Annotated in this window: 40 protein-coding genes and 3 rRNA genes (2 of these 43 cut by a window edge); 20 read left to right on the top strand and 23 right to left on the bottom strand. The window is 48.3% G+C overall.

Annotation, left to right across the window (positions count from 1 at the left end; genetic code table 11):
* The 3 genes from EZMO1_RS05550 to rrf (EZMO1_RS05560) form a co-directional block, all read left to right on the top strand.
* Positions 1-509: ribosomal RNA gene (locus EZMO1_RS05550) — 23S ribosomal RNA — on the top strand (it extends 2,448 nt beyond the left edge of the window).
* Between the two features lie 142 nt (positions 510-651).
* Positions 652-767 (top strand): 5S ribosomal RNA (gene rrf, locus EZMO1_RS05555).
* A gap of 82 nt (positions 768-849) precedes the next feature.
* Positions 850-965, top strand: a 5S ribosomal RNA gene (gene rrf / locus EZMO1_RS05560).
* 724 nt (positions 966-1,689) lie between these two features.
* Here rrf (EZMO1_RS05560) and trhA read toward each other — a convergent pair.
* Positions 1,690-2,364: a PAQR family membrane homeostasis protein TrhA gene (gene trhA, locus EZMO1_RS05565; protein WP_201772169.1), complete on the bottom strand. Its 675-nt coding sequence runs from the start codon at positions 2,362-2,364 to the stop codon at positions 1,690-1,692.
* Between the two features lie 161 nt (positions 2,365-2,525).
* Between trhA and EZMO1_RS05570 the strand changes: the two genes are divergently transcribed.
* A complete protein-coding gene (locus EZMO1_RS05570) occupies positions 2,526-3,365 on the top strand; it encodes an META domain-containing protein (RefSeq protein WP_034874880.1) in 840 nt (279 codons plus the stop codon).
* A gap of 51 nt (positions 3,366-3,416) precedes the next feature.
* On the opposite strand, the gene EZMO1_RS05575 is transcribed toward EZMO1_RS05570, so the two are convergent.
* Entirely contained in the window at positions 3,417-3,863 is a 447-nt protein-coding gene (locus EZMO1_RS05575; protein ID WP_034874878.1) for a YaiI/YqxD family protein, read from the bottom strand.
* Between the two features lie 268 nt (positions 3,864-4,131).
* Between EZMO1_RS05575 and EZMO1_RS05580 the strand changes: the two genes are divergently transcribed.
* From EZMO1_RS05580 to EZMO1_RS05595, 4 genes are all read left to right on the top strand, one after another.
* Positions 4,132-4,974: a tyrosine-protein phosphatase gene (locus EZMO1_RS05580; protein WP_034874876.1), complete on the top strand. Its 843-nt coding sequence runs from the start codon at positions 4,132-4,134 to the stop codon at positions 4,972-4,974.
* Positions 4,975-5,057: 83 nt separating this feature from the next.
* Entirely contained in the window at positions 5,058-5,813 is a 756-nt protein-coding gene (hisA, locus tag EZMO1_RS05585) for a phosphoribosylformimino-5-aminoimidazole carboxamide ribotide isomerase (protein WP_034874873.1), read from the top strand.
* Between the two features lie 815 nt (positions 5,814-6,628).
* Positions 6,629-7,699 carry a PLP-dependent cysteine synthase family protein gene (locus EZMO1_RS05590; protein ID WP_034874871.1) on the top strand — a complete coding sequence of 357 codons (1,071 nt, stop codon included), beginning with the start codon at positions 6,629-6,631 and terminating at the stop codon, positions 7,697-7,699.
* A 253-nt stretch (positions 7,700-7,952) separates the two neighbouring features.
* A complete protein-coding gene (locus tag EZMO1_RS05595) occupies positions 7,953-10,889 on the top strand; it encodes a hypothetical protein (RefSeq protein WP_145912484.1) in 2,937 nt (978 codons plus the stop codon).
* On the opposite strand, the gene EZMO1_RS05600 is transcribed toward EZMO1_RS05595, so the two are convergent.
* Complete coding sequence (locus tag EZMO1_RS05600) at positions 10,874-11,884, bottom strand: LacI family DNA-binding transcriptional regulator (RefSeq protein WP_034874868.1); 1,011 nt, start codon at positions 11,882-11,884, stop codon at positions 10,874-10,876. The two genes, EZMO1_RS05595 and EZMO1_RS05600, sit on opposite strands and share 16 nt — an antisense overlap.
* Positions 11,885-12,208: 324 nt before the next feature.
* Here EZMO1_RS05600 and EZMO1_RS05605 point away from each other — a divergent pair, with 324 nt between their 5' ends.
* Both EZMO1_RS05605 and EZMO1_RS05610 read left to right on the top strand, forming a co-directional pair.
* Positions 12,209-12,640, top strand: a complete 432-nt coding sequence (locus EZMO1_RS05605; RefSeq protein ID WP_051789798.1) for a PTS mannitol transporter subunit IIA — start codon at positions 12,209-12,211, stop codon at positions 12,638-12,640.
* Positions 12,641-12,876: 236 nt separating this feature from the next.
* Positions 12,877-13,836, top strand: coding sequence for a 1-phosphofructokinase family hexose kinase (locus tag EZMO1_RS05610; RefSeq protein WP_034874867.1), 960 nt, complete (start codon positions 12,877-12,879; stop codon positions 13,834-13,836).
* Between the two features lie 27 nt (positions 13,837-13,863).
* Here the strand turns inward: EZMO1_RS05610 and EZMO1_RS05615 are convergent, their stop codons facing one another.
* Complete coding sequence (locus EZMO1_RS05615) at positions 13,864-14,325, bottom strand: hypothetical protein (protein WP_034874864.1); 462 nt, start codon at positions 14,323-14,325, stop codon at positions 13,864-13,866.
* A 336-nt stretch (positions 14,326-14,661) separates the two neighbouring features.
* On the opposite strand from EZMO1_RS05615, the gene EZMO1_RS05620 reads away from it, so the two are divergent.
* The gene (locus tag EZMO1_RS05620; RefSeq protein ID WP_145912485.1) at positions 14,662-15,588 is read left to right on the top strand and encodes a LysR family transcriptional regulator; all 927 of its coding nucleotides are present in this window, start codon (positions 14,662-14,664) and stop codon (positions 15,586-15,588) included.
* Here EZMO1_RS05620 and ilvM read toward each other — a convergent pair.
* The 3 genes from ilvM to EZMO1_RS05635 all read right to left on the bottom strand — a co-directional run bounded on the left by ilvM (position 15,583) and on the right by EZMO1_RS05635 (position 19,212).
* Positions 15,583-15,888, bottom strand: coding sequence for an acetolactate synthase 2 small subunit (gene ilvM, locus EZMO1_RS05625; RefSeq protein ID WP_034874859.1), 306 nt, complete (start codon positions 15,886-15,888; stop codon positions 15,583-15,585). The two genes, EZMO1_RS05620 and ilvM, sit on opposite strands and share 6 nt — an antisense overlap.
* Complete coding sequence (gene ilvG / locus EZMO1_RS05630; protein ID WP_034874857.1) at positions 15,885-17,558, bottom strand: acetolactate synthase 2 catalytic subunit; 1,674 nt, start codon at positions 17,556-17,558, stop codon at positions 15,885-15,887. The genes ilvM and ilvG overlap by 4 nt, the downstream gene beginning before the upstream one ends.
* Positions 17,559-18,033: 475 nt before the next feature.
* Positions 18,034-19,212 carry a BamA/TamA family outer membrane protein gene (locus EZMO1_RS05635; RefSeq protein WP_145912486.1) on the bottom strand — a complete coding sequence of 393 codons (1,179 nt, stop codon included), beginning with the start codon at positions 19,210-19,212 and terminating at the stop codon, positions 18,034-18,036.
* Between the two features lie 384 nt (positions 19,213-19,596).
* Between EZMO1_RS05635 and EZMO1_RS05640 the strand changes: the two genes are divergently transcribed.
* Positions 19,597-21,339, top strand: coding sequence for a SufS family cysteine desulfurase (locus EZMO1_RS05640; protein ID WP_051789795.1), 1,743 nt, complete (start codon positions 19,597-19,599; stop codon positions 21,337-21,339).
* 40 nt (positions 21,340-21,379) lie between these two features.
* Here the strand turns inward: EZMO1_RS05640 and tcdA are convergent, their stop codons facing one another.
* Together tcdA and lamB are read right to left on the bottom strand one after the other, a co-directional pair.
* The gene (tcdA, locus tag EZMO1_RS05645; RefSeq protein ID WP_034874855.1) at positions 21,380-22,162 is read right to left on the bottom strand and encodes a tRNA cyclic N6-threonylcarbamoyladenosine(37) synthase TcdA; all 783 of its coding nucleotides are present in this window, start codon (positions 22,160-22,162) and stop codon (positions 21,380-21,382) included.
* Positions 22,163-22,412: 250 nt separating this feature from the next.
* On the bottom strand, positions 22,413-23,894 hold the full coding sequence (gene lamB / locus EZMO1_RS05650) for a maltoporin (protein WP_051789793.1): 1,482 nt from the start codon (positions 23,892-23,894) through the stop codon (positions 22,413-22,415).
* Between the two features lie 543 nt (positions 23,895-24,437).
* On the opposite strand from lamB, the gene EZMO1_RS05655 reads away from it, so the two are divergent.
* Positions 24,438-25,625: a MalM family protein gene (locus tag EZMO1_RS05655; protein ID WP_034874853.1), complete on the top strand. Its 1,188-nt coding sequence runs from the start codon at positions 24,438-24,440 to the stop codon at positions 25,623-25,625.
* A gap of 41 nt (positions 25,626-25,666) precedes the next feature.
* On the opposite strand, the gene malQ (EZMO1_RS05660) is transcribed toward EZMO1_RS05655, so the two are convergent.
* The 7 genes from malQ (EZMO1_RS05660) to EZMO1_RS05690 form a co-directional block, all read right to left on the bottom strand.
* Positions 25,667-27,868 carry a 4-alpha-glucanotransferase gene (malQ, locus tag EZMO1_RS05660; RefSeq protein WP_034874851.1) on the bottom strand — a complete coding sequence of 734 codons (2,202 nt, stop codon included), beginning with the start codon at positions 27,866-27,868 and terminating at the stop codon, positions 25,667-25,669.
* Positions 27,869-27,880: 12 nt separating this feature from the next.
* Entirely contained in the window at positions 27,881-29,014 is a 1,134-nt protein-coding gene (locus tag EZMO1_RS05665; RefSeq protein ID WP_034874849.1) for an ABC transporter ATP-binding protein, read from the bottom strand.
* A gap of 38 nt (positions 29,015-29,052) precedes the next feature.
* A complete protein-coding gene (malG, locus tag EZMO1_RS05670) occupies positions 29,053-29,940 on the bottom strand; it encodes a maltose ABC transporter permease MalG (protein ID WP_034874847.1) in 888 nt (295 codons plus the stop codon).
* A gap of 48 nt (positions 29,941-29,988) precedes the next feature.
* Positions 29,989-31,530, bottom strand: coding sequence for a maltose ABC transporter permease MalF (malF, locus tag EZMO1_RS05675; protein WP_034874845.1), 1,542 nt, complete (start codon positions 31,528-31,530; stop codon positions 29,989-29,991).
* A gap of 163 nt (positions 31,531-31,693) precedes the next feature.
* On the bottom strand, positions 31,694-32,929 hold the full coding sequence (gene malE, locus EZMO1_RS05680; RefSeq protein WP_236631997.1) for a maltose/maltodextrin ABC transporter substrate-binding protein MalE: 1,236 nt from the start codon (positions 32,927-32,929) through the stop codon (positions 31,694-31,696).
* 687 nt (positions 32,930-33,616) lie between these two features.
* Positions 33,617-34,678: a MalM family protein gene (locus tag EZMO1_RS05685; protein ID WP_082211919.1), complete on the bottom strand. Its 1,062-nt coding sequence runs from the start codon at positions 34,676-34,678 to the stop codon at positions 33,617-33,619.
* Positions 34,679-34,755: 77 nt separating this feature from the next.
* Complete coding sequence (locus EZMO1_RS05690; protein WP_051789792.1) at positions 34,756-35,601, bottom strand: alpha/beta hydrolase; 846 nt, start codon at positions 35,599-35,601, stop codon at positions 34,756-34,758.
* 421 nt (positions 35,602-36,022) lie between these two features.
* Here EZMO1_RS05690 and EZMO1_RS05695 point away from each other — a divergent pair, with 421 nt between their 5' ends.
* From EZMO1_RS05695 to EZMO1_RS26110, 3 genes are all read left to right on the top strand, one after another.
* A complete protein-coding gene (locus EZMO1_RS05695; RefSeq protein ID WP_034874841.1) occupies positions 36,023-37,510 on the top strand; it encodes a hypothetical protein in 1,488 nt (495 codons plus the stop codon).
* A gap of 512 nt (positions 37,511-38,022) precedes the next feature.
* Positions 38,023-39,435, top strand: coding sequence for a hypothetical protein (locus EZMO1_RS05700; protein ID WP_145912487.1), 1,413 nt, complete (start codon positions 38,023-38,025; stop codon positions 39,433-39,435).
* A gap of 149 nt (positions 39,436-39,584) precedes the next feature.
* Positions 39,585-41,048: a basic helix-loop-helix domain-containing protein gene (locus EZMO1_RS26110; protein ID WP_145912488.1), complete on the top strand. Its 1,464-nt coding sequence runs from the start codon at positions 39,585-39,587 to the stop codon at positions 41,046-41,048.
* 315 nt (positions 41,049-41,363) lie between these two features.
* On the opposite strand, the gene EZMO1_RS05715 is transcribed toward EZMO1_RS26110, so the two are convergent.
* The 6 genes from EZMO1_RS05715 to malE (EZMO1_RS05740) all read right to left on the bottom strand — a co-directional run bounded on the left by EZMO1_RS05715 (position 41,364) and on the right by malE (EZMO1_RS05740) (position 50,117).
* Complete coding sequence (locus EZMO1_RS05715) at positions 41,364-42,788, bottom strand: glycoside hydrolase family 13 protein (protein WP_034874831.1); 1,425 nt, start codon at positions 42,786-42,788, stop codon at positions 41,364-41,366.
* A 95-nt stretch (positions 42,789-42,883) separates the two neighbouring features.
* Positions 42,884-45,064: a 4-alpha-glucanotransferase gene (malQ, locus tag EZMO1_RS05720; protein ID WP_034875624.1), complete on the bottom strand. Its 2,181-nt coding sequence runs from the start codon at positions 45,062-45,064 to the stop codon at positions 42,884-42,886.
* A 141-nt stretch (positions 45,065-45,205) separates the two neighbouring features.
* Entirely contained in the window at positions 45,206-46,339 is a 1,134-nt protein-coding gene (locus EZMO1_RS05725; protein ID WP_034874829.1) for an ABC transporter ATP-binding protein, read from the bottom strand.
* A gap of 75 nt (positions 46,340-46,414) precedes the next feature.
* The gene (gene malG / locus EZMO1_RS05730; protein WP_034874827.1) at positions 46,415-47,305 is read right to left on the bottom strand and encodes a maltose ABC transporter permease MalG; all 891 of its coding nucleotides are present in this window, start codon (positions 47,303-47,305) and stop codon (positions 46,415-46,417) included.
* Between the two features lie 3 nt (positions 47,306-47,308).
* Entirely contained in the window at positions 47,309-48,859 is a 1,551-nt protein-coding gene (gene malF, locus EZMO1_RS05735; protein WP_034874825.1) for a maltose ABC transporter permease MalF, read from the bottom strand.
* 79 nt (positions 48,860-48,938) lie between these two features.
* Positions 48,939-50,117, bottom strand: a complete 1,179-nt coding sequence (gene malE / locus EZMO1_RS05740; protein WP_034874823.1) for a maltose/maltodextrin ABC transporter substrate-binding protein MalE — start codon at positions 50,115-50,117, stop codon at positions 48,939-48,941.
* Positions 50,118-50,605: 488 nt separating this feature from the next.
* On the opposite strand from malE (EZMO1_RS05740), the gene EZMO1_RS05745 reads away from it, so the two are divergent.
* On the top strand, positions 50,606-51,439 hold the full coding sequence (locus EZMO1_RS05745) for a hypothetical protein (RefSeq protein WP_222842197.1): 834 nt from the start codon (positions 50,606-50,608) through the stop codon (positions 51,437-51,439).
* A 181-nt stretch (positions 51,440-51,620) separates the two neighbouring features.
* On the opposite strand, the gene EZMO1_RS05750 is transcribed toward EZMO1_RS05745, so the two are convergent.
* Positions 51,621-52,634, bottom strand: coding sequence for a LacI family DNA-binding transcriptional regulator (locus EZMO1_RS05750; protein WP_051789789.1), 1,014 nt, complete (start codon positions 52,632-52,634; stop codon positions 51,621-51,623).
* A gap of 322 nt (positions 52,635-52,956) precedes the next feature.
* Here EZMO1_RS05750 and EZMO1_RS05755 point away from each other — a divergent pair, with 322 nt between their 5' ends.
* From EZMO1_RS05755 to EZMO1_RS05765, 3 genes are all read left to right on the top strand, one after another.
* Positions 52,957-54,402: a carbohydrate porin gene (locus EZMO1_RS05755; protein ID WP_201772168.1), complete on the top strand. Its 1,446-nt coding sequence runs from the start codon at positions 52,957-52,959 to the stop codon at positions 54,400-54,402.
* 111 nt (positions 54,403-54,513) lie between these two features.
* On the top strand, positions 54,514-56,697 hold the full coding sequence (gene glgB / locus EZMO1_RS05760) for a 1,4-alpha-glucan branching protein GlgB (RefSeq protein ID WP_051789787.1): 2,184 nt from the start codon (positions 54,514-54,516) through the stop codon (positions 56,695-56,697).
* A 660-nt stretch (positions 56,698-57,357) separates the two neighbouring features.
* Positions 57,358-57,671, top strand: the beginning of a protein-coding gene (locus EZMO1_RS05765; RefSeq protein WP_034874818.1) for a hypothetical protein. Its footprint extends 2,002 nt past the window's final position; only the first 314 of its 2,316 coding nucleotides appear in the window; its start codon is at positions 57,358-57,360; its stop codon lies off the right edge, out of view.

Below are 57,671 nucleotides of genomic sequence, written 5' to 3' on the forward strand. Positions count from 1 at the left end.
GGTGGTTCTGAATGGAAGGGCCATCGCTCAACGGATAAAAGGTACTCCGGGGATAACAGGCTGATACCGCCCAAGAGTTCACATCGACGGCGGTGTTTGGCACCTCGATGTCGGCTCATCACATCCTGGGGCTGAAGCCGGTCCCAAGGGTATGGCTGTTCGCCATTTAAAGTGGTACGCGAGCTGGGTTTAGAACGTCGTGAGACAGTTCGGTCCCTATCTGCCGTGGACGTTGGAAGTTTGAGGAGAGCTGCTCCTAGTACGAGAGGACCGGAGTGGACGAACCACTGGTGTTCGGGTTGTGTCGCCAGACGCATTGCCCGGTAGCTAAGTTCGGACGGGATAACCGCTGAAAGCATCTAAGCGGGAAGCCCCCTTCAAGATGAGACTTCCCTTGGCCCTAGAGGTCACATAAGAGACGTTGAAGACTACGACGTTGATAGGCTGGGTGTGTAAGCGCTGTGAGGCGTTGAGCTAACCAGTACTAATGACTCGAGAGGCTTGACCATATAACGCCAAAGCGATCTGGTTAACAACTAGAGCCATACGCTAGAGAGTGTAAAGCAAGAAAAACTCAAAAAGCTTATTAAGAAACAGGATTCCAGAGTACTAGTCACTAGTTACTAGAAACTAGTCACTCAAAAGAATTTGCCTGGTGACCATAGAGCGTTGGAACCACCCGATCCCATCCCGAACTCGGAAGTGAAACGATGCATCGCCGATGGTAGTGTGGGGATTCCCCATGTGAGAGTAGGTCATCGCCAGGCACTCATTAAGAAACGCTGGATACGTTCCAGCGTTTTTGTTTCGAAGCAATTATTCGTAAGACTTGGGAACACACAAAATTTGCCTGATAACCACAGAGCGTTGGAACCACCCGATCCCATCCCGAACTCGGCAGTGAAACGATGCATCGCCGATGGTAGTGTGGGGATTCCCCATGTGAGAGTAGGTCATTGTCAGGCACTCACTAGAAAACCCTGATAGAGAAATCTGTCAGGGTTTTTGCTATGTCGGAAAAAAGTACAAAGAAGAAACCGTCGTCGATGGTAGTGTGGGCTCTCTATGGAACGAGCCCATGTGAGAGTAGGTCATTGTCAGGCACTCATTAGAAAACCCTGATAGAGCAATCTGTCAGGGTTTTTGCTATGTCGGAAAAAAGTACAAAGAAGAAACCGTCGTCGATGGTAGTGTGGGCTCTCTATGGAACGAGCCCATTTGAGAGTAGGTCATTGTCAGGTACTCATTAGAAAACCCTGATAGAGAAATCTGTCGGGGTTTTTGCTATGTCCAGAAAAAGTATAAGAACAGAACGGCCCCATCGATGATGTTGGTAAAAGTTGCTCCCTGACTCTGGCGTCCTATCTCCTAATAACTGCGATTGGTGTAACTCCTGAACCCCTTCGGTCGTACATTTTCTGCTCTTTAGTCACCTATAGCTATCGTGTGGACAGTTGATGAGAGAGTTCTGGTGTACTCTGAAAGGCATAAAAGAGTAGGTCGTTGACGGGAGTGCGTCATAAAGCCTTTACAGAGTAATCTACCAGGACTGTAGTTATGTGTGGAAAACACCAGCGAATTATTTTTTATTGCATTGTATTCATGGTCCGGATGAAATAAAAAAAGCCCTCAGACGCTCGTGATCCGGGGCTTTGATTGTGTCACAGACTGCCTGTAGATGAGGCTTATTCAGCTTTGGGGCAACACATAGAAAAAAATAGTCGTGTAATGGCAAAGGCTTCCGGCTAAAACAAACAGGTGCCAGATGGCATGGTTGTAGGGTAACTTTTTCCAGACGTAAAACAGGACGCCGAGAGTGTATGACAGCCCTCCGGCAATTAACCAGGCCATACCGCCAGCTGACAGGTTTTGGGTCAGTTCCTGTCCGGCAAACAATGCCAGCCAGCCCATACCGACGTAGGTCAGTAGTGATAGCTTTTTGAACCTGTGTCTGAAGGCCAGTTTAAAAATGATGCCTGTCAAAGCGAGTAGCCATATGATGGCAAACAGCACCCAGCCCATCAGGCCTCGCAAAGTAACCAGCAGAAAAGGTGTATAAGTCCCTGCAATTAACAGGTAGATGGCACAATGGTCTAGTAATTTGAAGACTCTCTTGGCTTTTTCATTCTGAAAACTGTGATAAAGAGTAGACATCAGAAACAGAAGTATCATGCTTCCGCCGTAAATACTGAAACTAACTACACGCCAAGCGTCGCCTTGCATGGCAGCGTAAGTCACCAACAGTGTCAGCCCTGCTACACTTAGCAAGGCTCCAATACCGTGCGTTACGCTATTGGCTATTTCTTCCCCAAGGCTATAAGACCGGTTGAGCATAGGTGGTTTTGGGAGTGAGTAGCGATTCATGGACAGTCATAAGCAGGTTGATTCGAGAAAGGATCATACTGCGCTTTTTTGTCAAATGACATGGAAAAAAAACTGTTTAAATCCCGACGTGCTTGAATTTTACCGTGAGCTTACTTCCGGTAGCTTCATTGAACAGGTTGTTGAGCGTAACATTTCGGGGAATGCCTCCACATCGCTGGAGTAGCAAACATTTTCTGGACTCTGAAGTTCAAGCTGTAAGAGGTGCGATAGATATCATGAGAACCATTGGTCGTTTTGCGATGGTGTTGACCGTTGGCTCTATGCTGGCAGCGTGCAGTTCAACGCATAAGCCGGTTGTTGTCACGCCGGATATGCTGCAGGGGCAGATCTGGGTGATGAGCTCATTGAATGGCGAGGCTCCGGTAGGCGGCAAGCGTGTCACTATGGAGCTGACGCAGGGTTCAGCCTCTCAGGGTAAGGTTAATGGCAGAGGCCCCTGTAATAGTTACTTTGGTGGTTATCAGATAGAGAAAGGTGCGGTTTCATTTGGGCGTATAGGCTCAACCATGATGGCCTGTCGCGAACCGGTTATGCAGCAGGAAATGGCATTCCATACCACACTTCAGAAAACCAACCAGATGCTTATGGACGGTAGAACACTGACGTTAAAAGAAGCCGGTGGTCAGGATTCCATTGTATTTATGGCTGAAACCGGCCGGGTTAAAGGTGAAGTCCAGTCCTCCACCGGAGGCTTCCCGCGTAACTCACAGATGACGATTCGACTCAGTGATGTCAGCAAGCAGGATACTCAGTTACAGATCATTGGTGAGCAGAAAATCAAGCTGAAAGGTGAACTGCACGGCCCGGTAGCGTTTGATCTGCCCTATGCCCCGCATCTTATTCAGGCAGGGCATACCTATGCGGTTTCTGTCGAGGTTCGCCAGAATGGCAAGCTGCTCTATACCAGCAAGAGCCACTATCCTCTGAACTTAGATAAAGCGGCACTGGACGTTAAAGCCGAGCCTGTGAAGACTATGTAACTTCATAAGTGGTGGTTTGTTGCTAGCTTATAAAGCTGGCAACAAACGTCCTTATGAGTACTTTGCCAGCAGGCGATCCAGCTGGTTTGCAAAGGCCTGACGATCCTGGGCAGAGAGAGAAGATGGCCCACCGGTGTCTATCCCGCTGCTGCGCAGTTCATCCATAAAATTCCTCATCGATAAACGTTGTTGCACGTTTTCTTTTGTATATAACTCACCTCTTGGATTCAGTGCCAGGGCATTTTTGTTGACCACATCTGCGGCGAGAGGGATGTCGGCAGTGATCACCAGCTCATCCGGCTGGACATGCTGGGCAATGTAATTATCCGCTACGTCGAAACCGGCAGGCACCTGTACTGCTTTTATCAGGGCAGAAGGTGGTGTTCGCAGATATTGGTTAGCAACCAGCGTTAAAGGAATTTTGACGCGTTCAGCAGCCCGAAACAAAATGTCTTTAATAACGTTTGGACAGGCATCGGCATCGACCCAGATGTGCATCTATAAGACCTCGTGACTGGAACGCAAGCACTCAACCATACGAAATCATATTTTCTGACTTATTGGTCAAGCACTCTGACTGCGTTGCAACTCTGGTCACATAGCATGTTATGCTCCCGCCGTTGCGCCTTGCAGAGTACCTGCTCAATAAGCCAGAAATATTCGATTACGTATGGCCGAGTACTTAGATCAATACAATAGTTCCAGATCATGTTATAAAAAAAACAGTTAAGAGCACAATTATAAAGCATTGGGTACAGGATTGACCGTGACGACAGAGATTACCGATAAGTCCCTGCACTATTTTTCATCCCGGCCCCGGGGGAAGCATCACCGTCATATTCCCATGGAAACGCCCCATAATCTTCGAACCTTGGCAGGTATCAGCACACAGGATGGTTCTGTTATTGCGAGTGGAAAACTTTATCGTTCAGATTCAATAGCGCAACTACCAACACTCAGTCAGAAGTACCTTGACGCTCTCGATTTAAGAGTGGTTACAGACTTCCGTTCCAGTCTCGAACAGCAAAATACCCCTCATCAACGGTGTGTGGAAAGCATTCGGGTGATTCATCGACCTATACCGGTGATGGGTGATAATGGCAGAGCAGAGATGACCAGGGTTTTGCAGACCGTTGATTCTGCAGATGAAGTAGCTCGATGGTTGAGTGACCTGTATTGCAGTATGGTGATTGATTTCAGTGATGTTTACGCTGAGTGGTTACACAGTCTGCTGAGTGTTGACAGTTATCCTCAGCTTTATCATTGCACAGCAGGAAAAGACCGAACGGGTGTAGCAACGGCTTTGTTACTGAAGCTTCTGGACGTCGATGACGGTCAGATTATGGAAGACTATCTGTTGTCGAATGATCTGTCTGCTGACTACATAACCGCTCGTATGACGGGAAAATCGACCTTCAGCTGGATGCCAGAGAAAGCCAGTACTGATTTGCTGCGTCCGTTGCTGAGTGTGCAGAAAGAGTTTTTGCAGGTTATGTTCAGCCATATTAATGAAGAATGTGGCAGCTTTTCGCATTACGCACAACAGCGGCTTGGTATGGCAGAGAAAGAGATCCGCCAGTTGAAAAACAATCTGCTTTCACCTCAATAGCCCCTTTGGCAGACGGTTATCAGTGATGTGCTAAATCTGTTACAGTCTGCTGGCCTTCTAACAACACTAAAAGGTTATTGTTTATGCAGTTCCGCCCGTGTATTGATCTACACAATGGCAAGGTCAAACAGATCGTTGGCAGTTCGTTAACCGATTCCGATAACTCGGCGTCTGTAAATTTTGAAAGCGACCAGTCTCCTGCAGAGTTTGCTGCCCTTTATCGCAGAGACAGCCTCTTGGGTGGGCATGTGATTAAATTGGGTCCGGGTAATGAATCTGCTGCCAAGGAAGCACTTGCTGCCTGGCCGGGAGGTTTGCAGATAGGGGGTGGTATTACAGCAGACAATGCTGCGGACTATCTGGCTATGGGGGCTTCTCATGTGGTGGTGACATCCTATGTCTTTAGGGATGGTAAAGTGCACCATGAAAACCTTCAAAAGCTGGTCAAAGCCGTAGGCCGGGAACGACTGGTTCTGGATTTGTCGTGCAAACAGAAAGACGGACGCTACTTTATTGTCACAGATCGCTGGCAGAAATTTACGGAAACAGAAGTTTGCCCGGAGACACTGCAGCAACTGGCAGGCTCCTGTGACGAAATTCTGGTTCATGCGGCGTCGGTTGAAGGGATGATGGCCGGACCTGACTTGCAGCTGGTTGCCCTGCTGGCAGAGCATTCACCGGTTCCGGTGACCTACGCCGGTGGCATTGCCAGTCTTGACGATCTTGAGTCAATCAGGAAAGCGGGAAATAATAAGGTCCATATCACCGTTGGCAGCGCACTGGATATATTCGGTGGCACATTGGAATATCGAGACGTTGTTGAATATTGTCGTTTGTAAGAAATACAAAAAAAGGATTCGTTACTGAATCCTTTTTTTTACCCGTCTTTATTATGGAAGCTGGCTCTACGAAAATGAACTTGAGCCTTTGTATATATTGTTTATTAAATAACAAGATCGAGCGTTCTGTATTTTTGAAAGCTTATTTCAGCTTACCTTCCCGGCGCCATTTAGTTTCCTGGGAAGTTTCGTCCAATCGTTCCCAGCGTTGACGCCAGTTATTTTTCTTACAGTTTGTCAGAGTGTTATTTTCGGTTTCGGTGCATGGCACGCTTTGATCACAATTGTAGTTATTCATTGTTTAATACCTGTATCAATTAAATAAATTGTCCTCTTACGGTCTCTACTTATAGAAGGCATATAAAAATGGTCGTCTATGCCTGCGTGTGAGACGAAGGATTGTGCAGTCACACAAATAAACAGAATGTTGAGTATAAATCCAACAATTCAGCCAATACATTCATGCTATCACAGTCAATTTAGTAATAAAGGATTATTGTTAAATCTTTATGACATTTCGATATTAATTGTTGATCCAGAGCAAAAGTTGTCCGGTGGCGTTTATTAGCTTTATAAAAAAAAGAGATTCAGGGAAGGATTGACTCAAGAATACTGATTTTGTCGTGTGTTATAAGTTGAATAGTGTGAATCGTATTCCATAAATAGTTTCGGAAAAATATTCTTTAGAACTAACATTTTATAGAAAATTAATCCTGTGACAGTGGATTCAATGGCGGAGAACGAAAGCACATTCTTGCTCTTGCTGCTTACAATAAGTGAGGCAAAACTTATTTTTCGGGATGTCCGGAGGCATTATGGATAACGCTCATGAGTGGGTGAATGAGGCCATTCGCAAAATTGAAGCTGATTTTCAACGCAGCGCGGATACACATTTAATTAAACTTGATCTGCCGTCTGTTCAGGGTGTGGACCTTTACCTGAAAGATGAAAGTACTCACCCGACGGGCAGCCTGAAGCATCGTCTGGCACGTTCTCTGTTCCTGTATGCTCTGTGTAATGGCTGGGTGAAGCAAGATACCCCCATCATTGAATCTTCCTCCGGCAGCACCGCTATATCAGAAGCTTACTTTGCCCGCTTGCTGGGTCTGCCGTTCATTGCTGTTATTCCCAAAAGCACGGCCAGCAAAAAAATTCGGCAGATTGAATTTTATGGTGGACGCTGTCACCTGGTGGATCACTCCAGCCAGATTTATGCCGAGTCGAGACGGTTGGCTAAGGAAATGAATGGTCATTATATGGATCAGTTCACCTATGCCGAGCGTGCTACCGACTGGCGAGGCAATAACAATATTGCCAACTCCATGTTTGAGCAGATGAAGCTTGAGCAGTACCCTGAACCCCGCTATGTGGTGATGAGTCCGGGAACGGGCGGTACATCCGCTACTATTGGTCGTTATATTCGTTATCAGCAGCTCAATACCCGACTGTGTGTCGTTGACCCGGACAACTCTGTTTTTCTGGATTACTACAACACGGGTGATGAGTCTCTGACACTGGATTCGGGCTCCCGAATAGAGGGCATTGGAAGACCCAGAGTTGAGCCTTCATTTATTCCCGGTGTTGTGGATGAAATGCGTCATATTCCGGATACAGCCTCCATTGCCACCATTCACTGGCTGGAAAAGCTGTTGGGTCGAAAAGTCGGGCCCAGTACCGGTACCAATCTGTTTGGTGCCCTTCAAATTGCCAGTGAAATGAAAGCTCGTGGTGAAACAGGGTCAGTGGTCACCCTCATCTGCGACAGTGGCGAGCGCTACCTTGACACCTGTTACGATGAACAGTGGATTGCCAGCCAGATTGGAGACATAGCGCCATGGTTACGCAGGCTGGAATGTTTTTATCTTGATGGTGTGCTGGATACCTGAAGCCTTCCAGGAGCCTGTCGGACTTAGCCGACCGTAGCGAGAAAAAGTCCGGTTTGAGACAGTTTTGACGATCATTTGAGGCGAATAGCGAGCTATTCAACGAAAAGGATCGTCAAAAATGACCAAATCCGGCTTTTTCGCATTAGGTCAGTGGTAAGTCCGACAGGCTCCTAGCTACTACTGATAATGGCAGAGAGTCAAAATGTTGCCCCTGTCTCTCTGCTTCTCCTGCCGGTTGTCAAAATCGTGTGCGATGACACGATTTCTGGCCAGAGCCGGAGGGTTGTTGTGTCCTATAGTGAAAAAAGGTCATGACAACAAGTACAATGCCACCATGAGCATGGATTCTCTGAATGGTCCCCGGCGGCCAGCTTCTGCTTCTCCAGTTTCGCATCCGCCTAAACAGGGGGCTACCGAGGCGGATAACGAGTCTGTTCATCAGAACCGAAAGGTGTCGGTTCACTCTGATACTGGTCGTATGGTTCCCAGCTTAAAGAACACGCATGAACAACACTTCTTACCTTTGACGCATCGAGACAAAATCACGCAGCCTGCCAGACGGGTTAAGCCCGGCAAGATGATCGATTTTTTTTCCTCGCTGGCGATGCCGGTTGTGACCAGAGGCTTAAATGAGAAACCCAGAAAAACACTACAAGAACTGAAAAGGAAAAAGAAAGCGCTCAAAGCTGGATATCAGGATGATGCTGACAGTCTGAAGAAGGTAAACAGACAGCTGGCTAAGACCCAAAAGAAACTGACTGCCCTGAGAACGAAATACAAAACCCTCAAACCAAAAGAATATCAGTCGCTGGTGAGAGCATTAGACGATCAGGGCAATTTGCTTACACTCAAGTCAGAGCTGGAATCAGCACAGGCTCACTATGGCACCGAGATTGACCTGATTAAGCAGATTGAAACCAAGCTCAGGCACCAGCGTGACAAGACAGAATCCTTTCTTAAAGCGGCTGTTAAATCGGGAGCAAGGCTGCTTAGTGGCCTTCAGCAGATTTATACAGCCAAAGCTGATCCGGCGAATCAAGAAGCGGTCTACCAGATTGACCTTGGTGATGTGACATTAACCGATGCGGGTTATTACGACGTAAAACTGGAAGCCTTGCAGGCTCGCATTGATCGCTGCTCAATGGAGGGAGATAATTTTGTTATTAATGTGGCGGAATGTTCGGCCAGATGCCAATCCAGATCCGGCGATTCAGCGTTTGAAGAACCTGTTGAATTAGCGGGAGCATTCAGTTTTACCATCAAGCCTCCTCTTGCGGCTGAAATACTCGATATTATGAAGAGTGCGCCCCATAAGGTTCCGGGCAAAATTCAGAAAGTATGGGCAGAGTTTAAAGCGAATGAGTTGAATCCGGACACTAGCGAACCCCGTTCTAAATGGTTGGATTTTATTGATATTCATATTGATGGCGTCAGCCAGAAACAGGAAACCGGAGGGTGTTTTGATCTGTTGAATCAGGCTGGCGGACAAATTTTGTTGAAGTTGCTTTCACCGGTGATCAGCAGCACTAAACGGCATACAGATGATGCGGCTTTATCAGACTTACAGTACAACATTATCCATCATCACAAAGAAGTTCAGCGTCATCAACAGAGTGGTCAGTTACTGGGTACTTTTGCTACAGAGTTACAGCAGGATATACAGGCACTGGAAGCAGCCGGACAAAGAAGCGATGAGCTACAGGCGTTAAAACAAAGAGTCAGTTCCCAGATAGATACAGCCGCTAAAGAAGAAGCAACCTATCACAAAGCTGAGTCCGAGGAAGAATCAAGACTGGCAGTCGCTCAGTCAGTTGCCCGGGGCAGGGATGGTTGGCTGGAAGGCTTCGATAATATGGTGGATGTGCTGTTTTCGTTGCGTGGTGCGATGCTGAATGCGTCTGAAGAAAACCCCTCGATGATTGACGTCAAGCCTCAGAAAATTCGTGTGGGAGAATCGGGCTATGTCGAGGTCGATAATCTTCAGGTGCAGGTATCCGATATCGAGATGACCCATGGGGGCGTGTTAACCATCACAGTCCCCCGAGCTTCGGCAAAAATGACGGTGGGGAATGAGCTGCAAAACCCTCAATCCGAAGATATGATCTTGTCGGGTTTGAAGCTGACGCTGAACCCGCCTCTGGGCAAACTGGCCTGGGAATTGTTGAATCTCAAGTTCCCGATCAGCGCCAGTCATTTTAACGAGTTGAGAAGGCAATACAATGTACTGACTTCAGAAGCGCCTCTGGTTGGAGCGGGACCAGCTTTACCGGCATTAAAAGACTTAATCAGCTTTCAGCTTGAAAAGGTTGAAAGTGCATCCGGCGTGAAGATACCCGCAGACGAGGAAGCGAACGCTGCTGGATTGGCGGACAAAGTGAGTGTACTGGCAGGCACCGAGGTTAATGAAAAAGAGTTGCAGTCCTTTTTGGGGCGTTTTGTCACCATGTCCGACGGGAGTCAGAGAGAGGTAAAAAGCCTTCTGTCCATGGCACTGCTCGGGCTTGGCCATGCGGCCGGCCCAAGTCCACGGAATGAAGAAAGCATCAGACGACTGGCGTCTAAAATTGCAGCCTCCAATAAGCAAGGCTTTGATGAGTGGGAGGTGGTTAAGGATGAGCAGGAGTTTGAAGCGACAGACCATTTGGATAAGCCTCCGGTAACCAATGAAGCAAAAACGGAAGACGCTCTGGATGACGATGATGAGAATGAGCTGTTTGAGGACGCCCGGAGTGAGTTTTCTGATCAAGACAGTGTTGATGCTCCTTCCCAAGCGCAGCCAATGGTGACTGAGCCAGAGCAATCGGAAGAGGAAAAAGTGGAGGCGCTGATTCAAAAGAAATCGAGATTGATAGAAGACAGTGCAGTTCAGGAACGTGCTTTTGAAGTCAGTACAGACTTGCGATCATTAATGGGTCAGCTCAAAGGCTTTTTCTCGTTTTTCCTTGGCAAATCCAGTGATGTATTGACTGTGACCAATCGGGTTGGGGAACGGGGAGTCTCCACGGTACGATTAAAGAAAGGCAACTTCCTTAGGCGTATAGTGGTTAACTGGATGTTGAAAAAATCCTTAAAGCGTCGGGCCGGTACCATTGTTGCCTTGTCTGATGACCATCAAAGTCTGGTTTTAAAGTTGCGTGAGCCTGATCGCTCTATGCGAATTCTTCCAGGCTCACCTCAGGATGATTCCTGAAGCCTTCCCGGTCTCTGGATGATGTCTCTGGAGAGAACGATCTTAGCCTGATCAGATTCACCCACAAGACTGGACATAAGCAGATCAACAGTATGTTCAGCCATACGCGTGTAATCCTGTGGTGCTGAGTGAATAGAGAATGGCAGCAAGTCCAGAATCATATTATCGCCAAATGTTGCCCAGTTGGGGCGATCCGGTAAAAAACGGTAGTGCTCCCGGACAAAGGAGAGGACGCCTTCCATTAAGGTGAATGAGGCCGTCAGCAGATTTTCCGGCATTGCCTGATGTTGCCTGAAATACTCTGCCATCATTTGATAACCTGCTTCAGCCGTGTAGTTCATGTGGAAAATACGATCATTCATCACAGGTATTCGGGCATTCTCCAATACTTCACAGTACCCCTGCAGCCGCTTCTGGCTGTTTCCCATGGTTAAGACGCCACCAAAATAAACCGGCTGCTGCTGATTGACTTGCACTAACAGAGAGGTCAGCTGTTTTACCGTGTCCGGATCGTTACTGATGACATAGTGGTAGTGGCTGTTCGGAATGTTACGGTCAATCATGATCACCGGTGCCCGGCTGCCGGTCAGTTCCCGGTAGACTTCATCACTGTCGTGACAGCTGACCGTGACAAAGGCATCCACCTGTTGCCCGGTCAGTGCACGCAATGCGCGGGATTCCACTTCTGCATCATCCTCAGAACAGCTCATGATCAGGTGGTAACCCAATGCTCTCAGCCTCAGCTCAAGGGTTTTTGCAAAACGGGCAAACCCCTGATGCGTCAGCTCGGGAACAATCAGTGCAACCAGTCTGCTGGTGTGGTTGCGCAGACCAGCCGCCTGTATATTGGCAATGTAATGGTACTTTTCTGCCAGCGCAGTCACCCGTTCCTGTGTCACCTTGCTGATGCGATACTGCTCAGCACGGCCGTTCAGAATTATACTGGCTGTTGCTTTGGAAACGCCTGCCAGACGCGCCAGTTCTTCCAGTTTCATATCATCGTAAAGTACTGCGGATAGCCTACAACAGAAGCATAGTTGTTATTTCAAAGATTGCTTTTTAAACCAAAGGCTATTTGAGCTTATATTAAAAAACAAAAAGTTAAGACAGATTTGATCTGAGCAGGCTAAATCGGTTCAGCTATAGTTCATCGGGTATTCACGGATGATGAAACAGAAGACTGTCGTATGTTAAGGGTTAACTCTGACAACTCGAATATGTTAATGATGTTTAATACCAATTCATATTTGGAAGATGGAATTGGTATAAGATAGCTGGCAGGTACTTCGCTGAAGGCGATCTACCTGATGGTTTGTCCTATGAGCCAATTATTAAAGTCGCATATATTTTTACAGCAGTTTGCACCGAGCAAATATCAGGCGTTGAAACTGGCTTGTCTGAAGCTGGTTGAAGCAGGTATGGTGTGCCCGGGTTATTTTCACGGTATGTGCAGGCGCGAACTTTTGTCGTCTACTTATCTGGATAACGGGATCGCAGTACCACACAGTGTGCCCGACACGCGCTCGGAGATAAATTATAGCGGTATGATTATCATACAGTTTCCACGAGGCGTTAACTGGGGAAATAATGACCGGACTTTCCTCCTGTGTGCACTGGCAGCCCGGGGCAAAGAACATTTGCAGATGCTCAGTCATCTGGCCTGTTCTCTTGATGATACCGACCTGTGCCGCAAACTGGCGGTGACAGAAGAGGTTGAGCACATTTACCAATCAGTAACCCGACTTTTTTAACGGATTATTCAGTGTTCTGGTTTATATACCCGTTTCCATTGGAGATGTGGGTAGGCGGCAAACGAGTGAAGCCCCATGAGCCTACGAGTAGTAGGCGATTGGGGTGAGTGGCGACTGCATGGATGCAGGAGCTAGAGCAACGCAGGAGCAGTTGCCGTGAGCAGCCAACACCCCCACATCTTCAAGGGGAATGGGTATAAATAGCGGATAAAGAACGCTGACAGTAAGGACAGTGAATGATTCCACCGATCATGACCATTACCCTTAATCCTGCACTTGACCAAACCGTCATGCTGGATCAATTGACCACCGGAACCCTTAACCTTGTTGATCAACAGCACAGTACTCCGGGAGGGAAAGGTGTCAATGTGGCACGCGTAGTTTCAGATCTGGGTGGTGCGGTCAGTGCCGGTGGGCTGCTTGGTAGTCAGCACCGTTTATTGTTTGAAGATTACCTGTCACAGCACGGTATTGCGCTCAGGCAGATCTGTGTTGAAGGCAGTGTGCGAACCAATGTGAAAGTGGTAGAGCGCTCAACAGGCAGAGTGACGGAGCTGAATCTTCCGGGTCTGGGAGTGACCGATGATGCGCTTAAACCGGTTCTGGACTCGGTACTCCGCCAGCCCGCAGGTACTTTGATTGCTGTGTGTGGCAGTTTGCCAGCCGGTATTTCACAGACCGCCTTTGCTGAATTTCTGAACACCATTAAAGAGGCAGGTTTTTTTCTTGCGGTTGATACCCGGGGTGAAGCGCTGAAAACAGCATTGTCTGTCGCACCGAACCTGATTAAACCCAACCTGCAGGAACTTCAGGAACTTTATGAAGAACCATTGTCGTCTTCGGAAGCATTGGTTAAAGCAGCGGATCTCCATAAATTCATTGATCATGTTGTGTTATCAATGGGGGAATCCGGAGCCTGGTTTCTAAGGGATGGAGATTGCCTGCATGCCCAGCCGGGCAACGTCGATATCGTCAGCACAGTGGGTGCAGGTGACTCTTTGCTGGCGGGTTATCTGTTTGGTTTGAGTCACAACTTTCCACAACATCAGACAGCAGGGTTGGCAACAGCCTGTGCCATGGAAGCGGTGAGTCAGACCGGGGTTGGCATTCAGTGCCTGAACCGGTTGGAAAGTCAAAGGCAAACTGTGGTCATGACAACCTGTAAAGAACATCGCCCGAACAAGGTCGGGCGATAGTACGTCGAACAGGATTAATGAACGGTTTCAGTGACGTGTCTCACTGGCAGGCATGATATTAGGGTGGCTCAGCCACTCTTCCGGGTTGTCATCCGAAGAATCAACCGCTTCACCGCCATTCAGTTCTTCCCGGGTAGCAATGACAGCCAGTTCCTTGGCAAAGTTCTGCAGCAGGTCAATCACCTCGTCTTTATCGTCGTTCAGGTCTTCATCAACAAAGATTCTGAACAGGGGTGGTTGCTCAAGGTCGGCACCTTTACGTTTTAATGTCATCTGCAGGCCCGGATGCTCAGGATCCGATACTTCGGCCAGCTTAAAGGTCACTGATTGAGCATCTCTTAATACGGAAAGCAGTTTCAGGGCTTCAGCAGCACTGATCTCACCAGAATCAACGCAGGCTTCCACGTATTCCCTGGCAGACATACCTGAATCCATGTAATTTTCAACAAGGTCTTGCAGGTCGTCATTCTTATACTTGTTATGGCTCATGGACCCTCCATACAACTCTGTTAGCTTCGCTTGAGAAAAGCAGCCATGACATCCGCTGTCATAATCTGCAATAAGTGCCTGATAAGTCGAAACCATGGCTCCTTACTCGTTACCCAGACACTTTAGAGCACTCTTCCAGTGTACCGAATTTCAATACAAAGGAAAGTCGGAATACGTATTTATCCATATTGTCTGTTTTTTTGTCTGAAAACCATTCAGGGGTTGGCGGGCAGAATTAAAAAATTTGTCCTCTATCAGTAGAAACTCTTTCAGGTCTTCTCCCTCCAGCGGTTCAGTGATACCTTTCCTCCTCTTTTCGATTTGCCTATTGAGTCCATGAATCTATCCCGACTGAATCTCAATCTGCTGCCCGGTCTTAAAGCACTGCTGGACACCCAGAGCGTATCCAGAGCTGCACAGGTGATGCACGTTACCCAGTCCGCCATGAGCCGGACGCTCGGGCAGCTGCGTGAAGCTCTGAACGACCCGATTCTGATTCGTAAGGGAAACCATATTTACCTGTCTGAAAAAGCGGTCAGCCTTCATGAAGAGGTGAACCGGGTGGTGCATGCCGCCAGCAGTATTTTTGAAAACCAGCAGTTTGACCCGGCCACCACCGAGCGACATTTCCGCATTGCGACCGGCCACATGGTGCTGGAAGATGTCATGCCCGGGATTATTCATAGCGTCTGGAAGCAGGCTCCGCACTTTACCTTCGAGCTGGTGGCTTTGCATCCGGGCTTAACGGTCAGTAATGGCAAAATTGACATCATGGTCGGCTATGTGGGGGATCCGGAAGAAGGTCTTTCCGGTCATCAGTTGATCAAGGAACGGGTATGTCTGGTGGTGTGCGAGGATCATCCTCTGGCAAGAGAACCGTTGTCTCAGGAACGGTTGCTGCAGTTTCCATTTATCATGCAGAAAAACGATCAGAATACACACCAGCTAATGAACGACTACATACGTTCACTGAGTGACAAGGTCAAAGTGCGTGCGTTTGCTCCGAGCATCATGGCTTGCATGAATCTGGTTAAAGGCACAGACAGTGTCTTTCTGGCAACAGGCTCCGTACAAACCTTTGCCCGCAATCTGGAAGGTGTTGTGGTGCGAGATGTCCCCATGGATGTTCCGGAAGTGTATTACAGCATGGTATGGCCGGAATACTGGGCACTGAACCGTGCCCATCGCTGGTTGCGGGAGTTTATTCGGGACGAGCTGACAGCGTTTATCGAGGGCCGTCAGATCGCCCGGTTTCCGTTATAACGACAGAGAAACAGTGGAAGTAAAGTGAATGCTGTCGCTGTTTTGCTGACAGGAATCCTTTGCCACTAATAATACATCGTACAGTTTCTCAATTTGACTGGTCAGAAAATTCAGTGGGCGGCATCCGGATACCGTCATATCCGCATGCACTTTTTCGCCACAGTCCGATTGAGTCATGTTAATGGTTTGCAGCTCAAAACCCCGGTGGCGGACTGTGCGCAGAATACGCTCCATGACTTCAGGCTTTTTCTGACATTCAATACGAATGGCGTAGCAGCTTGCGGTTTCGAACGTATTCATGCTTTGCTCTCCATCATTTCATGGTTTGGTGCTCCCGGAGGCACCAGCGGCCAGACATTCTCGGTTTCATCAATGCAGACATGCAGCAGCCAGGCTGTATCGGCTGCGAGCATTTCTTCCAGCGCCGGCTCAACGTCTGCCCGCTCGGTAATGCAGCGACCATTGATGTCGAAGGATTTTGCCAGCGTGACAAAATCCGGGTTGTCAGACAGGTTGGTTTCGCTGTAGCGGCCTTCAAAAAACAGTTCCTGCCATTGCTTCACCATGCCCAGTCGCTGGTTATCAATCAGTACGATTTTGACCGGCAGTTGCCGGCGCTTAATGGTGGCCAGCTCCTGAACGTTCATCATGAACGAACCATCACCGGACACCAGAACTATGTCGTCTTCCGGCCTTGCCATGGCGGCACCGATGGCAGCGGGAAGCCCGAATCCCATAGTGCCAAGACCACCACTGGTCAGATGGTTATTCGGGTGCCAGAAACTCATATGCTGGGCGACCCACATCTGGTGTTGCCCGACATCACAGCTGACAACGGCCTGACGTGGCAGTTGTTCTGACAACTGCTTTAACAGTAACGGCGCAAAAATGTCGTTACCGGGCTTATCGTAACGGTAGTGGCTGGTGGCCTGATGCTTCTGGCATTGGTTGATCCACTCGGAAATGTCTGGCGTTAATGTTTGTCCGTTTTCACTGCCGAGCTGTTCAAGATTATCTGCCAGAGTGCCTGTCAGCGTGATATCTGCCCGGCGACGTTTACCAAATTCGGAAGGATCAATATCCATATGAATGACTTTGGCGTTTGGAGCAAAGGCATCCAGCTTACCCGTGACTCGGTCATCAAAACGGGCACCGATAGCCAGCAGCAGGTCACACTCCTGAACCGCCATATTGGCAGCGCGGGTGCCATGCATACCCAGCATGCCCAGATAGCCGGAACGACCCGGTTCAACCGAGCCAAGACCTTTCAGGGTACAGGCGCTGGGAATGTGGGTGATATCGAGAAAGGTTCTCAGCGCTTCAACCGCCCCGGCCATGGCCACGCCGCCGCCCACGTAAGCAATGGGTCTTTTGCTTTGCTTCAGTAGTGCCCGGGCATTTGTAAGATCATTCTGGCTGGCAGCATTAACATCTGAATGAGAACCAACCAGTTCAAGGGGTGGCTGATAGTTGGCTTCTGCCTTTTGTATGTCTTTGGGAATATCCACCAATACCGGGCCGGGACGACCAGAAGTAGCGATTTCGAAGGCCAGATTCAGAGTGTGACACAGCTCATCAGGATCGGTGACCAGAAAACTGTGTTTGGTGCAGCTGATGGACATGCCCAGAATATCCATTTCCTGAAAGGCATCGGTACCGATCAGGTTAGTAGGCACTTGTCCGGTAATAGCGACCAGAGGAACAGAGTCCATATAAGCATCAGACAAGGCGGTGATCAGGTTGGTGGCTCCGGGGCCGGAGGTGGCTATGCACACTCCCGGGCGACCAGTTGAGCGGGCATATCCTATGGCAGAAAACGCAGCGCCCTGTTCATGACGGCAGAGAAGATGTTCTATAGGGGAATCGAGAAGTGCATCATACACCGGCATAATCGTACCGCCGGGATAACCGAATACGGTGGTCACACCGTGTTGAGCAAGATTTTTTACCAGAGCTTCAGCGCCGTCCATGGTACCTTCCCCGCATTTTTTTATGGAATGGTGGTGTTGTGTCTGAACAGTGCACAGGCAAAGGTTGCAGGGCTACGCGCACGAGAAGGGAAACGATCTGACTCATGACGACCGGCACAATCAGAATGCCAGAGAGTTGAATGTTCAGGTTTAGCATGTTGTTTTCCTCATTGTGCGCTTTATGAGTGAATGGAGCGCTTTTAGTCACATTTAACGGGCTAAAAAAAAGCCCCCGGACCTTTCGGTGCGGGGGCTTTTTTGAATGCTTACACTGTCAGTCAACGACAGCCCCCCGCACAGGCACGCTAATGACTACGACTAGTAGGTTAAGCAGGCTGTGCAGGGCGTTAACAATCATGTCAGCGATCTATCTCTGTGTGTTGAAAATGACAGATTTAAAAATGATTCACAGACAAAAGATATAACAGTATTTATGCTTGCGCCAGAAAAAATAATCAGAACGCTCAAGGGCTGATCAAAATGGCTGATTGATGAACATAATGAAGCGACTTCCTTCTTCACTGGCAGCAATTTCAGCGCGCGCGGTAACGCCTTCGGCTTTAAAACGAACACCGGCACCAATACTGACTTTCATATCGCTGTGTAACTCTTTGGCACTGAATGTATCGGCGACCCGTCCGGCGTCGGCAAATACGGTCCATTGCCACCAGGGCAGGTCATACCAGTCACCCAATACCGGCAAACCCTGCAACGGTTGCCATTGGGGTTTTACCCGGTATTCGGCGCTGTACGATACAGCAGAGCGGCCATGGAAACGGTTATTGGCATAACCTCTGAGTCGTGTCCAGCCACCGAGTGATACCCCCGTGAAAGAGGAAGGCCTCTGGTACTTTTCAACACCATTTACAGTTTCGGTCTTGTTCCAGGTGGGCGTATCGGCCGCCCAGCCATTCAGTGCAACAACCTGTTGCTGCCACAGACGGCTGTCGCCCAGATCGAAAAACTGACTGAAGCCCAGCTGCCAGGTACGCCATGAGTTTCGGTTTTTGCTGCCCCGGTCCTGAGTCACCCTGAATTCCAGATGATTACCGGTGGTGGGCTCCTGAGTGGAATCGCGGTTATCATAATCCAGAATGAAATGAGCCCCTCTGGCTGTAGGATCGTCTTCTGCCGGAGTGGCTTCTCCCAGATCCTGTCGCTGATAGAATGGCCGCAGTTCCAGAGTGGTAAAACCATTGGCAAACGGGTTCATGCTACCCGAGGACTGACTGGTTTCGCCTTTGCGGTGCATCATGCTGGCCAGTGCGCCGTCAGCCCCGTCACCGATGGGCAGGATATAGCGAAAGCGGGCATAGTAATGAGACTCTTTGCCTGAGGTACGGATGTAATTGTCTGCACTGGAGTCGTTACTGCCAGCCTGTTCACTGTTATAGTCCGGATTTCCGGACACATAATAATTGGTCTCATCGTAGTAACTGTTCAGCAATTGCAGATCAATCAACCACTGGCTCTGGCCGGGTATCATGAGATTGCTCATACCGAGAAAGCCCAGCCAGGAACCGTTGTTTGAGGCTATACCGGTGGCAAAAACCGACAGTTGCGGCTGGAACAGACCGGTGGCGATGCCCGAAGCACCTGCAGCCGTGCCCCAGTCTTTGGACTGAAAGGCATAAGGCACTGCAGAAAGTTTCACAGTGTTTTCTCTTTCAGGCGTTCTTTCAGACATCGATGCTGTATCTGACAGAGCCATCGTTGAAAGGGTCAGCGTTGAAAGAGTGAATGAAAGAGTCAGTAGGCCAGATAACAGTCTACCTGCTGGCCTGTTGGTGTTGTTCATTGTTGCTTTTGGATAGTCAGTGATCACTGAGCCCGGGAGGCTGTCACCGCAGTAGGGCAGTCTATTCTCGGACAGCCTCCTACGCCCAGCGTAAACATGGGGATTACGGAAGGATTATCACGGGAATGAGGGGCTGCCTGAATAAGGTGTTGCCTCAATTTACAAAGTGATCAAACTGACTTTGTATCTCAACATACAGTAAACTTCCGCTTCTTTCGCAGTGAATAAAGTAACCACATCATGAAGAAGACGCAGTCTTCACAGCAGGTCGGGTTTGAACCGGAGCGATTTAATCCTGAACAGATTCGGCAGCAATTCCCGATTCTTGGCCAGCAGGCGCATGGCTACCCACTGGTCTATCTGGACAATGCAGCGACCACACAGAAACCGGAAAGGGTGATCGAAGCGGTCAATGCATACTATCGGGAACAGAATGCCAATGTGCACCGGGCTTCTCATTATCTGAGTGCCAAATCGACCAGAGCGTTTGAAGTGGCCAGAGAGCAGGTTCAGCATTTTTTGAATGCCCGGTCTTCTAATGAAATTATCTGGACTCGTGGCGCCACTGAAGCGATTAATCTGGTCGCTAATAGCTGGGGCAGGGCAAACCTTCAGGCCGGAGATGAAATTCTGCTGACCTGTCTGGAACATCACGCCAACATCGTGCCATGGCAGCTGGTGGCTGAAGCCACGGGGGCTGTGATTAAAGTGGCAGACATCAGGGCTGATGGCAGCTTGTGTATGGACAGCTTTTCACAACAGTTGTCCGACAAAACGAAAATAGTCTGTGTCACTCATGCCTCTAATGCCATTGGTACCATTACGCCGGTGGCGGATATTATTACGGCGGCGCACCAGCAAGGTGCTTTGGTATTGGTCGATGGTGCGCAGATGGTGGCGCATCAGGCTGTAGACGTACAAACACTGGGTTGCGACTTTTATGTCTTTTCCGGGCACAAAGTGTTTGGTCCTACTGGCATTGGTGTGCTTTATGGTCGCAAAGATCTGCTTGACGCCATGCCTCCCTGGCAGGCGGGCGGGGAAATGATTGAACAGGTCAGCTTTTCCGGTACCCGGTTCAATTCATTGCCGTTCAAGTTTGAAGCCGGTACACCCAATGTGGCCGGTGTTATTGGTATGGCGGCAGCACTGGATTTCCTGCAGCAGTTTGACCTGTCACAACTGGCAGAGCATGAATTATCGTTAAGGCAAAAAGCGGAAGCCGGTCTGCAGGCCATTCCCGGCATCAGGCTGGTGGGTGAAGCGCAGGATAAAGTGTCGGTGGTGTCGTTTATCTGTGATCATTTGCACAATCAGGATATTGGCTTGCTGCTGGATCAGCAGGGTATTGCAGTGCGTACCGGGCATCACTGTACCATGCCATTGATGGAACGACTTAATCTATCCGGCACTGTGCGTGCATCGTTCTCTGTGTATAACTCGGAAGAGGAGGTGGAACGTTTTCTGGCAGCAATGAGACGCCTTGTAATGGCTGAGCAGCCCGTAGATGAAATCTCTCCGAAACTGCCTGAACAGCATTCAGATTTGCCCGAGTTTTACCAGACCATAAAAGCCTTCAATGATCAGTCAATACCAGCCAGCCTGACAGGCGCCCATAACTGGCAGGAAAAGTACCGGCAGATTATGTTGCTGGGAAAACGAATGCCTGCGTTACCCGAAAGCTGGAAGACCGATGAGTCCAGACTGCATGGCTGTGAAAGTACAGTGTGGATTCATCATTATTACGATCAGGAAACCATGCAATTGTTTTTTGCTGCCGACTCCGATGCCAGAGTCATTCGTGGCTTGATTGCACTGGTTCTGGGGCAGGTTAACGGTTTGCAGCCGAAAGACATTAGTCGTTTTGACATGGACGGCTATTTTGCACAGTTAGGCTTACTGACTCATTTAAGCCCGTCCAGAGGCAACGGGCTCAGAGCGATTGTTGCCGAGATATTGTCTCAGGCACATCGTTATCATTAAGGCGGCTTTTAAAGATCGTTAAGCCATCAGCTTTTTGCGGTTAGTTTTTTGCAGTTAGTTTTTTAACGATGCGTGAAACGGCCGCAAAGCCGAAGGTCGCGGTGACCACGGTTGAGGCACCGAAGCCGCTGGCGCAATCCATTTTGGTTGAACCCAGATCGCTGGGTTTTTGCTGGCAGATGCTGCCGTCAGGGTGTGGATAAACCGCCTGCTCACTGGAAAATACACAATCAACACCAAATTTACGTTTGGTGTTTTTGCTGAATCCGTGAAAATCCCGCAAATGGTTTCTGACTTTTCTTGCCAGCGGATCGTGCCAGGTTTTGGTCAGATCGCTAATCTGGATCTGTGTCGGGTCAGTCTGACCGCCAGCACCACCGGTGGTGATGACCGGAATTTTACTGCGCTTGCAGTGATTGATCAGGGCAGCTTTCACCCGGAAGCTGTCAATGGCATCCAGAACATAATCAAACTCGCTGGTAATCAGCTCGGCAATATTGTCCGGGGTGATGAAATCTTCAATGATCTGACAGTCACAGTCAGGGTTTATAGCCTTGATGCGCGCCTGCATAACATCGCATTTAGACTGACCAACGGTGGCAGTGAGCGCATGCAGCTGGCGGTTGATGTTAGTAATGCAGATATCATCCAGATCAATCAGGGTGATTTTACCCACAGCGGTTCTTGCCAACGCTTCTGCTGCCCAGGAACCGACTCCCCCAATGCCAATAACGCAAACGTGGGACTGCCTCAGCTTTTCTTCAGCCTCCATGCCATAGAGACGGCGAATACCGCCAAAGCGTTCATCAAGGGTGTTGCTCATAACGTTTACAGGGCTCACAAAGTCATTAGAAAGGGCGCGGATTATAATACCATCTTTCGGTCAGTGCTATTTCAGCAAAACCCGTGAACATAAGTTATCCCCAAAGTCTGTGGATAACCTTTGGTATAACTTTGTAACAATGTTGGCTGATGCCGATGGATAAACTGGCTGCAACAATTGATCAAAAAATAACCATAAAAAGGGCGGAAAAATCCGCCCCTGCATTGATTAGATAATGTTAATTATTGTTTTACCACCAGGCTTCCATCTGTACACCAAAGGTCATGCCGTCCGTTGCCTTACCAAAGTTATCTTTGATCAGTTTACGATCTCCGGACAGTCCGGCAGTGCTTGGGTCGCACTCTAATGCACCCGCAGGGCACTTCAATTCATCCCAGTTGGCGTAAGTGGCAAAGACTCTGATCACTGGTCTTACCCAGGCACCGAAGCGTGGGTGGAACTGTTGGGCAATAGTGACTTTATACAATTTGGAGTCTGCGTACTGCTTGGTCGGACTGGTTGTTGCCCCTGCTGATTTACCGGCAATGTTGAACTCTGCACCGTTTTTAACCTTGTCAAAACCAAAGTCGAGAACGGTACTGGTCAGCTCACTCCATTTCCATTGCGGACGAATGCCCACAGTGAACCAGTCCATTTTGTCGGGTGTTTTCATATGGTTTTGTGCATCTTTGGAGTAATCCATCTGCGTCCAACCAATGACATAAGTCACATCCAGGCGGTCAATGATTGGAATCTGGCCAAAGTTCAGCACTCGGGCCATCTTGCTACCACTGAACCATTTGGAGTTTTGTGAGGTTCTGCCATCTTCACCGACGCCGGGGCCGGTCATGGCGTCGGTGGCGTATTGCACAGCGAACTTGTTAAAGCCGCCCATCGGGAAGGCGTAGGTCAACTGTGCTGTTCCCATAAAGCCGTCGCGGTCGAAGAACTTCTTGTTGTCAATTTTATCGCCGGGAGATCCTTTACCGTATTCCAGACCCAGTTCCAGAGAGAAGTGTTCGGATAGTTTGAGGTCGCTTAAACGCAAATCAATGATGTTTGTGGCAATTTTTTCTTCATCGTATTTCAGTTTGTTGCCAGTAATGGTGGTGCCTTTGACAACCGATGTTTCATTCCGAATCCAGGCCAGATGAAACTTGCCAAAACCGACGTCTATATCTTCAATACCTGCGCCTGGTCCTGAGACATTCCAGTAGTACCAGTCGAGCTGATGTACGTCATGGCGCTGGTAATATTTCTTGCCAGCCCAGAGTTTCGCACCGGGCAATGCCGGGAAGATATTTTCTGCAGAAACGTTCAGCTCCCTGAGCGCGAACTCATTAGGGTCCTTGCTGGGTTGTTCCCATTCGTTCTGCTGTTGGGTTTTATAAGCAATCAGGGTGTTCAGTTTAAAAACGGTACCATTATCGGTCGCTAGCGTTGCCTGCAGCCCCTGATCCGTGAAGGTTTCGCATTCGTTACCCAGCCTGTGTTTAACCGGGGCACCCGCTGCCTGGAAGCAGGCCTGCTTGCCGCCTTTGGCAGAGCTGCCTACGCCTGAACGGGCATAGCCATAGTAGGTGAGATCCATTCGCTCCGCAGCGGAACTAAACTTTTCATCCATCGTCTCTGCAAAAGCGGTGGGCGTTGACACCGTAGCCAGGGAAACGACACCCAGACTACACAGTGCGGAACGCAGGGCACTGGTGACCGGGGATGGTTTCTGAGTCATGACATAACACCTTGTGTGTCGTGTTAAAACTATCCGGAAACTATCTGACCTGTTGGAGCTATCATGTTGAAGCTATCATGCTAAAGCTATACAGAGACCGCTACAGAGAGTTAAGGCAATACAGAAAGACGTCGGGAAAATTAACAACACCCGTTGTCGGTCATAAAAAAACTTCTGTTGAATGTTCTAAATAATATGGACATCTCTGAATGATAAATTCGCAGTTTTGCAGCAGATTCCAGAACCATAGTGAAGGCATTTTCTGTTTTTTGGGTGAATAACAAGACTCACCTCATACCAAAGTAGTTCAGGGTTTAATACACAGCAAACCACTAAAAAGTCTTTTTTTGTTTATGTTTGTTTCGTCTTTTAACATTGTGTTTTTATCTGCTTCAAACATTAAACACACCACATTGATCATCTGTGCTCTATTGTTTATGGATTCAACCAGCCATGAGTGAAGAGTGCGGCTTTACCCTGAACGTGAAAATGAGGACAGGGTCAGGAAGCGTTGCATTTTTGTTACTTAACAGGGGTGTCATTATGAAACCGGTATTTTGTTTGCATAAGATGAAATGTTGGGTGCCAATAAACGACAGGCAGCACTTCAGTCGAGATTTCAGTCGAGAGCCCAGCCGGTGGCCTGTCGCCAAAGGAATGTTGCTGGCTCTGATCGCAACCGCCTACGGATGTTCCACCTTTCAGTCTGACGAACAGATGGAAGGGATACCCGATGCCAATCAGGGTAAGACGTTTCAGTCCATTGCAGACATTACCTGCCAACCATTGGTACTGGCTCCGGGTAAAGACAAGGCCAGAGTTGTGATTAACCAGTACACTGCCCGGCTTAAGCAGCCATCCGGCCTGACGCCGGTACTGGCTTACCAGATTCCTGAACAGGGTGTGCACAAAATAACAATAGACAGCTATGTCATTCGTCACTCTGGCCTCAGTGCTGCCGGACCGGATAGTAACGAACTATTTTATCCGGAGGTTGCCCTGCTTGACCGCCACAATGTATTGATCAGCAAGGTAAACCCGGCGCATGTTGGTTATAAAAAACCGGGCTTTACCAGTGAAGAAGGGGTTGGCACTTCTTTTACAGTGGACAACCGGGCTTCGGTTGCCGACAAACCCGCCTGTATGCTGATTTATACGACGGACTCCCTTCGTAAAGGCACGACAACATTAATTAACGAAGAAAAAGAGTACGCCAAGGTGCGAGGCGTGGTGCCACCACCCATTCCTGATCCGGTAGCCCGGCATGGCAATACCGGACATCTGATGATTACCATGAAAAGCGATGGATTGGTGGCGGTCAGCCCGGCAGTTGTGCCTGTGGCAGCTACTCATCATGCAGTGCATCAACCAGCCAGTGCAGAGAGCGATGTACTGGATAAACAGACTCAGGCAATACGCAGCCATTACATGAATAGCGTTAAAAATGCGCTGGATCAGGGCAATATTTCTGCAGCACTGGATCAGCGCAGCGAATTAAAATCGGTGACTGCCCGCGCAGAATATTATTTCCTCAATAATTACGGAAAACCAAAGACTGCTATTCAAAACGTTCATGCAGGCACTACAGACAGTTTTGCTGATAAAGCGGTAGATTTGTATAAAGAACGCATGAATCATTATCTGAAACAGGGCAAAGGTTCGGCAGCACTGAAATTACTGGATGAAGTGAAGCAGTTACAGTTGGATGTTGATCATTTGTTTGATAAGTAAAAATAATTGAAGAGGAGGGGAGAGCTCCCCTCCTGCATGCATCAGGCTTTACGGATGTTACAGAGATTACTGAACAGAGCCTGATTGCTGTCATCTGCAAACAGGTTTTCCAGTGTATCTGTCAGTTTTCGCCGCCAGTTGGGATACTCCGAACTGGTGCCGGGAACGTTGACGGGAGTGTCAATCTGCAAAACATCCTCCAGTTGCAGCACCACTATTTTTGATGTGGTTTTGGCAAGGTAGTAGTGCAGTTTTTCCATCACATCTCTGGAATAACCCAGGGTCGAAATATCATCCGGATTCATGCCCCAGGGACGTTCGTTAATATCAATCAGGGTATGAATCAGTGCCATTTTATCCTGATGTCTGGCCTGCTTCTCTGCTTCGGTCTTTTCAGCGTCGTATATGCCCAGCTCCTGTCGTAAATCCAGATCAAGACAATTCCACCATGCTTTCAGTGTGGGGATATCGTGATTGGAAATACAGGTCAGAGCCATGGGTTTGAACTCTCCCGGCGACATGAAGCGATCACCTTCACAGGAGAACAGGACGACTTCGTTCGAGTAGCATCTGGCGGGTGGCAGACTGGCTTCAATTTCCGGTGGTACCGTTCCCAGGTCTTCACCGAATACCAGGCATTCACGACGCTGGCTTTCCAGTTTGATGATGCCGAGCAGATCATTCAGAGGGTAATAGGTGTAAGCACCAAAGTCGGCTGTTTTGCCATTCGGACACCACCACAGGCGTAACAGCCCCATCACATGGTCAATCCGAAGCGCACCACAGTGGCTCATATTGGATCGGACCATTTCGATAAAAGGTGCGTAGTGGTGTTGTTTCAGAGTCACCGGATTAAACGGCGGCAGTCCCCAGTTCTGTCCCTGTGGAGCTACGCCATCGGGTGGCGCGCCAACGCTGGCATCAAGACAGTAGATGGAGCGATTACTCCAGACATCAGCGCCGCCCCGATCAACACCAACAGCCAGATCACGGTAAATGCCGACAGCCATACCGGCATCAAGAGCTGCTTTCTGGGCTTCGGCCAGCTGGATTTCGGACAGCCATTGCAGGTATTTGTAATAATCGATGGCATCGCTGTTTTGACTAATAAAAGTTTTAACGGCATCGGAGTCTGGTGTCTGGTATTCCTCAGGCCAGCAAGGCCAGCCCCAGCTCATGATATCCAGCTGCCTAAAGCGCGCAAACAGGGCTTCATAAGCCGCATGGCGTTCAAGGCTGGCACCACGAATGTCGCAAAAGTTCAGGAAAGCCTTGCCCCTTGGGGAAGCTGTCTTGATATGCGTCTGCTGAAACTCTTTAAACAATTGTTCCAGAGCTTTGAACTTCAGTGAAGCCACCTGCTCATAATCCACATATTCGGCTTTTCGGGCAGCGGCAATGGTTTGTTTGAATTCTGAACTGTTCACCAGTGCCTGCGTCTCTACCGAATCGTTAAATTCGGGAATGGCCGTGATATCCAGATACAGAGGATTAATGAAATTCCGGCTGGAAGGGCTGTATGGACTGGTGTGTAAAGGGTTAGCAGGATACAGCGCATGGATAGGGTTCAGGCCGACAATATCAGCACCCTGACTGGCGAGTTTCTCAGCCAGTAATTTCAGACTGCTGAAGTCACCCATACCCCAGTCATGGTCAGTGCGCAGGGTGTAAAGCTGTATGGCAGCCCCCCAGATTTTATGACCCTGTTCCAATGATTCTGGTTCATAACAGGTGGCAGGGGCAACGATAATCAGGCTGATGGCTTCAAGATTACGGTTTTTTAACGTTAGCCGGTGGTACCCGGTTGGCAGATCTTCCGGCAGCTCCAGAGACAGTTTGACCAGATCTTTGTCTGGAAACGATTTCCGGTCGAGTACTTCCAGAGCGTCAGCCTTGACTGAAATTGAACGACGGCGACCGCTTTCCAGTTCGAATTCACCCTTGAAAGAATTGCCCAGACGGCTCTGGGGCACATACATATCAATGCAGTAGGGTTGCCCCTGATGAACAACGTTCACCGGAGCCACCAGATGCTCCCACTGCTGTTGTTGATAGTGTTCAATGGAAGCTCTGGTACTGTCATTACTGCTGAGGTCAAAACCCATTGCCTGCAGAATAGGAATTTTCAGGTCTGTTGGTACGCTGACAGGTCGCCCTGCCCAGTCTTCATAGTCACCGGAAACACCACTCAGAGCGGCCAGCTGCTCAATCAATTGCTGATCGAGCGAGGTTGAATTAGTCATGTCTACTCCTTCCTAATCGACTTCTGGAGCCCGAGTACGACGGAAGGCTTTGCCATCCGCATCAAATAGATGACAAAGTTGCACAGGAAGCTCAATCTTCATTTTTGTTCCTTCTGCCCTGTGGCGGGAATCTTCAACGCGGACGATGAAGTGTTCTCGAATTGTATCATGGCTCATGTAAATAAATGATTCGGCTCCCAGACGTTCAAGGGCTTCTACCTTGCCCTCTACGGCATTGCCTTCGTCAGTTTCTGCCAGAGCATCTTCCGGCCGAATGCCCAGCACGACACGGTCTCCCGCCTTTGCCCGTTCCGTATTGGCATTGGCTCTCAGAACTTCTCCTGTGGTGAGTTTGACGATGGTTTCTTCCTTATCAATTTTTTCGATGAATCCATCAAAAAAGTTCATTTTCGGTGAGCCGATAAAGCCGGCAACAAACATGTTGGCGGGGTAGTGGTAGAGTTCGAGGGGTTTGCCAACCTGTTCAAGGTTTGTTTTTGCGCCGGGCTGGAGAGGACTGAGCACAACAATCTGGTCAGCCAGTGTCATGGCCTCTACCTGATCGTGGGTCACGTAAATCGAGGTGGTTTTCAGCCGGGTATGAAGCCGTGATAACTCCTGCCGCATCTGTACCCTGAGCGCTACATCGAGGTTAGACAGGGGTTCATCAAACAGAAAAACCCTGGGATGCTGCACAATCGAGCGACCAATAGCCACCCTTTGTCGTTGACCGCCGGACATGGCTTTTGGCTTTCTGTCGAGCAGGGCTTCAAGCTGCAGAATCCGGGCGGCTTCCTGAACACGTTCGTTGACCAGAGCCTTGTCGGCCTTTGCCAGCTTCAGGCCAAAGGCCATGTTTTCGATAACACTCATATGCGGGTAGAGTGCGTACGACTGGAACACCATTCCTACCCGGCGTTCATTGGGCGGCATATCATTGACACGCTCTCCGGCAATAAACATTTCACCGGAACTGATCTCTTCCAGCCCGCAGACCATTCTGAGGAGGGTGGATTTGCCGCAACCTGAAGGCCCCACAAATGCGACAAACTGCCCATTGGGTATGTTGAGGTTGACGTCTTTGATGACCCAGTTTTTACCCTGGTCATAGCTCTTGGAAATATTAACAAGTTTTACTTCTGCCATGTCTGTTTCCGCTATCCGGTCATTGTTCGCTGTTCTGGTTAACCTTTCACACCGCCTGCTGTCAGACCTCCTACAATCCAGCGCTGGCAGAGCAGGAAGATGATGGATATTGGCAAACCGGACAACACCGCCGCCGCTGCAAAGTCGCCCCAGAGGTAATTCTGTGGGTTCAGGTATTGTCTGGAACCAACGGCCAGGGTCAGGTTATCCATACTTTGCAGGAGTACTGATGCCACGGGATACTCGGCAACGCTGGTAATAAAGGCGAGAATAAAAACGACCGCGAGAATAGGGACTGACAAGGGCAGTAGTACGTATCGGAAAGCCTGCCAGGGCGTGGCACCATCAATAGCGGCGGCTTCTTCCAGAGATTGGTCGATGGTTTCAAAATACCCTTTGATCAACCAGATATGCAACGCCAGCCCACCAAGGTAGGCGACAGTGACTGATCCCAGACTGTCCAGTCCCAACCAGGGGATATAGTTGCCCAGCTTGTCAAACAGCGAGTAAATCGCGACCAGTGCCAACACCGCCGGAAACATCTGCAGAATCATCATGGCCGTCAGCATATGCTCCTTGAACTTGAAGCGCAGTCGCGCAAAAGCATAAGCGCCCGTGGTTGACAGCAGGAGAATCAGGATGGTGGAAACAAACGACACCTTGATAGAGTTCCATAGCCAGAGCATGACAGGAAAAGGTGGTTGTATCACCGAGCCGTCAGCATTTTCCCAGGGAATGCCGAACGCCAGATACCAGTGCTCAAGGCTTGGATTCGTGGGGACCAGGTCGCCAGTGGCAAAGTTACCGGAACGCAATGACACCGAAATAATCATCAGAAACGGAAACATAATCAGGCATAAAAACAGAATCATAAATATTCTGGCTGCCCAGACCCGGTACTTCAGGTTTCTTGGTTGAACAATCATATTGACTACCTACATTCTTAATTGCGGGAAGTTTTATTCAGAAAACCTTTATTCAGTGAACCGTTTTGTGGCTTTGAGATTGAGCCAGGCGATGACACCGACCATCAGGAAAATAAAGGTGGCAATGGCGGATGCCAGACCATAATCCTGTCCATACTGACCAAAGGCGATACGGAAGGTGTAGCTGACCAGCAAGTCGGTTGCTCCGGCAGGCGTTGTCGCACCAATAATATTAGGCGCACCGTCGGTTAACAGGGCAATCAGAACCAGATTGTTGAAGTTGAAAGCAAAGCTGGCAATCAACAGGGGAATCAACGGTTTGATAATCAGGGGAATGGTGATCTTGAACAGGTTCTGTAAGGGGGTTGCCCCGTCAATGGCTGAAGCTTCATAGAGATCGTCAGGAATAGACTTCAGTAGCCCGATACAGAGGATCATCATGTACGGGTAACCCAGCCACGTGTTGACGATCAGCACCATTGTTTTTGCCAGGAAACCATTACTGAACCACTCTGGCTGTACACCAAAGAGCATGTTCAGCAACATATTGATCTCGCCAAAATTCTGGTTAAACAAGCCACGGAAAATCAGAATCGAGATAAAAGCGGGTACTGCATAAGGCAGTATCAGTAACAGACGGTAAACACCATTACCCTTGAGTGGCTCCCACTGCACCAGACAGGCCATCAGCAGGCCGATAATCAGGGTGAACAGCACACTGAGAGCCGAGAACGTCAGGGTCCAGGTAAAGATTTGCATAAACGGCCCCTGAATACCGGGGTCGGATACGACTTTGACAAAATTGTCCCAGCCATTAAACACGGTAAAGCCGGGACCAATCTGTTCTCCGGTATTATCCACGTAATATCCGGTGGTCATATCGGGCGTGAGTATATCGCCGTTACGCCGGTCTATCAGACTGTCATTAGGTCCTTCGTCGTATATTTTTGCCTGTGGGCCAAACTCTCTCAGGCTGGTCATTGACAGCGTGTTGCCGTCAGGCAAAACGATCTTCAACATCTTCAGTATATGACGAATACGAATGGTGTCCCGGAAAGCCAGTTCGTTGCCATCAGGCAGTTCGGACGACAGTCGCGTAGTGATTTCACCCGGTTCTGTCAGTTCCCCGAAAGGAGCGCTGACCAGATGCTTGTCGCTATCTTTATTACTGATAAACAGTAGCTGGTAGTGACCATCCTTTTCGTAAGCTTTAAAGCTGTATGACTCACCCGGGGTTCTGTAGGTTTTTGCCATATGAATGGCTTTTACTCGTTCCAGTGGCAACAGATTGCTGGAGCTGTAATTGGTAAAAGCGACATTGACGGTGTAAAGCAGGGGAAAAACGATAAAAACAGACACCCCAAGCAGCGCTGGGTATACGTAGCGATAAGAGTAACCCTTGTTGCTGATAAAAACCCAGGTGCCGGTGGTGACAATCAACAACACCAGCAAGGCAAAAGCTATTTCACCGCTGGCGTACATCATGGTGACGCCGTACAGCAGGATCAGGTCTATAAAGGCTATCAGCCCCAATGCGACCCACCTGCCAGGGTTACCGGGTCTTTGTCCGGCAGTACTGATAGCCTCCATAATGGAAAGCCTCCTGAACGTGTGGATGTCGTTGCTCTGGAATGAATGACCTGTCATTCATGAAAGGAAACTTATTCAGGGCAACGACAGTAGACTTATAATTACAAGCCTGCTCTTAGCGCAGGCAAAAAGTTAGCGCAGGCAAAAAGATTAAATGTCCAGATTAGTCAACAATGCGCTTTGCTGCGTCATTCAGAGCTTCTTTATATCCCTGGCGCCCGCTGGTGATGTTTCTTAATGCCGCTTCCATAGCAGACCAGAACTTGCCCATTTCAGGCACATTAGGCATTAACAGTCCGTTGATGGCATTGTCGTAAGTCGCGCTGATACGAGGGTCTTTTTGCAGTTCTTTCATGTAGGTTTTGTTGGCAACGGCACCCAGGGGAATGTCTTTATTCATCGTACGAAGGCCGTCGTCGATTAACAGGTAGTTTTCCAGAAATTCCTTGGACAGTGCCTTGTTAGGGCTGGCATTGTTCAATGCAGCACTCCAGACGCCTACAAAGGCTTTGGAACGCTGGCCATTGACACTTGGCAGTGCAGCAACACCATAGTCAATACCGCTGCTTTCAAGGTTTGCCCATGCCCACGGGCCGGAAATCATCATGGCGCTTTTGCCTTTATTAAAGGTGGATTCCATCACGCCGTAATCGACCCCTCTGGGCAATACACTTTTATCAATCAGTTCGGTCAGCATTTTCGCACCGGCCATAGCCCCCTTGTTGTTGACGCCAGTGTTTTTGACATCATAGCCGGTGGCTGTTTTCTTAAAGACATAGCCGCCATCGGCAGCCAGCATGGGCATGGTGAAATACGGCTGCACCTGATCCCACATAATGGTGTTCATGCCTTTGTTGGCTTTTTTCAGTTTGGCATCCAGGGCAAACATGTCTTCGTAGGCTTTGGGGGGCTCGGGCAGTATTTTTTTGTTGTAGATAAGGCTGATGGCTTCCAGTGAAATCGGGTAACCATAGATTTTTTTGTCCACGGTGACGGCTTCCCAGCCCATATCAACCACTTCCCGTTTAAAAGGCGCAGAAGGTTTCACCGGAGCCAGCAGGCCGCTTTGTGCCCATTCGCCAAAGCGGTCATGGGCCCAGAACAGAATGTCAGGGCCGCTGCCGGAAGCGGCTGCCTGCTGGAATCGGTCAGTGAGGTTTTCAGGAATTTCTACTTTCACCTTTATGCCGGTATCGTCTTCAAACACTTTGCCGATTTCACGAATACCGTTGTATGCCTTATCACCACCGACCCACAGAACCAGTTCATCATCGCTGAATGCCAGCGCCGTGGATGCCCCCATTGTCATGGTGACTGTCACCGCTGCCGTAGCAAGGGTGGTTGCAGCCACCTGACGGGTGAACGTTTTGGTCATTGTGTTGGCAAGCTGTTTGATCATCTGTCAAGACTCCAGACAATATGCGCCCTTTATCCTGTATCACCTCTGAGGCCGTGGTCAGCAGTTTGAACAAAACAGAGAAGCATCACGAAACATAGTGCCTGTGATTCAGGCTGCTGACCCGGAAACAGAATTAACAGGAGCTTTGATCAGGACTGTTATAAACGCCTTACAAATATAGTTTCTTGTAGGAAAAGTACTGGGATATCGGCTGGAAAATTTGTTTTTATGACTTTTGCGGAATGCTTATTATTATAAAACTATAGTCGTTTATTTTTTTATTGCTTTTAAGTCTTAACTCTAATAGCGCTGATTCAGCCTATGCATCTCTGAGAATTCTGAGAGTTCTGAGAATATAGGAGCCTGTCGGACTTAGCCGACCGTAGCGAGAAAAAGACCGGTTTGAGACAGTTTTGACGATCATTTGAGGCGAATAGCGAGCTATTCAACGAAAAGGATCGTCAAAAATGGCCAAATCCGGCTTTTTCGCAGTAGGTCAGTGGTAAGTCCGACAGGCTCATAGTGCAGTAGGTTGGGACGAACGAAGTGACTCCCAACACGGTGAGTCTTTTGACAAGTACATTCTTGATAACTGTCTTGATTTCGAACTGTGTATAGAGTCACCGTGTTGGGAGGTCGCGTTCCGCTCGTCCCAACCTACGATTTGGAGTCATCAATGCATACCAGTCAAAAGAGCTGGTCAACTTCCCATGCCAGCTGGTCCACCTGATCAATCCAGGCCAGAGCTGCCTGAGGATTGTCCTGTTTCAGAGCAAGAATGATCTGTTGCTGATAGTAATAGCTGATTGACGCTTCAATGGCGGCGTTTTCCGGCAGTGAAGCAGGTGGTTTCAGGCTGGACTTATCGACATCATAGCTGGCTGAGAACTGTTGTTGCAGTGTGATATGCAGCTGCCGGATGGCTGACCTCAGACTGAGAGCCTGATTGATGTCTTTTCCGTCAAGAGCAGACTGTACTGCGTCGAGGTAATCCTGATTAATGGTTTCGGACACATTTGAAGCTTTATCTTTTTGGACGATGTCCGGAGTCGAAGGCACATAGTCCGGTCTTGGAGGTGGGGTAATTCTGGTTTCCCGCGCTGGCTGGGACAACAGCGGTGTGATTTGCAGACGCAGGGTACCGTCTGCAACCGCTTCGGTATAAATGTCACCGGTAGGAGGTGCGGTCCGGGCGCGGATTCGGGCATACTCTTCGTCAAAGTTGGCCACTTTCAGGCTGACCTGACGTGCTTCTTCGGTTGTCAGAGCCAAAAGGTAGGCTGGTTGCTTGCCGCTGCTGGTGCGATTATCCAGAACAAATTCAGTAGACAGGTTTTCCCTTGTCAGCATACTTTGTTCGTCGTATTTCAAGCGGCTGGCAGGCAGTTTCTGCAGAGGTTTGAAGTCGCTGTCGAGCAACCATATTTCCGGTGTAAACGCTTCTGCCCGGGTACCAAACCCTCGACGTGTAATCAGGCTTTCCACTTTAAACTGGTAAACGCCATAATCGGGCAGTTTCCAGCCAGCAACCGGTGAATTTTTTTCATTCAGTTGCAGCACTTCAGTGGTGCTATTGATAGGGCGTTCAATGGCAATGGTCTGGTTATAGACTTTTATCGGAACATAGGTGATGTCCGCCAGTGATGAAACGGTTGTTGTAATGGCTGGCACATCGGCAACCGGCTCCTGCCCTGTGCTGGCACACCCTGCAAGGGCAGCCACTAATACCAGTGTTGATAGACGTTTCATGGGTTACTCCGAAACAGCAATAGCCCGATTCTACCCATGATTTTGAATAGCCATAGTCGTTTTATTTCTGTAAACGATTACAGATTCGCATCGAGTAACCAGCAGAGCATATCGGGGAACCTTCCGGCCCATGCTGTTTCTGAGTGCAGGCCGCCCTGATCGATGTTCAGGCAAAGTCGTTTTATGAAGGCTTTTTGGGATAATTGCTGGTGGAGTGAACGGGCACCTTTGAGATAAACATCAGGAAAACAGGATACTGTTGAATCGCTGGTTTCCGCAGTGCCGATATCTATATAGATGGAAAGACGTTCTCTGAAACCTGTCTGGTCAATAAATTGTCTGATTGGTTGTTCGGCAAACCAGAAGGCTGGAGACATGACACCGACTTTACTGAAACTATCCGGGTATTTCAAAGCCGCATAAAGACTGATGACGGCACCCATCGAACTACCCCCAATCAGTGTGGTGTCCCGCTCTGGTTGGGTCCTGAAGTTCTGGTCGATTAATGGTTTCAGACTCCGGGTCAACCAGTCCACATAGAGGTCCCCCTTTCCGCCCATACCCAACTTTTTACTGTTCCAGTTAGCCAGTTCTGCCGGTGGAGCACTGGGCCATGGTGAATATTCACTCATACGTCCAAGCCCTTCGTTTTCAACAGAGCAGTCAATGGCAACCAGAATAATGCCTGTGGTGACTCCTGCTATCTGCAATTGATCCAGTTGATCACCGGCCTGCCAGCTGGCACCTGAAATATCGGATCCCGGATAAAAAAGGTTTTGACCATCATGCATGTAAAGAACAGGGTAAGTGTCGTTTGACTGATCATAGCCAACAGGCAAATACACTCTGACCAGACCTTCACGCTGCAAAGGAGACTGGTTCAAATCGAGAATGATTTTAAGGCGGGCTTTATCGTAATCCATGATCTTTCTGGAAAAAGAGAGTCAGCAGCACCTGTTGTGGGGACAGAGTAAGCAAGCTGCTGACCATAAGGATATTAAATGAAACGAATAACTGTCCGACCAGAAACAGCGAAGGAAAGTTATGACTCTATTCTAATTGAAAACGGGTGGCTGGTGGTTCTGTAAACGATTACAGTTGCCAGTATGATCGAATTCTAAAAAATGGACACGCAGCTTGGTATAGGCTTTACTGTCGTTTAATTAATTTTAAGACGGCCTCTTAGAACGATGACTCTGAACTTATGGCTTTAAGCCATAGAAAGCTGCTTTTAAAGACATTGTCAGGGTCAAACACCACGCCTGCTTGTGCTCATGGTCATTTTTCGTTTCAAATCCATGTGAAATGATGTGATGTTGATGCCAGTTTTACTGAATGTTTATTATGCTAATTATCATTCAAAGCTATAAGTACGGGCTTAGCTCTCTTTCGTATTACAACGCCTTTTATATAAGTTTTCTGTTTTTCGTATTGTTTTTTTCGTTGTCTGATGTTGTCAAAGCTAGTGATAGTGATCTTCCTGTATTTCTGGTGAACCCGATGACAGTTCCGTCTGGATCAGAATATGGCTGTGCGCGAGTCCAGCCACTAAACAGAATCGCAATGGATTTAGCGAGAGAGATTCCCGCCAACAGCGGTTTTGCCCTTGCCACCGAAAGTCATGAAACAACGTTCAGCACACGGATCAGCTTTGGTATTTTATCTGCATACTATGATGTGCATGGTTTAACGGTTGCTGTAGCCCTGTTTCAAGATGAGATTAGCCACCTGGAAAAGGCCTTCTCTTTGATTACCATCCTTCGTACAATTGCTGTTTATTTAGAGCAGGAATTTTTAGCTGTTAACGAGTGGGCATCAAACCCCGAAATTCTGGATATTATACAAAAGGGTGACAGGGTCCGGTTCCGGTCTGTAACTGGACGAGCCACCTATCGTGGAAAGCGCCATAGAAGTCAGACGCAGACCGCTGTGGCTACTAACTTCGGTGCTGCTAACCCTGAATCCACAGATGGTATGCTCCTTGACGGTGGTGGTCATCCTCCTCCCGAGTATGAGCTATATCACACAGAAGGAGGGTTTTGCCCACTCTGTTCCGGTCCATGCAAAAAAAAAGTGCAACAAAAAAAACCAGTTGATACCAGAAAAGAGGTAAAAGCTTGTATTGACATCATGGCAACACAGATTCTGAAGTTAAAGAAGCAAAGAAGAGGTAGATACTACAAAAATGTAGATGGTCGCTATTGCGAGTTTACGCAGGCAGGTGTTCTCAAACGAATAATTGATTTATTGCAAAAACAACAATCTGATGAAGTGATGGCTAAAGGGTCAACAAATTTCACAATGGTTGGCACCTGCACTGCGTGTGAGCTACAAAACTCAAAACCAATAGAATTGGGAGATTCTGATGAGGAATTCTATGAGGATAGTGAAGAGCATATCGAATATGATTATCAAAACTTGGCTTTTTATGAATCCTTATTTGCTGAAGCTAATGAAGCAGCTAATGAAATTAGAGCTTTGGAAGTTATTGTAAATGAGAAGGAAGAAGAAAATAAAGCCCTTAATGATCAATTAGCCTCGCTCAAAGCAAAAAATCAGAAGAAAATGTGTGAAGACCAAAGAGAGAGAAAGAAAGAGAAAAAATATGAGGAACTTCAGAAAAATAATAAGTGTCTTCAAACCAGATACAACAGACTTGAGTGCAGAGTTGAGGAACTTGAACAAGCAGAAAAACAGTATTTAGACGAAAGAGATGACCTTCTCAGAAGGAATGTGGAAATAAATCAGGAACTTAATAAAATTAAAGATGCGAATAACTCAAACAAAGATGGCGGAGCGAATGATGGCAGCCGGCTTTGCTGGAAAAAGTAGTGCCTGTAGATATAAAGATATAAGAATAACGCGGAGGCTAGCTTTTTGACTTCTGATAAAACATAACAGCATCAGAATTTGAGTTTTTGCAGATTGGCAAATGGCTGGTGACAGCTAGCTCAGGAAAAAGTTTCTCATCCATATTTATTGTTTGGTGGATGATAAGTAGCTGATCATACGGAATCGACCAGAAATACATTATTTTGTGTGGTTAGCTATTAATGCTCACAGAGCTTTTATCTGTATCATAAGCGCCCATGGTTCTGAATCTTATTTTAAAAAGTGGACATGCTGGCCATCATAGTCTTTACTATTCACCAGTCCACTGTCTTTCAGTTGCTATAGTAAGAATTGCTTCTATGGTTAAGAGCCTAAGATGGACTCTAAAGCCAAGAGTATGACTTGTAATCATTGCCAGAATAAAAATTATACCTGCTTGCGTTCATGAGTTTTTGTTCGTTTGGAATCTATGAAGCAGCATGACTCAAAGCCAACGTTGCTGAATGTTTATTATGTTAATTATCATTCAAAGATCGAAGCAGGTTTTCGACCGTCTTTCAGAACGCTACTCTGCCTGTTCTATCTGTATTAGTGTTCTGTTTGGCTCGTTGTTTTTTTTCGTCTCAAGTGTGATCAAGGCAGGTGATCAGGAACTCCCATTATTCTTGGTAAGCCAGATAAATACCCCGTCAGACTATGGCTGCGCCAGAATTGATCCATTGAATGTTCCTGCAGCCTTTTTTCTGGGTAGTCATTTTCCGGATAATGAAGCTGTTGAACACGAATCGCTGGCTTATAGTAAGCGTGATCACAAGGCAGCATACGAAGCGCAGATAAGTTTTACGGTTTTATCCACTTCTATTGATGAGCAGTGGCAAAGGGCTGTTGTTGCTTTGTTATACGATGTATCCATCATGGGAACCGTTGCACTCTGGCGAACCATCATGCGAACCATAGCTGTTTATCTGAAAGATTACGAAGGTTTGCCGGAATCAGACACACTTACGCTTTTACAAAAAGGTGATGCAGTCTGGTATCGCACAGTGAGCGGGCGTGGACAGGGTAAACAGTCTGAAAAAATTATAACCAACTTCTGGGATCCACCATCGGAGATTCCACAGTGCGGTTTTAAAAGAAGCTATACAGTTGATGACTTATTCAATGGTAATGATCCGCCACGTGATCAACAACTTTACCATACCGAAGGAGTACACTGTCCAGCCTGCGGGGGAGGGTACTGTAAAATTGCCAAACGTAAGAAGATTACTGTTCAACCTAATGAAAATGAAGAAGAAGTGACAGAAAAGAGAGTGAAAAATGGTACTAAGACGAGTGATCAAAAATATCGAAAAAATCGCGATTATCAGGTTTATAAGGTTTATAAGGTTTTGGAAACCAGATATCAGGGGGGTATAGCAAGGTTTGAGCTTGAATGTAGGGATAAAAAGTGCGATGTCTTGTCACATGACAATAAACATTTAACACGAGACAATGAATATTTAAAAGCGTTATGTCTTCAATTACAGTCACGATGTTGTCTGCTTGAAAAGGAAAAACAAGAACTTGATACACAGAAGGAAGAATTACAGTCACGATGTGATGAGCTTGAAAAGGAAAAACAAGAACTTGATACACAGAAGGCAGAATTACAGTCACGATGTGATGAGTTTGAAAAGGAAAAACAAGAACTTGATACACAGATGGAAGATTTAGAAACATATTGTGAAGAGCGTGAGCAGGAATGTGGGGAACTTTCAAAACTGCATGGAAGAGCCGTTGATACAATAGACCGGCTGTTGAGATCACAGGCAAATCAGGTTCGGGATTATTATCTGGCTACAGAGCAGTCGCCTATACATGAAATGACTACAGACGCAGGTGCCGCTGGCAGTTCAACAGTTCTTTGTTGGAAAAATATCCCATGACCATCGCTTGGTTCAGGCAGTTCAGACTGCAAAAGAATAATTTATCTTATGGGTCCGGAAGGCATCTCGAACGGTTGATTGTTAACTTCTTATAATTTGTAAGAGAGAGGTTTTAATAATAATCTTGCCTAAAAAATTGTACGTTAATTATGATTAAACATTTCATATGCATTCTCCTTGGTATTTTACTCTTACCACTCTCATTGATAATGGAAGCGCAGGGTAATGAACCTTACCTGGTTTCGGTACAACAGATCATTGCACCGCCAGGCTATGGATGCGCGCTGATTCACCCTTTGAATGGGATTACAATGGATCTGACAGAAAGAAGCATAAACAGTAACGAACTGACTTTTCCATGCCAGGCTTGTGACATAACGTTGGCAGCACAGGTACATATCGATATTTTGTCGACTTATCAGGAGAAGCAGGGTTTAACGGTCGTTGCAGCTTTATCTCATAATGTGATGACCACAGAGATTGAAATGATCTGGAGCATTATTATTCTTACAACTGCTGTTTATTTAGAGCAGGTGTTTGCCGCAGGTTACTATGAATTGGCTGATTCAGAGACTCTGGACATTATACAAAAAGGCAACAGGATCCGGTACCGGTCCGCAAGTGGTCGTGTCAGTAGACACCAGGTACGGCAAAGGGTGGGAGGGGGAAAGAGCACGTCGTATATCCCGATTGCCCCCGGGCCATGTGCTTCAGGCTCAGTGCCGGGAGGAGAAGCAACTAACGGGGATGATCGTCCTCCTGATGATGATCCGGGTCATACCAGGTTTGGGTTTTGCTCGATTTGTAACTGCATTTGCAAACATTCAAGAAAACAAACATATCCAGCCGGAGCTACTACCAGAGCTACTACCGGAGCTACTACCGGAGCTACTACTACTAAAAGATTCACTAAAAAAAATTCAGCCACAACCAATAAGAGGAGAGGCAATGAACGGCAATGTCTGGATAATCTTGCAATGTTATTAGGTTTCGAAAAGCAGGCTAACAGGCACTTCATTACTGACAATTTCGGGCGCAAAAAAGTACAGACCCGGATAGATATCTTTGAGCGAGCTGCTCAACGGCTTACAGAACTGATGCCCTTGGAAGCTAACCCGCCTGAAGGGGGAGTGACCAATGTATCAGAAGTGGGCATTAATTCTGTTGCTACTGACAGCGGATCGAGAAATTCTGAAGTATTTGAGCCATCTGATGACGACGATGAAGAGTTTTACAGAGAGGATGATCAGGGACAGGAAAACCGAGCTGATGAGCTTATGTACCTTTTCGAAGAGTCGCAAAAGCAACTGAAGCGGGCCAAAGATGACTGTCAAAAGCTGCTGGACGAAAATGCTTTAATCAGTGCAAAGCTTGGTGTGATCGATGCTGCCAATAAGCATCATTCACATACAATTAAGCGGCTTCGTGAAGAAAGTAAATTTCTCAGGGATGATAAAAAACGGCTTGAACATGAAAGGGACTCTTACAAGGCAATGGCTAATGCTGCACAGCAAAAAATCGATGCAGTTGCCAGGATAGTCACGCCATCAAATCCTGCAGCTTCCGGAAATGGAGCCATGGGGGTATGCTGGCAGCATAGTCCACGGAAATAGTGCACGGAAATAAAGTCGCACAAGCCAATCGTTGACTAATACCAATTCCGTCTTCTAAACATGAATTGCGCAGCCATTCCAAACCGCTGGTTCTGCGTCAGAACTCCTCGCAATAGCCAGCTATTACTCGTCGTTCTTCCTTGCCCAGCGATTTGGATTGGCTTGCTCATGGTCATATTTAGAAAACGGAATTGGTATAATACCAATTCAAATTTAGAAAGTGGAATTGCATTATAACAACTGAACCGACTGATCATTGTTTCAGGCCGGTTCAGGGCACTTTCCTGTTTTAATGTCTTTACTGTTTTAATGTCTTTACTGTTCTAACTCGATCACAACACCACTCTGAGCAGAAAGGCGACCATCGGTATCCAGTTCACCAAAGCAAACCCGGCCTTCAGGCAGGGAAACCGTTTGTGGTTGCTCACTGCGGTTGATCAGAATATTCAGGCAGTGCTGCTCGTCTTTACGCTGGTAAGACACGACATCGTTCGTCGAATCATTCAAAAACTTGAAAGTGCCGGTACGCAACGCTTTGTAACGATGGCGCAGTGTCGTCAGGGCTTTTACATGGTCGCGCATGTCCTGATCCTGCAGTTCGGGCAGATCCCACGGATAGGCAGCGCGGCAGTCGGGATCATCGCCGCCACTCATGGCTATTTCGTCACCGTAATAAATACAGGGTGCTCCCGGCATAGTCATCAGGAACTGCCAGCAAAGGCTTAATGCGCCTTTGTTTTCTCCCAGTATCCATAATGGCCGTGCCATATCGTGACTGCCCAGCAGGTTGAACTGAACCTGATTAATTTGTTCGTCATAACTGGCCAGGTTGTCGTCTATGGCTTCCATAAACTGTGCCGTGGTTTTGGGTTCAATTTCCAGATGGGTTCTGGAGTAGCCATGCAGGTAGTTGCTGCCAAAGTAGCTAAGCACGTTTTTGGTAAACACATAGTTCATGGTGGAATCGAACATGTCGCCCTGCAGCCAGCGCTCGGCTTTGCTCCAGACCTCACCGCAGATATACGCGTCACTTTTTACCGATTTCACCACCGTACGGAATTCACGCCAGAATTCATCGTCGTCTATTTCATCGGCGACATCGAGACGCCAGCCATCAATACCAAACTCCATCCAGTGACGGGCAACGTCAAAGATATAATCACGAACACCGGGGTTGTTGTGATTAAATTCCGGAAGTGCTGGCAAACCCCACCAACCGTCGTAATTCAATGCTTCTTTGCCACTACGAGGGTAAGGGTTCAGTGGGTAATCATGGATCTTGAACCAGTCAATGTAAGGCGATTCGGAACCGTTCTCCAGAATGTGATGAAAAGCCCAGAAGCCACGACTGGCGTGATTGAATACACCATCCAGAACCACTTTCATATCTCTGGTGTGCGCTTCATCCAGCAGGTAACGGAAAGCTTCGTTGCCACCCAGCAGCGGATCAACCTCAAAGTAATCGTAGGTGTGGTAACGGTGGTTACAGGCAGAACTGAAAATAGGGTTAAGGTATAACGCAGTAACCCCCAGTTCTTTCAGGTCGTCCAGATGTTCTGCGACACCGTACAGATCACCACCCTGAAATCCCTGCAATGCAGGATCGAAACCCCATTCCAGAAATTGAATACCACGGGGGTGCGGTGTTTTTTGGCTACGGGCAAAACGATCCGGGTACACCTGATAGAAGACAGCGTGCTTGACCCATTCCGGCGTATCAATGTTGTGTTTGGTGTGCATGATTAAAGACTATAACGATAAAACAATCGCAGAAAAAGATAAGGTGGCATGGTTATCAGCCCGCCGCACAACAGGGTGGCGGGCTGATGTTCAGGTTATGCCTGGCGGCATTGGCTGATGTTGTGGAAGAACCGGCGGTTCTCCTGATCGGAGAAGAATTCACCCAGATTCACCGTTAAACGACGACGCCAGTTTGGATACTCTTCGCTGGTGCCGGGCACGTTCACCGATGTATCAATCATCATGCAGTCTTCAAGCTGTACGTTGGTGATCTGTGACTCAGCCAGCGCCAGATAATAAGTAAAGCGTTCCATCAGCTCACGGCTGAACCCGGGGCTTTTTTCATCGTATGGATTGATGCCGCTTGGCAGCTCCCCAATCATTGCCAGTGTGTTAATGACCGCTTTGCGGGTGTATTCACGGTCAAGGCGCTCCTGATGTGTTCGTTCATCATCAAAAATGCCCAGTGTATTGGCAAGATCAAGATCCTTCTCTTCCCACCATCCTCTCAGCGGTGGTGTGTCGTGGCAGGTCAGGTTCGCCATAGCGCGAGGTTTAAAGGAGCTGGGCATCGGATAGCGATCACCTTCCTGCAGATGTATACCGTTCAGACTGGAGTACAAACGGGCAGGCGGTAACGCCGCTTCAATTTCCTTTGGAACCGTACCCAGATCTTCACCAAACACCAGACAGTTCAGGCGACGACTTTCCAGTTTAATAATGCCCAGCAGATCCTGAAGCGGATAGTGAACATAGGCACCATAGGCGGCACTCTTGCCATTAGGGCACCACCACAGGCGAAACAGTCCCATGGCATGGTCGATACGCAGAGCACCACAGTCACGCATGTTATTGCGAATCATGCGGATAAACGGTTCGTATCGCTGTTCCTGCAGCACCAGTGGGTTAAACGGCGGCAGTCCCCAGTTTTGACCCTGTGGTCCCAGAGCATCCGGTGGCGCACCGGTGCTGGCATCCAGACAATACAGGCTTGGATTACTCCAGGTGTCAGCGCCGCCACGGTCTACCCCAACGGCCAGATCACGATAAACACCCACCATCATGCCTTTTTCCGTGGCGGTTTTCTGAGCCGCGGCAAATTGCTCACTGGCAAGCCATTGCAGGAACTCAAAATAACGAATGCGTTTCTCATTCTTCTTGACAAACGCCTTCACCTCTTTAGTGTCTGGCGTCTGATAGGCCTCAGGCCAGCAAGGCCAGCCCCAGCTCATGATGTCCTGCTTGCGGAAGTGTTCAAAGAGCGCGTCAAACGTGGCGAACTGACGAAGACTTTCACCATTGTCCTGACAGAATGCGTGGAATGCATTTGCCCGTTCGGTGTTCTGTTTCAGGTGAACCTTGCAGAAGTAGTCGTACAGTGTTTCCAGAACTTCAAACTTCAGAGTCGCGACGGTCTCATAATCAACATAATCCTGCTGTCGTGCTTCAGCCAGATGCATCTGGAAGTCGTCTTTGGCAAACAGCTGTCGAGTCAGTTCACATTCGCTAAATTCCGGCACCAGCTCAGGGTTGATATACAACACATTGCTATAAGTTCGGCTAGACGGGCTGTAGGGCGAACAGTGCAGCGGGTTGTCGGCATACAGCGCGTGTACAGGGTTAAGACCCACAAAATCGGCACCGTTATCAGCCAGCTGGCTGACCATATCGTTCAGGTCGCGGTAGTCGCCCATGCCCCAGTTATTTTCCGAGCGAACAGAGTACAGTTGAATACCGGAACCCCAGATTTTTCCACCGCTCATGAGGGCTTCAGGCTCGTAACAGGTTTCCGGTGCAACAATCAAGGAACAGGCAGAAGCAATACCTTCAATGTTCAGATGGTGATAGCCCAGTGGCAGATCGGCTGGCAGAGGCAAGGACAGGCAGACCTTGTTGTTTTTTCCGACTTTGGCGCTTTCAACAACCGTCAGTTCATTCAAGTCACGTTTGAACATTCGAATTTCACCGTATTCGAGTGTTACGGTGATTTCAAATTGTTCCGGAAGTTTCTTTTCAGGCAGTCTTATTTCAATAGCAAACGGTTTGTTCTGATGTAAAACAACCACTGCTGGAATACTTTGATTCCATTTCTCATCGGACTTTTGCTTAATCGCTTTTTTGATAGACTCTTTACTGCTTACATTAAATCCCATGGCTTCTAAAGGCGGGATTTTATTTTCAGGCGCAATAGTCACCGGCAGTCCTTCGGAATCCAGATATTCACTGGAAATACCACACAGCCCGGCGAGCTGGTTTATTAATTGATTGTCTGACATAACAAGCTGGTATCGGTTGATTAAACAGAAACCGGGTGGGGGAGTTCCGGTTTCCATTTAATGTTTTATAAATTAATGATGATTTTTCGGTTGGGATAAACAAAGTAAATCCCAACACATTGGTTAAATAATGAAATAGAATTAATCGTAATGTGGTGCTTTGGTTCGGGCGAATGCCAATCCATCCTCATTAAACAGGTGACAGCTTTCAGCCGGAACGCCTACTTTGAACTCAGAACCTTCTTCCCGACGACGGGAGTCTTCTGTTCTAAGAATAAAGTCTTCTTCAATGGCCGGGTGGTTCAGGTAGACAAAGGATTCAGTACCCAGACGTTCCAGTGCCTTTATGGTTCCGGTAATCACATTGTCACCGTCCACTTCTGCCAGTGCATCCTGAGGACGAATGCCCAGTGTGATTTTATCGCCTGCTTTGGCTGACGATGTATCGTTACAGGCAATCACCTGTTCTCCGGTTTCCAGACGAACAATGGTTTTTTCAGAACCGGTTTCCACAATTTCACCGCGGAAGAAGTTCATTTTCGGAGAGCCGATAAAGCCCGCAACAAATTTGTTACGAGGGTGGTGGAACAGTTCCAGTGGCGCACCCACCTGCTCAAGGTTGCTGTCTGCCCCTTTTGCCAGCGGGCTGAGAACGACAATTTTGTCAGCCAGTGTCATGGCTTCCACCTGATCGTGGGTGACATACACGGCAGTGGTTTTCAGACGGCTGTGAATGCGTGACAGTTCCTGACGCATCTGAACCCGCAAGGCTACGTCCAGGTTCGACAGAGGCTCGTCAAACAGGAAAACCCGTGGCTCCTGCACAATGGAACGACCAATGGCAACGCGCTGACGCTGACCGCCGGACATGGCTTTAGGTTTACGATCCAGCAGTGGTTCCAGCTGCAGAATGCGGGCCGCTTCTTGTACACGCTCGTTGATGACCTGCTTGCTGACTTTGGCCAGCTTCAGGCCGAATGCCATGTTTTCAGCAACGGTCATGTGCGGGTACAAAGCGTAAGACTGGAACACCATACCGACACGACGTTCGTTGGGTGGCATATCGTTTACACGTTCGTTAGCGATTTCCAGGTCACCGTCGGTGATGTCTTCCAGACCGCAAATCATACGCAGCAAAGTAGACTTACCGCAGCCGGATGGGCCGACAAAAGCAACAAACTCGCCGTCGTTAATATTCAGGTTAATGTTTTTCAGAACGTATGACTTGCCACCGTCGTAACTCTTGTCCAGTCCTGCCAGTTTAAGTTCAGCCATGATATCGAATTCCGTAATCTTGTCGTTTGGCTGGCCGGAGTTTTTTGTACCGACCAGCGCTCTATAATATGTCGTTTAGCCTTTAACGCCGCCAGCCGTCAGTCCGCTGACCAGATAACGCTGCGCTATCAGGAAAATAATGGTGATAGGCAGGCCGGTCAGTACGGCTGAGGCGGCAAAGTCACCCCAGAGATAGTTCTGAGGGTTAAGGAACTGGTTGGCACCCACGGCCAGAGTCAGCTTGTCCATGTCTTGCAGCAGGACCGATGCCACCGGGTATTCACCGATAATGCCGATAAACGCCAGGATAAAGACCACCGCCAGAATCGGTACGGACAGAGGCAGCAGAATATGGCGGAAGGCCTGCCATGGTGTTGCACCGTCGATAGCGGCGGATTCTTCCAGCGCGTTATCAATGCTTTCGAAATAGCCTTTGATCAGCCAGATGTTCATGGTGACACCACCCAGGTAAGCAATGGTGACCGCACCATGCGTGTTCAGTCCCAGCCATGGAACAAAGTTCCCCAGTTTGTCGAAGATGGCGTGGAAAGCCACCAGTGCCAGTACCGCCGGGAACATTTGCAGAATCATCATGGATTGCAGCAGCCCTTGCTTGAAACGGAAGCGCAGGCGGGCAAAGGCATAAGCACCGGTGGTGGACAGCAGCAAGATAAACGTCGATGTAACAACACTGATCTTCACCGAGTTCCACAGCCAGGTCAGCACCGGAAAGGTGGGCTGCATCAGGGTGCCATCGGCACGTTCCCACGGAATGCCGAATGCCATGGCCCAATGTTCCAGACTCGGATTGGTCGGAATCAGGCTGCCGGTGGCAAAGTTACCCGCCCGGAATGATACGGAAATGATCATCAGGAACGGGAACATAATCAGGCACAGGAATGCGATCAGGAACAGGCGCGCTGCCCAGACACGGTATTTCAGGTTTCTTGGTTGCACCATGGCCATTTTTTATTGCTCCTGCAGTTTGCTGGTGGCTTTCAGGTTGGCCCAGGCGATGAAACCAACGATGACGAAGATGAACCCGGCGATGGCGGATGCCAGACCAAAGTCCTGTCCATAACTGCCAAAGGCAATGCGGAAGGTGTAACTCACCAGAATATCGGTGGCACCTGCCGGTGTTGAGGCATCAAGCAGGTTCGGGCCGCCGCCGGTCAACAGGTTGATCAGGACAAAGTTGTTGAAGTTGAAGGCAAAACTGGCAATCAGCAGCGGTATTAATGGTTTGATAATCATTGGCACCGTGATGTGACGCAGGTTGTGCAGCGGATTGGCACCGTCGATGGCAGACGCTTCGTACAGGTCTTCCGGAATGGCTTTCAACAGCCCCATGGTCAGAATCATCATGTAGGGGTAACCCAGCCAGCAGTTCACGATCAGAATCATGGCCTTGGCAAGGTATTCGTTGGTAAACCACTCGGGCTTAATGCCAAACAGGTTGTGCAGCACCAGGTTGATTTCACCGAAGTTCTGGTTGAACAGTCCGCGGAAAATCAGAATGGAAATAAAGGCGGGCACGGCATAGGGAAGAATCAGCAATACCCGGTAAATGGCACTTTCTTTCAAAGGTTCCCACTGCACCAGGCAGGCCAGCAGCAAACCAATGATCAGGGTGAACATTACGGTCAGAGTGGCATGAGTCACCGTCCAGCCCAGAATTTTCCAGAACGGACCCTGAATACCCGGGTCGCTGACGACTCTGACAAAGTTATCCCAGCCAATGTAAACGGTGAAGCCGGGTGCCATGCGTTCGCCATCCTGACTGACATAGAAGCCGGTTTCGTGATCAGGGTGATAAACGTCGCCAGTCTGGTTGTTGATCAGGCTGTCATTGTCGCCTTCACTAAACAATTGTGCCATTGCACCAAATTCACGCAGACTGGTCATGACCAGTTTGGATTCGTCAGGCAGCATGACCGTCAGCAGACGCAGATCGCTGCGTAGCTGAATGATATCGCGCATGGCCAGTTTGTCGCCTTCAGCCTGAATGGCACTATCGGCAGACACTGTCCCGGGCAATTGAGCGACGGTAAACGCTTGTGTTGTATAGGATTCTTCGTGGTTACGGGTGTTAGTCAGTTCCAGCTGGTAGGCGTCGTTGTTCTGGTATAGGCTCAGGGCGAATTTTTCCTCGCCACTGCTGTAGGTTTTGTCCAGATGAATCTGTTTAACCCGCTCAAACGGTAGCAGGTTGGTGGAACTGTAATTGGTAAAGGCAATATTAACGGTATAAATCAGAGGAAATACGACAAACAGTATGACCCCCAACAAGCTTGGGTAAACGTAACGGAAGTTGTAGGCTTTCTCGCTGGTGAACACCCAGGTACCGATACTTCCCAGCAGCAGGATGACAAGGGCAAAAGCAATTTCTCCCTGTGCGTACATCAGGGTGATGATATACAGCAATGCAATATCAATAGCGGCGACCAGTGCCCACTTTAGCCCGTTGCCGGATACTACTTTTCCAGATAGTACTCCACCGGCATCCTGTGGCTGTTTCATGTTGGTTCTCCGAATCAGGACGGGGACGAACCGGAGCAGGCTCCGGTTCGTATTCAGCTCAGAAAATAAGATCAGACGATCAGTTCAAAATACGGTTAGCGGCATTATCAAGAGCGGCATTCACTTCTTCACGGCCATTGGCAATATTGCTCAGGGCTGCTTCCATGGAACTCCAGAACTTGCCCATTTCCGGTACGTTTGGCATCAGCAAACCATTCATGGCACCTTCATAGGTGGCCGCGATGCGAGGGTCAGACTTCAGCTCTTCCATGAAGGCTTTGTTGGCAACGGCACCCAGAGGCACGTCGTTGTTCATGGTTCTCAGGCCGTCTTCGCTCAGCAGATAGTTTTCCAGGAACTCCTGAGCCAGTGCTTTATTAGGCGTGGCATTGTTGATGGTGGCACCCCAGACACCCACAAAGGCACGAGCCGGGCTGCCGTCGATGGTGGGTAGTGGTGCAACACCGTAGTTGATGCCGGAGCTGTCCAGGTTGGACCATGCCCATGGGCCGGATACCATCATGGCGGCTTTGCCGTTGTTGAAGGTGGAGTCCATTACGCCGTAGTCAACACCGCGTGGCAGAACGTCTTTTTCAATCAGCCGGGCAAACATGCTCGCACCTTTACGGGCACCTTCGTTGTTTACGCCTACAGACTCAACGTCGTAACCGGCTTCGGTTTCCTTGAAGACATAGCCGCCGTTGGAAGCCAGCATTGGCATGGAGAAGTAAGGCTGAATCTGGTCCCACATGATGGTGGCCATATCCTTGTCTTTCTTCTTCAGATCGTCACGCAGGGCGAACATTTCTTCGTAGGTAGACGGCGCTTTTTCAATAATGTCTTTGTTGTAGATCAGGCCGATGGCTTCCATAGCGATCGGGTAGCCGTAGGTTTTACCGTCAACGGTGGTCGCCTGCCAGCCCAGGTCAACAATGCCGTCATAGAAAGACTTGGATGGCTTGATTTCAGACAGCAGACCGGACTGTGCCCACTCACCGTAACGGTCATGAGCCCAAAGCAGAATGTCAGGGCCCTGACCGGTGGCAGCAGCCTGCTGGAAACGGTCGGTGATGTTTTCCGGGATTTCTACACGAATCTTGATACCCATTTCTTTTTCGAACAGTTCACCCACCTGGCTGATACCGTTGTAGGCTTTGTCGCCACCGACCCAGATGGTCAGTTCGTCTTCGGAAAACGCATAAGCGCTGCCTGACGCTACGGTTAGGGCAATGGCGGCGGCGAGGGATTTTTTTAGCATGACTTTACTCCTGACAGTCTGCTTTTTAGCTAGCAGTTTATGTTGGTGTTGATAATCAAGAACGTCAGCCCGACAGATCTTTGCCAACGATTCTTCACCAAAGACGGGTTCATCGGGATAAATACACGACTATGTGTATGTAATCAAAGGCAAATTTCTATGGACTGGATGTTGTTGTTACGCCGCTTATGCTCTGGTGAAAGGCTTTGTGAATCAATGTGTAAACGTTTCCAAATGGTGTGCGTTTACACTGACCTTCAGAGGCGGGGGTTCGGTGGTTTTTTTGCTGGAAAATTAGCCGATTCCGGGCAGTCAAATGGTTAATAACGGCAAGTCATAACCAACGGAACTGACTTGACTTAAGCTCTGAACCCGGAAAAATGAAGCACGATAGTTGGGTTGGTGTGTCGTTCTGATCCTGCAGGATCTTGATTTTAAGGCCATTCATGACTAAACCTTGTCGTGATGATGGCATAGGTAGTGATTCCATGGTTAGGTTTTATGATAAGGAATCCATGCTAATCGGGTCGGTGGCTTCTTTTCTGCTTGCCGTTTTTTTTATCCCGAATACCAGGGCAGATGCCTTGGCTCTGGCAACTTTCTGGCACCCTGCATTCTTTGTTGATGAAAAAAACCATCCGCTCTTTCACTTTGCTGGTTATCCCTGTTGCCTTCAGTATGGCGCAGGTAAGGGCAAGGCAAATGAAGGCAGAGTTGCTTGCAGGCGCACTTCCTCTGGTTCGTGGGTGGCGCAAATCCAAATCAATGCCTCCGGAGGCTTGGGGCAGGGTGGAATAACGAGTGGGGCTGGTGGCAATGAGCCACCGGAGCGTCCGTTTAACAGGTGTGAAAAAGAATATGACAGGTATCCGGACTATAACAATCGTATTCGGCGCTGGTTACTGCGACTTTGTTTCATGCTTTCCAGAATATGTTGTTCTGGATGCACCAGGGGAGCCGATGGTACGTCAAATGCTGAAGAGAACCTTGAGCTGATGACTAATGATGAGACGGTCTGCGTATTTTCTGAAAACTGCGAGCGGGGCCTTGAAAATTATGGTCTTTGCATACAAATAAAGCAGTTTGAGTCCTTTGAAAGAAGGTATCAGGGGATAGTTGTCAAGATGAGTGCTTTGGGTCTCGATATCAAAAAACAAATTAATTCAGGCGATTATTCGCTGGCCGTAATGAACCTGATAAAAGCTGAACAAGAGGAACTGCGCGCTGAAATGCGTCAGCTTGAAGAGGTATTTTTGCGTTACAGGAAACTGTACTGCAACAAAGAGTGCAAAGAGAATGATGAACGGGAGCCGGATCGATAGGGTGATTGAGACGACCTCTAATACCAATTCATGTTTAGAAGACAGAATTGGTATAAGGGAGGCAGCAGACAGAAAAATCCCTCGTCATTCCCGGGCAGGTGGGAATGACGAGTTAATGGTGAGTGCTTCTTTGCCACTTCCCTTAGTCAATAAGCCAGTCAATAAGTGAGCAGGGAAAATCTCAGGAGGCCTGGGCTATTACTGTCGGGACGCCTGTTGTGTGCCCCTGTCGTAGAATAACATTCAAAAACTCTCCTCTTGGGGCTTCATTGCGAATGGCTTCGATCACCAGGTTGGCCGCTTTGCTGGCAATGCCTTCAATATTCTGGCAGACCGAGGTCAGGGCGTGATAGCGATCGTTATCAATGCCGTCGTAACCCACTACATGCACGTCATCCGGCACCTTTTTGTCGAGGTCGGCCAGTGCCATACAAATGCCTGTTGCAACGATATCTGAAAAAGCAACAAAACCATCGGGACGCAAACCGGATTCCATCAATGTACGTATACGACGGTAGCTGTCCAATGCAGGCAGGCCGGTGCTGTTGCCAATTTCAATGACTTCAGAAGGAATCAATCCAGCTTCAATCAGCGCCCGGCGATATCCGGCGCGTCGTAATTGTGAGACCTGGTGATCGCCATTCAGACAGACAAAATAGATAGTCCGGCAATCGTTATCCAGCAGGTGCTGTGTTGCCAGAAAACCACCCTGTTCATCATTGGAGGCTACCCAGAATGAATCTTCTTTGGGTTCGCCAATATGAATCACCGGAATCCCGTCTTGGTCAATGGATTTTAATCTCGGGTCACTTTCATGAATGCCAATCGCAATAAATGCTTTGGCTTTTGTTTCTAACTGACCGTCAATAGAGAACTTGGCGCGTTTAGCGCGATAGCCTTTTTGTTGAAGATGGACTTTTAACACTTCATACACTTTCAGTGCAAAAGGAGAGATGGTGCCTAGTTCCAGCCCCAGAATAACACCAATACTGAAATCATCCTGACCATGTAGCTGGCGTGCCATGTAGTTTGGCTGGTAGTTCAGCTCTTTAGCAGCTTCCAATACCTTTTTGCGGGTGCTTTCTGAAACATATTTTCCCCCGTTCAGTACGCGACTCACGGTAGCGATGGAAAGCTCGGCCTGAGCTGCTACCTGAAGAATCGTTGCCTGACTCTCAGATTTGTTACGTCCCATAATTCAATCAATTACTGCGTGTGACTCCGGTAGGTCATCATAACAGGACTGTTACAGAGTGTATCTGAAAATATCGTTTTCTTGATTCTGATCAATTCACGACGTTGGTTGGTACCTTTGGTTATCTCTTGTTCAATTTTCTCAAAACCTTTTCATATTGCGTCAAAAGCTTACATTGGCAAAATGCAAACCACGCCAATGACGTAATTCATTTCTCAAAGGCATTTCATGTTAGTGCAGTAATTGGGGGTAATTATTGCTGCGCTGTTGTCTTGAAGTGTCTTGTTAAATACATAGATAAATAACCAGGGAGTCAGGAGCAGTGTCCAAACGCTTCTTTAAAGTAGTACCGCTGGCAGCCGCCGTTTCAGCTGTAATGTTTACCGGTAATGTATTAGCGGAAGAATCCACTGAATCCGTTATTCAGGAAGTGGTTTCTAACCCGACCGATATTTTGACTGATGGCTGGACTGTGAATGGTTATATTCGCACAGGTGTCCGTTTTACTGATAAAGGTATCAGTACTCATAATGAATTTGGCAAGCCTGATTATCACACCGCTGGTACAACAGGCCACAATGCGAATCAGGTTGAATTCGTTATTGGAAAGAAAACCGAATTTCAGAATGGAGTCTGGTCTGAACTGGGTATTCGTGCGGAATACGGTAACGGTAATTCTTACTTCTACTCCTCTCCTGGCAGCGAAGCTAAAAACGATACTGATGAAGGCCGCTTTGAAGTAAAAGAAGCTTTCATGAAGCTGGGCGGTATGGATTATTTGCCGGAAGACGCACATGTCTGGGCAGGTCGCCGCTTCCTGAATCGTTCTGCAGGTCTGTTATCCGGTGAATTCTGGAAGCAGTCTTCCGGTATGGGCTTTGGTTATGAGCAAAGCGGTACCGGTATTGCACTGGTTTCTGTTGATCCGGGTGAAGGCAAAGTAAAAAAAGATATTGAAGATAAAGTAGGGCAGCGTGCCACAATGCACTCTCTCGATCTTTACACCTATGGTCACGAAGGTTTGGGCGGTAGCTTCGATTTTGACCTGAAAATCATGCAGCAGGGCTCTGAAACGAAGTTTAAGCAGGCTTACGGTAAAGACTCAGCTACCGATGGTATTGGCTTAGCTGTTACCTATAACCGCGACTGGTATGGTTTTGATGGTTGGTCTCAGACTGGTTTGGCATACGGTGAAGGCATGGCTGCTAACCGTGGTGTTAACTTCGGTGCCTGGTCTGGTGGCTTTGACCACGGTCTGGATGGTGCAGGTGCTGCTACCAATAAAGACGCGAAAACCTGGTTCTTTACCTCTTACGGTGTCCTGAATATCAGCGATAACTGGCAGATGGGCTCTGAAGTCACTTACCTCTACGGTAAGAATATCTTCGGTTTGAGCAAAGAAGGTGAGACCGATACCATCCATCGCGGTCTGGTAGCCGTTCGCCCAACTTATCGGGTACACGACAATTTCCGTTGGGAGTGGACTGCTTCCTACGCTTATCAGGATGCTCCGGCTGGTTGGATTTACGATGAGTGGAGTAAAGGCGGCAGTGGCCCGGCTACCGGTGCCAGCGGTAAAGCCAACTTCTATACCGTAGAGATGGCAGGTGTGTTTACTGTGAACGCTGATTACTTTGGTCGCCCACAGATCAAACCTTTTGTGACCTACCTGTATAAAGATGCCAAAGAAGGCTATGGCTGGGGCGAAGAGTTTGGTAAGAAAAAAGGCGTATGGCAATTCGGTGTGGAGGCAGAAATCTGGTTCTAACCCTTTCTTAGTGTGAGTGGCTAAATAGATACTTCATTATTTGCCGGTGCTTTTTAGTACCGGCTTTTTTTTAAATTAATTGATTAAAATGCGTTTAAAGGAATTAGCGGTATGACGGCCGACATCAACCCAAAAGCAATATCCGGCATTCTTGATCGTGCCCAGGTATCCTGCCCTTTTGATTATCTGGGTATTCAGCCACACGACAGTGGTAAGGGTTTGGTGGTTCGTTTTTGGAATCCCAATGCCGTTAGTGCAACGCTCATTCAATTACCCCGCAAAACGGTGATCAGCACAATGAAGTGTCTGTCGCCGGGTTTATTTGAATGGCATCTGCCACGCCGAAAGAAAGCATTTAATTATGTCATAAAAGCGGTCATGAGCGATGGCAGACAGGAAGAGATTGTTGATCCTTACCAGTTTGGCGAGTACGTATTAAAACAGCATGATATAGAGCCGTCGGCATTGTATCGACACCTGGGGGCTCATTTGCACGAACATGCTGTCAGTGCTTCGGTCAGCATTTCGGGCACACTGTTTAAAGTGTATGCGCCCAATGCCCGTTCAGTCAGTGTCGTGGGTTCCTTTAACGATTGGGATGGGCGTATTCATCCCATGGCGAGTGCCGACGACGGTATTTGGCGTCTGTTCATTCCCGGTGTTGAAGAGCAGGCGTTATATAAGTTTGAACTTCATGATCAACAGGGAAATTTGTTGCCACTGAAAGCCGATCCTTTTGGTCGATACAGTGAACAGTACCCCGGCCTTGCCAGCATCGTGGATAGGCCACAACGTTATCAGTGGCGCGATGATGACTGGCTAAAACATCGTACGCAGATGCATTCTAAGCCGATGTCCGTTTATGAAGTGCATCCCGGCTCGTGGAAACGTCACAGTGATGGTCGTCCGTTGAGTTATCGTGAACTGGCTGAACAGCTGATTCCTTATGTCAGGAAAATGGGCTTTACCCATATTGAACTGATGCCGGTGAATGAACACCCTTACTTTGAGTCCTGGGGGTATCAGCCGGTGGGGCTGTTTGCTCCCACCAGTCGCTATGGTTCACCGGATGACTTTAAGTTTTTTGTTGATCGTTGCCATCAGGCCGGTATCGGGGTGATTCTGGACTGGGTGCCCGCTCACTTTCCCGAAGACAAACACGGGCTGGCTCGTTTTGACGGTACGGCTTTGTATGAATACGAAGACACTTCTCGCGGTTTCCACCCAGACTGGCACACACTCATTTATAACTTTGGCAGTGGCTGGGTGCAGGACTTTCTGATCAGCAGTGCACTGTTCTGGCTGGATGAATTTCATATCGACGGACTGCGGGTGGATGCAGTGGCTTCCATGCTGTATCTGGATTACTCCAGACAGGCAGGGGAATGGAAGCCCAACCGCTATGGTGGTAACGAACATCTGGAAGCGGTGACGTTTCTGCAACGTTTGAATACTCTGGCAGGACGTTATTTTCCGGATTGTATGACCATTGCCGAAGAATCAACCAGCTGGGGTGGTGTCAGCAGGCCGGTTAATGAAGGTGGATTGGGTTTTGGCTTCAAGTGGAATATGGGCTGGATGCACGATTCTCTGGAATATATGCAACGATTACCGGAACATCGTTGTTATCATCATACCGAGTTGAGTTTCAGTATGGTGTATGCCTACAGTGAAAATTTTGTACTGTCACTGTCGCACGATGAAGTGGTACACGGCAAAGGCACAATTCTGGATAGAATGCCGGGAGATGCCTGGCAGAAGATGGCTAACCTGAGAGCCTATTATGGTCTTATGTTTGCTCACCCCGGAAAGAAACTGCTGTTTATGGGGAATGAGCTGGCATCCACTTCAGAATGGGACGTCAACAGCAGTTTGCAATGGTCATTGCTTGAGCAGAAAGAGCACGCAGGCATACAAACACTGGTGAAAGATCTGAATGTTGTATATCGCAGTGTACCTGCTCTTTATGAGCTGGATCATAGCCGCGACGGATTCCGCTGGCTGATTATTGATGACCATGCGCAGAGTGTCTATGCCTGGCTGCGTCGTGATAAAGCCGGTAACCCGGTAGTAGTGATTTGCAATATGACACCGGTTGTCCGGAACCATTACCGGGTGGGAGTTCCCGAGTCAAAAGGCTGGTGCGAACTGATTAACACAGATGATCTCCGGTATGGCGGCAGTGGCGTGGGCGATGATCAGTACAACAGTGAAATGGTTCCATCTCATGGCTATAAACAGAGCTTTTCTTTGACCCTTCCGCCATTATCAACCCTTATTCTGCAGGGCATCTGACCGTTTTAGCATTTTCGCCGTAAGCCTCCCTACTTTAAGTGGGGAGATATAAGGCGGGAGTCCGCAAGGACTCCGGTTGAGTATTTGCACTTATCTGTTAATATTCTCAGCAGGTCTGTCTCAAAGCCAGAGACTAGCGGTGACGAAAACCAAGCGCTGCGAATAAAAAATCAAGGCAGAGTATCTGCCTGTTGGGCTAGAAGACCCGCGAAAGTCGTTATTGAAACGCATCGTAGAGGGAACCGTATAGATACCCAACAAATCAAACAAAGACCTTTTAAAAGCCGGAAGGGCTGTCCGGTTCTGCTGATGGAGGCTTCTGTGTAAGTCCAGTTACTATCGACTGGCTGTAGCCTGTGAAGTCAGAAGCCTCCTGCTTTAGCTGGAGGAGCAGTCACTGTTTTCAGAACAAGGCTGCCTGTGGATTTTTAGCCGGGGCAGCACTTTTTCCTGACCGTTCCTGTAAGCGTTTACAGAACTTCTGGTGATGATTTTTCGTAGCTGTGAACGTTTTTCGTACGGAGTCAGTCTGACGGGAAAATAGTGCAACAGATCAATTTTTATGGTCTAGGATATGCCAAATAGCTTCTTATAAAAACTGATGGTTTTATTGAGCAGGATTCTACAAATTAAAAAAATGAGGTTGCACCATTGTCTGGAATGAGTTTGTCGTATGTTTATTATGCTTTTGTTACTCTTGGCATTATGACGTGGGATAAAGGCGAGTTTTTGTGGAAAAATACTAATGGTGATCTTCATAAACTGGTTGATAATAAATCAGGTTTTATATTTTCCCTGTCAGAAGACAATCCAGTCCCTTATGACGTACTTCCTGTTGAACAAAAACTGTCGTCGGTTATTCAGACAATATCCTATTCCTGCGTGATGCATTTCAGACCGCAGTCCGGTGATATAGCCAGATTGATTAACGAAGTAGTGGAACCCTGTGTGTTTTATGCCCGGCCTGGTGTCTA

The sequence above is a fragment of the Endozoicomonas montiporae CL-33 genome (assembly GCF_001583435.1).
GTDB lineage: Bacteria > Pseudomonadota > Gammaproteobacteria > Pseudomonadales > Endozoicomonadaceae > Endozoicomonas_A > Endozoicomonas_A montiporae.

What these genes read in the sequence shown, in the direction of transcription:
- malF (WP_034874825.1), bottom strand. Translation starts at nt 48,859, where the DNA reads ATGAAACAGCCACAGGATGCCGGTGGAGTACTATCTGGAAAAGTAGTA.
- malQ (WP_034875624.1), bottom strand. Translation starts at nt 45,064, where the DNA reads ATGTCAGACAATCAATTAATAAACCAGCTCGCCGGGCTGTGTGGTATT.
- EZMO1_RS05610 (WP_034874867.1), top strand. Translation starts at nt 12,877, where the DNA reads ATGATTCCACCGATCATGACCATTACCCTTAATCCTGCACTTGACCAA.
- EZMO1_RS05750 (WP_051789789.1), bottom strand. Translation starts at nt 52,634, where the DNA reads ATGGGACGTAACAAATCTGAGAGTCAGGCAACGATTCTTCAGGTAGCA.
- EZMO1_RS05615 (WP_034874864.1), bottom strand. Translation starts at nt 14,325, where the DNA reads ATGAGCCATAACAAGTATAAGAATGACGACCTGCAAGACCTTGTTGAA.
- EZMO1_RS05745 (WP_222842197.1), top strand. Translation starts at nt 50,606, where the DNA reads ATGGTTAGGTTTTATGATAAGGAATCCATGCTAATCGGGTCGGTGGCT.
- EZMO1_RS05655 (WP_034874853.1), top strand. Translation starts at nt 24,438, where the DNA reads ATGAAACCGGTATTTTGTTTGCATAAGATGAAATGTTGGGTGCCAATA.
- EZMO1_RS05690 (WP_051789792.1), bottom strand. Translation starts at nt 35,601, where the DNA reads ATGGATTACGATAAAGCCCGCCTTAAAATCATTCTCGATTTGAACCAG.
- malG (WP_034874827.1), bottom strand. Translation starts at nt 47,305, where the DNA reads ATGGCCATGGTGCAACCAAGAAACCTGAAATACCGTGTCTGGGCAGCG.
- EZMO1_RS05700 (WP_145912487.1), top strand. Translation starts at nt 38,023, where the DNA reads ATGTTAATTATCATTCAAAGATCGAAGCAGGTTTTCGACCGTCTTTCA.
- ilvM (WP_034874859.1), bottom strand. Translation starts at nt 15,888, where the DNA reads ATGAATACGTTCGAAACCGCAAGCTGCTACGCCATTCGTATTGAATGT.
- malQ (WP_034874851.1), bottom strand. Translation starts at nt 27,868, where the DNA reads ATGACTAATTCAACCTCGCTCGATCAGCAATTGATTGAGCAGCTGGCC.
- hisA (WP_034874873.1), top strand. Translation starts at nt 5,058, where the DNA reads ATGCAGTTCCGCCCGTGTATTGATCTACACAATGGCAAGGTCAAACAG.
- EZMO1_RS05605 (WP_051789798.1), top strand. Translation starts at nt 12,209, where the DNA reads ATGAGCCAATTATTAAAGTCGCATATATTTTTACAGCAGTTTGCACCG.
- EZMO1_RS05575 (WP_034874878.1), bottom strand. Translation starts at nt 3,863, where the DNA reads ATGCACATCTGGGTCGATGCCGATGCCTGTCCAAACGTTATTAAAGAC.
- EZMO1_RS05570 (WP_034874880.1), top strand. Translation starts at nt 2,526, where the DNA reads ATGCCTCCACATCGCTGGAGTAGCAAACATTTTCTGGACTCTGAAGTT.
- EZMO1_RS05715 (WP_034874831.1), bottom strand. Translation starts at nt 42,788, where the DNA reads ATGCACACCAAACACAACATTGATACGCCGGAATGGGTCAAGCACGCT.
- glgB (WP_051789787.1), top strand. Translation starts at nt 54,514, where the DNA reads ATGACGGCCGACATCAACCCAAAAGCAATATCCGGCATTCTTGATCGT.
- lamB (WP_051789793.1), bottom strand. Translation starts at nt 23,894, where the DNA reads ATGACTCAGAAACCATCCCCGGTCACCAGTGCCCTGCGTTCCGCACTG.
- malG (WP_034874847.1), bottom strand. Translation starts at nt 29,940, where the DNA reads ATGATTGTTCAACCAAGAAACCTGAAGTACCGGGTCTGGGCAGCCAGA.
- EZMO1_RS05685 (WP_082211919.1), bottom strand. Translation starts at nt 34,678, where the DNA reads ATGAAACGTCTATCAACACTGGTATTAGTGGCTGCCCTTGCAGGGTGT.
- malE (WP_236631997.1), bottom strand. Translation starts at nt 32,929, where the DNA reads ATGATCAAACAGCTTGCCAACACAATGACCAAAACGTTCACCCGTCAG.
- EZMO1_RS05640 (WP_051789795.1), top strand. Translation starts at nt 19,597, where the DNA reads ATGAAGAAGACGCAGTCTTCACAGCAGGTCGGGTTTGAACCGGAGCGA.
- malE (WP_034874823.1), bottom strand. Translation starts at nt 50,117, where the DNA reads ATGCTAAAAAAATCCCTCGCCGCCGCCATTGCCCTAACCGTAGCGTCA.
- EZMO1_RS05600 (WP_034874868.1), bottom strand. Translation starts at nt 11,884, where the DNA reads ATGAAACTGGAAGAACTGGCGCGTCTGGCAGGCGTTTCCAAAGCAACA.
- EZMO1_RS05665 (WP_034874849.1), bottom strand. Translation starts at nt 29,014, where the DNA reads ATGGCAGAAGTAAAACTTGTTAATATTTCCAAGAGCTATGACCAGGGT.
- EZMO1_RS05590 (WP_034874871.1), top strand. Translation starts at nt 6,629, where the DNA reads ATGGATAACGCTCATGAGTGGGTGAATGAGGCCATTCGCAAAATTGAA.
- trhA (WP_201772169.1), bottom strand. Translation starts at nt 2,364, where the DNA reads ATGAATCGCTACTCACTCCCAAAACCACCTATGCTCAACCGGTCTTAT.
- EZMO1_RS05595 (WP_145912484.1), top strand. Translation starts at nt 7,953, where the DNA reads ATGACACGATTTCTGGCCAGAGCCGGAGGGTTGTTGTGTCCTATAGTG.
- malF (WP_034874845.1), bottom strand. Translation starts at nt 31,530, where the DNA reads ATGGAGGCTATCAGTACTGCCGGACAAAGACCCGGTAACCCTGGCAGG.
- EZMO1_RS05620 (WP_145912485.1), top strand. Translation starts at nt 14,662, where the DNA reads ATGAATCTATCCCGACTGAATCTCAATCTGCTGCCCGGTCTTAAAGCA.
- tcdA (WP_034874855.1), bottom strand. Translation starts at nt 22,162, where the DNA reads ATGAGCAACACCCTTGATGAACGCTTTGGCGGTATTCGCCGTCTCTAT.
- EZMO1_RS05695 (WP_034874841.1), top strand. Translation starts at nt 36,023, where the DNA reads ATGCTAATTATCATTCAAAGCTATAAGTACGGGCTTAGCTCTCTTTCG.
- EZMO1_RS26110 (WP_145912488.1), top strand. Translation starts at nt 39,585, where the DNA reads ATGATTAAACATTTCATATGCATTCTCCTTGGTATTTTACTCTTACCA.
- EZMO1_RS05725 (WP_034874829.1), bottom strand. Translation starts at nt 46,339, where the DNA reads ATGGCTGAACTTAAACTGGCAGGACTGGACAAGAGTTACGACGGTGGC.
- ilvG (WP_034874857.1), bottom strand. Translation starts at nt 17,558, where the DNA reads ATGGACGGCGCTGAAGCTCTGGTAAAAAATCTTGCTCAACACGGTGTG.